Source organism: uncultured Pseudoflavonifractor sp. (assembly GCF_944387275.1).
Taxonomy (GTDB): domain Bacteria; phylum Bacillota; class Clostridia; order Oscillospirales; family Oscillospiraceae; genus Pseudoflavonifractor; species Pseudoflavonifractor intestinihominis.
Map to the genome: position 1 here is coordinate 1 of NZ_CALXEG010000023.1, position 46,817 is coordinate 46,817.

The 46,817-nt window shown below is 62.2% G+C and carries 48 protein-coding genes and 1 pseudogene; 11 read left to right on the plus strand and 38 right to left on the minus strand.

The genetic code is table 11. From position 1 onward, the window contains the following. The 5 genes and pseudogenes from Q0K23_RS07175 to Q0K23_RS07195 all read right to left on the minus strand — a co-directional run. A pseudogene (locus Q0K23_RS07175) lies at window positions 1-732 on the minus strand (hypothetical protein); the annotation flags it as partial. After that, window positions 725-1,108, minus strand: coding sequence for a hypothetical protein (locus Q0K23_RS07180; protein ID WP_294519875.1), 384 nt, complete (start codon window positions 1,106-1,108; stop codon window positions 725-727). The pseudogene Q0K23_RS07175 and the gene Q0K23_RS07180, both read right to left, overlap by 8 nt. 477 nt (window positions 1,109-1,585) lie before the next feature. After that, the gene (tsf, locus tag Q0K23_RS07185; RefSeq protein WP_294519878.1) at window positions 1,586-2,509 is read right to left on the minus strand and encodes a translation elongation factor Ts; all 924 of its coding nucleotides are present in this window, start codon (window positions 2,507-2,509) and stop codon (window positions 1,586-1,588) included. Window positions 2,510-2,600: 91 nt separating this feature from the next. Then, a complete protein-coding gene (rpsB, locus tag Q0K23_RS07190; protein WP_294519881.1) occupies window positions 2,601-3,332 on the minus strand; it encodes a 30S ribosomal protein S2 in 732 nt (243 codons plus the stop codon). Window positions 3,333-3,520: 188 nt separating this feature from the next. Next, window positions 3,521-3,820 (minus strand): YlmC/YmxH family sporulation protein, encoded by a 300-nt coding sequence (locus tag Q0K23_RS07195; protein WP_294519884.1) that lies wholly within the window; start codon window positions 3,818-3,820, stop codon window positions 3,521-3,523. Between the two features lie 126 nt (window positions 3,821-3,946). Between Q0K23_RS07195 and Q0K23_RS07200 the strand changes: the two genes are divergently transcribed. Continuing rightward, the gene (locus Q0K23_RS07200; RefSeq protein ID WP_294519886.1) at window positions 3,947-4,789 is read left to right on the plus strand and encodes a hypothetical protein; all 843 of its coding nucleotides are present in this window, start codon (window positions 3,947-3,949) and stop codon (window positions 4,787-4,789) included. Between the two features lie 188 nt (window positions 4,790-4,977). On the opposite strand, the gene Q0K23_RS07205 is transcribed toward Q0K23_RS07200, so the two are convergent. The 6 genes from Q0K23_RS07205 to Q0K23_RS07230 all read right to left on the minus strand — a co-directional run bounded on the left by Q0K23_RS07205 (window position 4,978) and on the right by Q0K23_RS07230 (window position 11,258). Continuing rightward, complete coding sequence (locus tag Q0K23_RS07205) at window positions 4,978-6,336, minus strand: uroporphyrinogen decarboxylase family protein (protein WP_294519889.1); 1,359 nt, start codon at window positions 6,334-6,336, stop codon at window positions 4,978-4,980. An 84-nt stretch (window positions 6,337-6,420) separates the two neighbouring features. Further along, complete coding sequence (locus Q0K23_RS07210) at window positions 6,421-7,983, minus strand: sodium:solute symporter (RefSeq protein WP_294519892.1); 1,563 nt, start codon at window positions 7,981-7,983, stop codon at window positions 6,421-6,423. 3 nt (window positions 7,984-7,986) lie between these two features. Continuing rightward, on the minus strand, window positions 7,987-8,223 hold the full coding sequence (locus tag Q0K23_RS07215) for a hypothetical protein (RefSeq protein WP_294519895.1): 237 nt from the start codon (window positions 8,221-8,223) through the stop codon (window positions 7,987-7,989). Window positions 8,224-8,352: 129 nt separating this feature from the next. Beyond that, complete coding sequence (locus tag Q0K23_RS07220; RefSeq protein ID WP_294519897.1) at window positions 8,353-9,810, minus strand: trimethylamine methyltransferase family protein; 1,458 nt, start codon at window positions 9,808-9,810, stop codon at window positions 8,353-8,355. Window positions 9,811-9,873: 63 nt separating this feature from the next. Further along, window positions 9,874-10,515 carry a corrinoid protein gene (locus Q0K23_RS07225; protein WP_294519900.1) on the minus strand — a complete coding sequence of 214 codons (642 nt, stop codon included), beginning with the start codon at window positions 10,513-10,515 and terminating at the stop codon, window positions 9,874-9,876. Between the two features lie 83 nt (window positions 10,516-10,598). Further along, entirely contained in the window at window positions 10,599-11,258 is a 660-nt protein-coding gene (locus Q0K23_RS07230; RefSeq protein WP_294519904.1) for a cobalamin-dependent protein, read from the minus strand. 275 nt (window positions 11,259-11,533) lie between these two features. On the opposite strand from Q0K23_RS07230, the gene Q0K23_RS07235 reads away from it, so the two are divergent. The 5 genes from Q0K23_RS07235 (at window position 11,534) to sigG (ending at window position 17,230) form a co-directional block, all read left to right on the plus strand. Continuing rightward, window positions 11,534-12,811 carry a helix-turn-helix domain-containing protein gene (locus Q0K23_RS07235; RefSeq protein ID WP_294519907.1) on the plus strand — a complete coding sequence of 426 codons (1,278 nt, stop codon included), beginning with the start codon at window positions 11,534-11,536 and terminating at the stop codon, window positions 12,809-12,811. Window positions 12,812-12,868: 57 nt separating this feature from the next. Continuing rightward, on the plus strand, window positions 12,869-13,525 hold the full coding sequence (locus tag Q0K23_RS07240; protein WP_294519910.1) for a hypothetical protein: 657 nt from the start codon (window positions 12,869-12,871) through the stop codon (window positions 13,523-13,525). Window positions 13,526-13,568: 43 nt separating this feature from the next. Further along, window positions 13,569-15,305 (plus strand): ASKHA domain-containing protein, encoded by a 1,737-nt coding sequence (locus tag Q0K23_RS07245; RefSeq protein WP_294519913.1) that lies wholly within the window; start codon window positions 13,569-13,571, stop codon window positions 15,303-15,305. A gap of 21 nt (window positions 15,306-15,326) precedes the next feature. Continuing rightward, window positions 15,327-16,253, plus strand: a complete 927-nt coding sequence (locus Q0K23_RS07250) for a GTP-binding protein (RefSeq protein ID WP_294519916.1) — start codon at window positions 15,327-15,329, stop codon at window positions 16,251-16,253. Between the two features lie 206 nt (window positions 16,254-16,459). After that, entirely contained in the window at window positions 16,460-17,230 is a 771-nt protein-coding gene (gene sigG / locus Q0K23_RS07255; RefSeq protein WP_294519919.1) for an RNA polymerase sporulation sigma factor SigG, read from the plus strand. 44 nt (window positions 17,231-17,274) lie between these two features. Here the strand turns inward: sigG and Q0K23_RS07260 are convergent, their stop codons facing one another. Together Q0K23_RS07260 and Q0K23_RS07265 are read right to left on the minus strand one after the other, a co-directional pair. After that, window positions 17,275-18,060, minus strand: coding sequence for a type III pantothenate kinase (locus Q0K23_RS07260; protein WP_294519923.1), 786 nt, complete (start codon window positions 18,058-18,060; stop codon window positions 17,275-17,277). Window positions 18,061-18,064: 4 nt separating this feature from the next. Continuing rightward, on the minus strand, window positions 18,065-18,538 hold the full coding sequence (locus Q0K23_RS07265; protein WP_294519926.1) for a metallophosphoesterase: 474 nt from the start codon (window positions 18,536-18,538) through the stop codon (window positions 18,065-18,067). 86 nt (window positions 18,539-18,624) lie between these two features. Between Q0K23_RS07265 and Q0K23_RS07270 the strand changes: the two genes are divergently transcribed. From Q0K23_RS07270 to Q0K23_RS07280, 3 genes are read left to right on the plus strand one after another with little or no spacing between them, the layout of a single operon-like run. After that, on the plus strand, window positions 18,625-18,906 hold the full coding sequence (locus Q0K23_RS07270) for a hypothetical protein (RefSeq protein ID WP_294519928.1): 282 nt from the start codon (window positions 18,625-18,627) through the stop codon (window positions 18,904-18,906). 42 nt (window positions 18,907-18,948) lie between these two features. Continuing rightward, entirely contained in the window at window positions 18,949-19,446 is a 498-nt protein-coding gene (locus Q0K23_RS07275) for a hypothetical protein (protein WP_294519931.1), read from the plus strand. Next, window positions 19,439-19,741, plus strand: a complete 303-nt coding sequence (locus tag Q0K23_RS07280; RefSeq protein ID WP_294519934.1) for a hypothetical protein — start codon at window positions 19,439-19,441, stop codon at window positions 19,739-19,741. Before Q0K23_RS07275 ends, Q0K23_RS07280 begins: the two co-directional genes overlap by 8 nt. A 3-nt stretch (window positions 19,742-19,744) precedes the next feature. Here Q0K23_RS07280 and Q0K23_RS07285 read toward each other — a convergent pair whose 3' ends face one another. From Q0K23_RS07285 to trpS, 4 genes are read right to left on the minus strand one after another with little or no spacing between them, the layout of a single operon-like run. Further along, complete coding sequence (locus tag Q0K23_RS07285) at window positions 19,745-20,521, minus strand: hypothetical protein (protein ID WP_294519937.1); 777 nt, start codon at window positions 20,519-20,521, stop codon at window positions 19,745-19,747. Between the two features lie 36 nt (window positions 20,522-20,557). After that, a complete protein-coding gene (gene wecB, locus Q0K23_RS07290) occupies window positions 20,558-21,715 on the minus strand; it encodes a non-hydrolyzing UDP-N-acetylglucosamine 2-epimerase (RefSeq protein ID WP_294519940.1) in 1,158 nt (385 codons plus the stop codon). Further along, window positions 21,712-22,824 (minus strand): MraY family glycosyltransferase, encoded by a 1,113-nt coding sequence (locus tag Q0K23_RS07295; protein WP_294519943.1) that lies wholly within the window; start codon window positions 22,822-22,824, stop codon window positions 21,712-21,714. Before Q0K23_RS07295 ends, wecB begins: the two co-directional genes overlap by 4 nt. A 35-nt stretch (window positions 22,825-22,859) precedes the next feature. Continuing rightward, on the minus strand, window positions 22,860-23,861 hold the full coding sequence (gene trpS / locus Q0K23_RS07300) for a tryptophan--tRNA ligase (RefSeq protein WP_294519948.1): 1,002 nt from the start codon (window positions 23,859-23,861) through the stop codon (window positions 22,860-22,862). Window positions 23,862-24,053: 192 nt separating this feature from the next. Here trpS and gltX point away from each other — a divergent pair, with 192 nt between their 5' ends. Beyond that, window positions 24,054-25,538, plus strand: a complete 1,485-nt coding sequence (gene gltX / locus Q0K23_RS07305; protein WP_294519951.1) for a glutamate--tRNA ligase — start codon at window positions 24,054-24,056, stop codon at window positions 25,536-25,538. An 84-nt stretch (window positions 25,539-25,622) separates the two neighbouring features. Here the strand turns inward: gltX and Q0K23_RS07310 are convergent, their stop codons facing one another. The 3 genes from Q0K23_RS07310 to Q0K23_RS07320 form a co-directional block, all read right to left on the minus strand. After that, window positions 25,623-25,784, minus strand: a complete 162-nt coding sequence (locus Q0K23_RS07310) for a hypothetical protein (RefSeq protein WP_294519954.1) — start codon at window positions 25,782-25,784, stop codon at window positions 25,623-25,625. A 168-nt stretch (window positions 25,785-25,952) separates the two neighbouring features. Further along, window positions 25,953-27,107 carry a hypothetical protein gene (locus tag Q0K23_RS07315; RefSeq protein ID WP_294519957.1) on the minus strand — a complete coding sequence of 385 codons (1,155 nt, stop codon included), beginning with the start codon at window positions 27,105-27,107 and terminating at the stop codon, window positions 25,953-25,955. Window positions 27,108-27,110: 3 nt separating this feature from the next. Then, on the minus strand, window positions 27,111-27,758 hold the full coding sequence (locus tag Q0K23_RS07320; protein WP_294519960.1) for a redox-sensing transcriptional repressor Rex: 648 nt from the start codon (window positions 27,756-27,758) through the stop codon (window positions 27,111-27,113). 219 nt (window positions 27,759-27,977) lie between these two features. On the opposite strand from Q0K23_RS07320, the gene Q0K23_RS07325 reads away from it, so the two are divergent. Continuing rightward, entirely contained in the window at window positions 27,978-28,481 is a 504-nt protein-coding gene (locus Q0K23_RS07325; RefSeq protein ID WP_294519963.1) for a nitroreductase family protein, read from the plus strand. A gap of 43 nt (window positions 28,482-28,524) precedes the next feature. On the opposite strand, the gene Q0K23_RS07330 is transcribed toward Q0K23_RS07325, so the two are convergent. From Q0K23_RS07330 to Q0K23_RS07415, 18 genes are all read right to left on the minus strand, one after another. Beyond that, the gene (locus tag Q0K23_RS07330; protein WP_294519966.1) at window positions 28,525-29,706 is read right to left on the minus strand and encodes an iron-containing alcohol dehydrogenase; all 1,182 of its coding nucleotides are present in this window, start codon (window positions 29,704-29,706) and stop codon (window positions 28,525-28,527) included. Between the two features lie 103 nt (window positions 29,707-29,809). Next, entirely contained in the window at window positions 29,810-30,139 is a 330-nt protein-coding gene (hisE, locus tag Q0K23_RS07335) for a phosphoribosyl-ATP diphosphatase (protein WP_294519969.1), read from the minus strand. Between the two features lie 3 nt (window positions 30,140-30,142). After that, complete coding sequence (gene hisI / locus Q0K23_RS07340) at window positions 30,143-30,469, minus strand: phosphoribosyl-AMP cyclohydrolase (RefSeq protein WP_294519972.1); 327 nt, start codon at window positions 30,467-30,469, stop codon at window positions 30,143-30,145. Next, entirely contained in the window at window positions 30,462-31,259 is a 798-nt protein-coding gene (gene hisF / locus Q0K23_RS07345; RefSeq protein ID WP_294519974.1) for an imidazole glycerol phosphate synthase subunit HisF, read from the minus strand. Before hisF ends, hisI begins: the two co-directional genes overlap by 8 nt. Then, on the minus strand, window positions 31,253-31,975 hold the full coding sequence (gene hisA / locus Q0K23_RS07350; RefSeq protein ID WP_294519977.1) for a 1-(5-phosphoribosyl)-5-[(5-phosphoribosylamino)methylideneamino]imidazole-4-carboxamide isomerase: 723 nt from the start codon (window positions 31,973-31,975) through the stop codon (window positions 31,253-31,255). Before hisA ends, hisF begins: the two co-directional genes overlap by 7 nt. Beyond that, window positions 31,972-32,580 carry an imidazole glycerol phosphate synthase subunit HisH gene (gene hisH / locus Q0K23_RS07355; RefSeq protein WP_294519981.1) on the minus strand — a complete coding sequence of 203 codons (609 nt, stop codon included), beginning with the start codon at window positions 32,578-32,580 and terminating at the stop codon, window positions 31,972-31,974. The genes hisA and hisH overlap by 4 nt, the downstream gene beginning before the upstream one ends. Beyond that, entirely contained in the window at window positions 32,580-33,191 is a 612-nt protein-coding gene (gene hisB / locus Q0K23_RS07360) for an imidazoleglycerol-phosphate dehydratase HisB (protein WP_294519984.1), read from the minus strand. The genes hisH and hisB overlap by 1 nt, the downstream gene beginning before the upstream one ends. Further along, window positions 33,191-34,489: a histidinol dehydrogenase gene (gene hisD, locus Q0K23_RS07365; protein WP_294519987.1), complete on the minus strand. Its 1,299-nt coding sequence runs from the start codon at window positions 34,487-34,489 to the stop codon at window positions 33,191-33,193. The genes hisB and hisD overlap by 1 nt, the downstream gene beginning before the upstream one ends. After that, window positions 34,489-35,127, minus strand: a complete 639-nt coding sequence (hisG, locus tag Q0K23_RS07370; protein WP_294519990.1) for an ATP phosphoribosyltransferase — start codon at window positions 35,125-35,127, stop codon at window positions 34,489-34,491. Before hisG ends, hisD begins: the two co-directional genes overlap by 1 nt. After that, window positions 35,124-36,293 (minus strand): ATP phosphoribosyltransferase regulatory subunit, encoded by a 1,170-nt coding sequence (gene hisZ / locus Q0K23_RS07375; protein WP_294519993.1) that lies wholly within the window; start codon window positions 36,291-36,293, stop codon window positions 35,124-35,126. Before hisZ ends, hisG begins: the two co-directional genes overlap by 4 nt. A gap of 169 nt (window positions 36,294-36,462) precedes the next feature. Then, window positions 36,463-40,644, minus strand: coding sequence for a PolC-type DNA polymerase III (locus Q0K23_RS07380; RefSeq protein ID WP_294519996.1), 4,182 nt, complete (start codon window positions 40,642-40,644; stop codon window positions 36,463-36,465). A gap of 61 nt (window positions 40,645-40,705) precedes the next feature. Beyond that, window positions 40,706-41,743, minus strand: coding sequence for a flavodoxin-dependent (E)-4-hydroxy-3-methylbut-2-enyl-diphosphate synthase (gene ispG / locus Q0K23_RS07385; protein ID WP_294519999.1), 1,038 nt, complete (start codon window positions 41,741-41,743; stop codon window positions 40,706-40,708). A gap of 94 nt (window positions 41,744-41,837) precedes the next feature. Beyond that, a complete protein-coding gene (locus Q0K23_RS07390; RefSeq protein WP_294520003.1) occupies window positions 41,838-42,956 on the minus strand; it encodes an RIP metalloprotease in 1,119 nt (372 codons plus the stop codon). A gap of 12 nt (window positions 42,957-42,968) precedes the next feature. Then, window positions 42,969-44,123, minus strand: a complete 1,155-nt coding sequence (dxr, locus tag Q0K23_RS07395; RefSeq protein ID WP_294520007.1) for a 1-deoxy-D-xylulose-5-phosphate reductoisomerase — start codon at window positions 44,121-44,123, stop codon at window positions 42,969-42,971. A gap of 40 nt (window positions 44,124-44,163) precedes the next feature. Continuing rightward, window positions 44,164-44,979: a phosphatidate cytidylyltransferase gene (locus Q0K23_RS07400; protein ID WP_294520010.1), complete on the minus strand. Its 816-nt coding sequence runs from the start codon at window positions 44,977-44,979 to the stop codon at window positions 44,164-44,166. After that, a complete protein-coding gene (locus tag Q0K23_RS07405; RefSeq protein ID WP_294520012.1) occupies window positions 44,972-45,727 on the minus strand; it encodes an isoprenyl transferase in 756 nt (251 codons plus the stop codon). The genes Q0K23_RS07400 and Q0K23_RS07405 overlap by 8 nt, the downstream gene beginning before the upstream one ends. A gap of 195 nt (window positions 45,728-45,922) precedes the next feature. Continuing rightward, entirely contained in the window at window positions 45,923-46,477 is a 555-nt protein-coding gene (gene frr, locus Q0K23_RS07410; RefSeq protein ID WP_294520015.1) for a ribosome recycling factor, read from the minus strand. Window position 46,478: 1 nt separating this feature from the next. Then, window positions 46,479-46,817: uridine monophosphate kinase (locus Q0K23_RS07415; RefSeq protein ID WP_367179038.1), on the minus strand; the 339-nt coding region annotated here is incomplete at its 5' end.

Genomic DNA, 46,817 nt, shown 5'->3' on the forward strand with positions numbered 1-46,817 from the left:
CACGATGGATCGATCCTGCCTGGACACCAGATAGATATCCGCCTGTGTGGCGTCCATCTGATAGCTCCCAGGCTGTGTCCTCCACCCGGCAGAGGAGCCCCATGCCGGCCGGTGGTCCCGCTGGTATTTGGTAAGGCCCTCTCGTGCAATGATCTTTTGAGGGTCCTTGTGCAAGCTGTGTCCATAGTAGTAGTGGCGGAATTGGCTCCATGTCGGAGCATCGCTATCCATCTCTCCATCCTGACCAACATAGTCCTCCAGCAGCATCATCTCGTAAGCAGCCCGTAGGGATAATCGCTTGGATCCATAGTAGTACCGCCGGATCGCTTGCTCTATCATATGGTTGCTTTTACTGGCCTGCTGTGTCCGCTTTTGTGTGAGCTGTCCTGTTGCCAGGTAACGATAATACAGTCGTAGGATGCGGCGTGTCGTGGTCTGGTGCTGCTGTGCCGCCTTTGCTGCCATCTGATATCGCAGAGACTTGTCCGAGATGCAGTCATCGCAGTCAATCATTGGCTGGATCATCTGTAAGCGAACTTCCTGAGCCGGGGTCATGGCTTGCGCTGACATCCAGCTTTCCGGCGCAGGTACTCGTTCATATCTTTCAAGGGCTACCTCGAAGAATGGGGAAGAGGGAGAGTCACAGTTAATGAGCCAATATCCGTCTTGAGTCGCTTTCAAAATTCTGAAAACGGCTCCAAGCCGACACACAAAGCGCAGTGGTCTATCCATCCATGATCACCACCATCCACTCCGTGTCGGTCACCGCCCAGTACCGCCTGGAGAGTTCCAGACGCTCCACATAGGCCTTCTTTTTTAGCTGTTCCCGTAAGATTAGCTCCCGCACCCCTTTGTGACCATCAGCGTATTCGAGCATAAAGTCGGTAGCCCAGCCAGTTTGCAGATAGTCCGTACGGATGCCTGCCCGTGATATGCGGCCCATGATGTCGGCATCCAGAGGACAGCCGGCCTCATAGCTCTGCACCCACGGCTGCTCCTCCAACCATCGTGCGTAATTCCTGGCCCACTTGCTATGCAGGCATACGATGTCGTTGTTTTTGGGACTGTAAAATCGGATATCTCGTGTGCGCTCTCCTGTCCGTTCCATGAGGCACCCCTCCCCAAAAAGTTTGTTTCCCCAGTGGCTTATATCTCCATCAGTTTTCTGTATCAGCAAATTTTTATCTTAATTCTTTGAATTAACTCAAAAATTTGATGATGACACGGAATTAACTCAAAATTTTGCGACCAAAAATTGAATTAAATCAAAAATTTGATGATCCTACCCGCAAATTTTTCATTTAATTCAAATTTCGCTGTCAATTTTTTGACTTAAATGCCATTTCTCTTAGATACCATGTGATCGTCCCCTTCCAACCTGGTCGTTTGTCCGACCATTTTGACCGCCGGACGCTCGCCCCATCTTTTTCTCCAAAAGTTCAAAATTGAACTAAATTAAGCCAGAAACCGGGCAAAGAAGCAAAAAGAAATAAAAAAAGAGCCCGGGGAAACGAATTTCCTCGGACTCTTGTGGGAGTCATTATTGGGGGACAATGTGCTTAGTTGCGGAGGGATGAGCACACAATTACTTGCCCAGCTGCTTGGCAATCTCCTCGGCGAAGTTCTCCTGCTTCTTCTCGATGCCCTCGCCCTTCTCGAAACGGACGAAGCTCTTGATCACAGCGGTGCCGCCGGCGGCCTTGGCCACGGAGGTCACATACTGCTCCACGTTGACGGAGTTGTCCTTCACGAACTCCTGCTGCAGCAGGCAGTTCTCCTTGTAGAACTTACCCAGCTTGCCGTTCACGATGCCCTCCTTCACCTTCTCGGGCTTGGAAGCCATCTTGGGGTCGTTCTCCATCTGGACCAGCATGATCTTCTTCTCCTCATCCAGGGTGGCCTGGTCGACCTGGCTCTTGTCCAGGAAGCGGGGATTCAGAGCGGCGATCTGCATGGCGGCGTCCTTACCGGCGTTGAGCACCTCGGCGTTGTTCTCCAGACCGGCGGAGACCTCCATGTTCACCAGCACGCCGATCTTGCCGCCGGCGTGGACATAGGGCACATGCACGCCCTCGGTGCAGCGGGCAAAGCGGCGAACCTTGATGTTCTCGCCGATGACCAGCACCATCTCCTGCTGCTCCTCCAGAACGGTACGGCCGTTGCCGTAGGGCTTGGCGAGCAGGTCGTCCAGGTCGGAGGGGTTCTCCTTGGCGACCACATTGGCCACGCCCTTGACGAAGTCCACGAACTTCTCGTTCTTGCCCACGAAGTCGGTCTCAGCGTTGACCTCGACAGCCACGCCCACACCGTCGATCACAGCGGCGTAAGCCATGCCCTCGGCGGCGATGCGGCCGGCCTTCTTCTGGGAAGCGGCCAGGCCCTTCTCACGCAGGAACTCCACAGCCTTGTCCATATCGCCGTCGGAAGCGGTGAGGGCCTTCTTGCAGTCCATCATGCCGACGCCGGTCATCTCGCGCAGAGCCTGCACGTCTTTCGCAGTAAAAGCCATAATAAGTTACCTCCACATTTGTAAAAATCAATATGAAGAGCGCCCGCCCGCCTGGGCGGGCGCTCCAAAGTCCGCATCAATCGGAACCGGCTTACTCAGCCGCGGTCTCCTCGGCCTTCTGGGCCTCCTCGGGGGCGTCCTGGCCCTGCTTGCCCTCCATGATGGCGTTGGCCATGACGGAGGAGATGAGCTTGATGGCGCGGATGGCGTCGTCGTTGCCGGGGATGACATAGTCGATCTCGTCGGGATCGCAGTTGGTATCCACGATGGCCACGATGGGGATGTTCAGCTTGCGGGCCTCGTTGATGGCGTTGCGCTCCTTGCGGGGATCAACCACGAACAGCGCGCCGGGGAGCTTCTTCATCTCCACAACGCCGCCCAGGTACTTCTCCAGCTTGGCGATCTCGCCCATGTGCTTCATGACTTCCTTCTTGGGGAGCATGTCGAAGGTGCCGTCCTCCTGCATCTTCTTCAGCTGGTTGAGACGGTCCACACGGCCGCGCATGGTCTTGAAGTTGGTGAGCATGCCGCCCAGCCAGCGGGCGTTCACATAATAACCGCCGCAGCGGCCGGCCTCTTCCTTGATGGCCTCCTGAGCCTGCTTCTTGGTGCCCACGAAGAGCAGAGTCTGGCCGTTCTGAGCCAGATCACGGACGAAGTTGTAGGCCTCCTCCAGCTTCTTCACGGTCTTCTGCAGGTCAATGATGTAGATGCCGTTACGCTCAGTGTAGATGTAAGCGGCCATCTTGGGGTTCCAGCGGCGGGTCTGGTGGCCGAAGTGGACACCGGCCTCCAGGAGCTGCTTCATAGATACGACTGCCATAGTTTTGTTTCCTCCTTTATAGTTATTACCTCCACCAGTTCATCCGGAGCCCGCCAGCCCATGGGGCACAAGGCGCTCCGTCACAACGGTGTGCGTAATACTGTGCTTTTACACAGCTAGAGTATTTTATCATAGGGCTGTAGGGAATGCAAGTATGATTTCCATTTTTATTTCATAAAATGCGGATTTTACAGGATTTTTTCCTGTCCCTCCCGTCTGCCCCGGCGGCGTTCCTCTCGGCCGGACCGCAGCGCGCCCGACTCCACCAGGATGATGTCCTCCCCAAACCGCCGCACCGATTCCCAGGGGAAGATCCGGTCCGCCTCCCGGCCCAGCAGGCCGAACAGCCGCAGCCGTCCGGGCACCACCAGGGCGCAGACCCGGCCGCTGTCCAGGTCCACCTCCACGTCCCCCACGTACCCGTAGCGGCTGCCGTCGGTCACGTTGATGATCTCCTTGCACCGCAAATCGGCAATTCTGCTCTTCATGGCCGTTCCCCCATTTTCAAATCGCGGAATTTGATATATAATTCTATGAAGTGCGACCCTTGTCCTATGAAAGACTGGTGACTGTATATGCAGACAAAATCAACCGGGAAAAAGCGCCGCCGATGGTTGTGGGCAGCAGTCCCCATAGCCATCGTCATCCTATTTTTCGGCCTCAACGCCCTGCTTCAGACCTTCTGGGCCCACCGGGCCCCCTACTTCTCTCCGGACTATCAGCAGATCGACCTCTCCCCCATCCTGAACCAGGATTCCCTGGACGACGGGGATTATGAGACGCTCTTTCTCCAGACCGGTCTGGCCAGGCCGGCAGTGGACGCTCTGCTGGCCCGCGGCAGCCAGGGCGTGGAACAGATCCTGGAGACCCAGGCGGGCTTTTTTGCCCAGCAGACGCCGGTATGCCTGGACCTGCCTCCCATCACCAAGGAGGACCGGCTGCGGGACGCTGACGGGAATGTGGTATACTCGGTGCCTCTGGCGCCTCTGGAGGCGGGAGATATCATCCTCTCCTTCTCCACCCATACATACGGCTGGCGGCACGGCCACGCCTCCCTGGTGGTGGACCCCCAGCTGGGCGTCACTCTGGAGGCCGTGGTTCTTGGCAGCGACAGCGCCCAGGTCAACGCCCAGCACTGGCGGACCTACTCCAACTTCATGGTCCTGCGGGTGAAGGACGCCGACGACGAGACCAGGCAGCAGGTGGTCCAGTTCGCCCTGGAGCATCTGGACGGGATTCCGTACAGCCTGCTCTCCGGTATCTTCGGCCCCAAGGCCCCCGACCCGGACAGCTCCCTCAAGGCCCAGTGCGCCTATCTCCCCTGGTACGCCTGGCAGGCCTTCGGCGTGGACCTGGATTCGGACGGCGGAAAGATTGTCACTGTGCTGGACCTGGCGGAAAGCCCCCTTCTGGAGGTCGTCCAGATTTACGGCATGGACCCCCATTCCTACCTTTAATAAAAAGAAACACAGAGCGCCCGGCTCCCCAAGCCGGGTGCTCTGTGTTTCTTAGAGGGAGATATTTAATGCGGTCAAAGCGAACTGACTGGCATCGATTCAACTCTGGGAAGACTTGCGCAAGCCTTCTGCCCCCGGCGCAGCCGTACACCGGGCGAACTCCGCACTAAACCAAATTCAGGCGGTCCTCACAGCAGGGCCTCGATCTCCTCCCGCAGCGCCTTGCTGTCGGGGATCATGGAGACATGGCGGATCTGGCCGTTGATGACCATGGTGGGCAGGTTGGTGACGCCCATCTTCTTGCAGCGGACCACGTTCTCACGGATGGTGTACTTGTACTCCACGATGTCAATCTTGTCGCCGAAGTAGTCCTTGGCGGCCTGGGCGGCGGCCATCATATAGGTGCAGGCGGCGCACTGAGTGGAGTCCAGCGTGAAGACCTCGATGAGAGGACGCTCCAGGTGCTCGTAGTCGGGCAGCTCGATCTGGATGCCGCTGTCGTCGGGACCGGTGTAGTCCTTGAGCATCTCGCGGCACTGCTCGGTGTTCTTCACAGCCTGGGAGCAGGCCACGGTGTTCTCCACAGGCACATCGTAAGGCATATCGCAGCCAGGGCTGACGATCATATTGCGGTGATCCTCCACCTTGTCCAGCAGGTCCACCACGTACTTCATGTTGTCCTTGGGCGTGCCGTGGAGCATGACGGTGGTCAGAGGAATGTTGCCGCTGATAGCGATGTTGTACTTGTCGGACACGCTCTTGCCGTAGACAAAGTCCACGTTCTCGTCCACCGCGATGGAGTCGGGATTGGTCTTGCACATGACCTCCAGCTGAGGCGTGGCGTTGCCGCAGACAAAGAAGGAGGAGAACACGCCTCTGCTGCGGATGTAGTCGAACACGGCCTTGAAGGAGTCGGCCAGCATGGAGTCAAAGGACTCGGGGGCGATCTGGCTGACCAGGGGGTCCACCACGGCGATCACGTCCATGCCCGCGTTGATGTAGTAGTCGCACATGCGGATGGAGGCCTCGGCGCAGTAGCTCACCAGGTCGCGGACATACTGCTCGTCCATCAGCATATCCAGGAAGATCTCGCTGCCCCGCAGGTGGGAGGCCAGGGTGAAGGGGCCGCAAATCAGGCCGTAGAGGGCGATGTCATCGCCGACGGAGGCCTTCAGCTTGGTCATAGCCTCCAGCATGACGGGAATACGGCCGGACTCGGGGGTGGGCAGCTTGCAGCGGCAGGGGATGCCCTTGTTGTCCCCCTCGAAGGGGTGGCTGGCCACGGAAGGCGGGTTGTCCTTGGCCCACATCAGATCGCAGCCCAGAATCTCCGCCTCCAGCTGGAGGTCGAACATGATGGGCATGCCGTCGGGACCGTAGAGCCGGGCGACTTCCATCAGGCACTCATAGAGCTTCTGGCCGTCCTGGAGGATCTCATCAGCGCTGTAGCCCTTGAGCTTGCCGGAATGAATGCCGGCAAAGGGCACCCAAGGCACCCGCTCGGTGGGCTCGTGACGCATGGTCTTAAAAATCAGTTCCTTACCCATAATGATATAATTCCTTTCCAGACCGGGGGCCGGAGGGTTCCACCTCCGGCCCCTCAGAATGCAGTGATGTAAATGGCAGGACGCTTACTTTTCTACCGCTTTGGCAGCCTTTTTCGCCTTCTTAACCTCATAGAACCGGTTCATGCCGGACTCCAGCGTGGCATAGAAGGGGGCGGCGTCGCTCTCGGGCTGCTTGGTCACCAGACTGACCACAAACATGGTCACCGTGGAGCCCAGCAGGCCGAAGGCGCCGTACCAGGTGTCGCCCACGTTCCACACAAAGTAGGTCATGAGGACCAGCACCGTACCCACGATGGAGGCGACGATGGCGGCCTGCTTGGTGGCCTTCTTCCAGTACAGGCCGAAGACCAGCACGGAGAACAGGGGCGTTACAATGGCGATGGAGAACATAATCAGGGTAAAGATCAGATCGGGCGGATTGATGGCCAGGACAGTGGACACCAATCCGATGACCACGATAATGACCCGGTTGACCATGGTCTCCTTCTTCTCAGGCACCTTGATGTGGAAGGTATTCTTGATAAGGTCCGAGGATACAATGGCGGCGCTGACGCCCAGGAAGGCGTTGGCAGTGGACAGACCCACGGCGGCGGAACCCACAAAGAAGCCGATCATCAGCACGGTGGCCAGCACGGGGCTGAAGTCCAGCACGAAGTTCTTCACCAGATAGGGGATGATGAGCTCGGACTCGGAGGCGGTCATGTTGCTGACCAGAGCCAGGCCGATAAGGCCGATCATCATGGTGCCGGTCCATACCACAGCCTGGAGCACAGGAGTGAGGAAGGACAGCTTGCGCTGAGTCTTCATGTTGTCGCCAAAATAGCCGGAACGGACGAACACGTGGGGCAGCATGATGGTCCAGCCGATGGCGCAGGAGAAGGGATAGCCGAACCGGGCCGCGTAGGGCGTCCAGCCGGAGGGGCCGGGATAGGAGAAGAACGACTGCGTGTTCTCCCACAGGTTGCCCACCGCCGCAGGCAGGGATCCGCCAAAGCCCACGATAAGGCAGGCGATGACAATGACCCACAGCATGGCGATAAACAGCAGGCCCTGAACGGTGTCCGCCATGGCGGCGGACTTCATGCCGCCGATGCACACGAAGATCGTCATGGTCAGGCCGATGACAATAACAGCCATGCGGTAGTTGATGGCGCCGTCAGTGGCATACTGGGCCGCCTGGGCGATGGCCACCAGGGTGGAGGTGACGTAGGGCACGGCGGAGACCAGGAAGATGATGCCCAGGATGGTGCGCAGGGCATTGCTCTTGAAGCGCTCATAGTAGAAATCTGCGGGAGTAACCAGCGTGCCGCCCTTTTCCTGATTGACGATCCACACCTTGTTCATGGTAAAGTGGGCAATAATGGGGAACAGGGCGATGTAGCTCATCTCGGAGATCCAGTAGCCCAGACCGCCGCGGTAGTAGGCGCCGGGGCCGGCGAAGAACACCCAAGTGCTCATCAGAGATGCGATGTAGGTCATAACCAGCACCGGCCAGGGCACGGATGCGGTCAGCAGGCTTCCCTTGTTCTTCTGGCGGCGCTCCTTCAGCGTAACGTAGACTGCCACACCGATGAGGAAGCACATGTACAGGCCAAATGCGATCCAGATAGTATTGGCGCTCAGCATCCGTTATCCCTCCTTTGTACTGGACGCGGGGGGCGCGTCCGCATCATCTCTCAGCTTGTAAATCCGGTAGACCCTTACCAGGCCCACATAGACGATGATCCAGATGGGTACGACCGTAAGCAGCGCGTGAATCAGCGTGGGAATGGCCTCTCCATAAGGCGGGACACCGGGGAGATTGTAGAGGATATAGAAGATTACCGTGAGAATCAGCCAGATTTTTTCCGTCTTCGTTACTTTCATCTCTAAACCGCCTTTCTCTCAAATTCCAGACACACATGCGGAATTTCGTCGCCGAAACCGCTTATGGGGCGGATCCATGATATGGCCCGCACGGAGATGCGGGCCATATCGCAGATGGCCGGAGTGCGCTTACTCTTTTACCAGCGCGGCGTGGGCCTGCTTGAGCACCTTCTCCACCTCGGCGGCCTTGTCCGCGGGCAGCTCGTAGACATCGTCGGATGCCATGATGGCATTGAATTTCTCCAGAGCCTTGTCCAGCAGGGTCTTGCTGCCGTTCATCTCCCAGTTCACCGGGCTGTCACGGTTGAACATGTCGGGGCGGTGGGGCTCGGTGAAGTGACGGAAGGTGTGCTCGCTGGTCAGGAAGCTGAAGCCGGGCTCCCGATCGGCGCCGGCGATGAGCTCGTCCCAATCCAGGGTCTCGTCGTTCACATCCAGACCGCGGCGGATGCGGCGGGCAATGCCGAAGATCTCGTTGTCGATGATGAGCTGCAGGGGGCTGATGGTCTTGGCGGTCTCCAGCTGGCCGGCGCCGCCCAGGACGGAGGCCTCGCTCATGGCCATGGCGTCGATCAGGTTGGTGCGCTCGATGAAGTTCTGCTCATCCAGCACCACGCTGTCGGTACCGGTGCCGTAGGAGTGGGCGCGGATGTTGTAGCCCCGCTCAAACAGCTCCATGCAGATGAGACGGGAGATGGTGATCTCAGTGTTGGACTGGAGGGTGTAGGTGCTCTGCATGTCCATGGAGAACAGCAGCGGAGTGGCGATAACGGGCAGGCCGGGGCACATCAGCTCCAGCATGACGATCTGGGCAAACACCTCGGCGCAGGCCACGAAGGCAGTGCCCTGAGCGGTGACAGGGGTGTTGGCGCCGGCGGTGGGCAGAGAGCAGGGCTGCACGGGCACGCGGGACTTGGCGCAGCGGTAGAGGACCTCGGCGTCCATGTGCTTGAAGGTCAGGCTGGGCACGCCGCAGGAGATAAAGCTGACGATGGGCTTCTCCTGCAGGTTCTTCAGGCCGCCCACAGCGGCAGCAGCCATGTCGATGAGCCACTGGACGTTGTCGGACTCGTAGGGCTGGATCCAGATATGCTTGGCGGAGTGCTTCAGGGCCTTCTCCAGGGTGTAGACGTCGACGGCGTCGCCGGGCACGTACTCGCCGGAGGTGGAGGGCAGGGTGACGTAGTCCAGGTTCTCCATGACGTTGGTGATCTTATACCACTCGTCCACCTCTTCCAGGGTGGTGTAGTGGGTGTCGCCCTTCACGGTGCGGTAGTTGGGCGCGCCGGTGTTGGTGCGGGTGTAGAAGCTGCCGGTGGGGTTGGGGAACTCCAGGTCGTACTTGCCGCTGGGGGAATAAAGGGTGAACTTCGCGGGGACGGCGGCCACAGCCTTGTCGATGAGCTCCTTGGTGAAGCGGACGTCCTTCTTCTCCATGTCCACCACACAGCCCAGCTTGGCCAGCTCGGAGAGCATCTCCTCATGGTCCAGGTGAATGCCGCGCTCGATGAGCAGCTGCTCCATGCGGCCCTTCATGTACTCCAGTTCCTGATCGCTCATCACGTTATATTTGACTCTTCCTACCATGGGAATTCATCCTCCATTTCATTCATATCTGCCCGGCTCCCGGCCGGAGCGGCGGTTGATATCTCAGCGGATGCTGGTCACGTACTCCTTGGCCCAGCGGGCAGCGGCGGCAGCGTCGGCGGTGAAGGCGTCGGCGCCGATCTTGTCGGCCCAGGCCTGGGTGACAGGGGCGCCGCCGATCATGACCTTGACCTGGTCGCGGACGCCGGCCTGCTTCAGGACCTCAATGACGTGGCCCTGCTCATTCATGGTGGTGGTCAGAAGAGCGGAGAGACCCACGATGTCGGGGTTGTGCTCCTTGATGGCCTCGACGAACTTCTCGGCGGGGACGTTGGCGCCCAGGTCGATGACCTTCAGGTTGGCGCTCTTCATCATCAGGCCCACCAGGTTCTTGCCGATGTCGTGGAGGTCGCCCTTCACGGTGGCGATGACGGCGGTGCCAATGGTGGTGTCGCCGCCGGCGGCCAGCAGGGGCTGAATCACTTCCACGCCGGTGTTCATGGCCTTGGCGGACATCAGCACGTTGGGCACGAAGATCTGGCCCTTGGCGAACCGCTCACCGATCTCGTTGATGCCGGGCATCAGGCCGTTGTTCAGGATGTCGGTGGCCTCCAGCTTCTGCTCCACGGCCTCGGCTACCTTGGCCTTGGTACCCATGATGTCGCCCTTGATGACAAGCTCGGTGATCTCGTTGAGAATAGACATGAATTTCCCGCTCCTTTTCAAATTTGTCCGTATGGTTGCTTCCTTCGTATGTCCTCGTCCTAACTAACATGTACAGGTGCGCGTCAGTCCTGCGGCTTCTTCCGCCGCTCTGTGCTGATCTCGGTGGCCAGCCGTGCCGTGTCCATCATGGTGGCGGAGAACTCCACCCCCAACTCCCGGGCAAAACTAGGCGTAATCGGGCCGCCGCCCACAATGATGTGGACGGGATAGCCGAAGTCCTCCTGCCGGATCTGTTTCACCGTCTCCTTCATGCTGGCCATGGATGTGGTCAGCATGGCGGACATGGCCACGATCCGGGCGTTGTCCGCCCGCAGCTGAGCAATGAACCGCTCGGCGCTGACGTTGGAACCCAGATCCGTCACATCGAATCCGGCGCTCTGGAGCATGATGCCCACTAAGCTCTTTCCGATGGTGTGGATGTCCCCACGGACGGTTCCCACAACCACCTTTTCCCGGTGGACTGTGCCATCGGTCTGTTCCAGCAGCAGCGGCCGGATGATGGCCACCGCCTTCTGCATGGCTCTGGCAGAGAGCAGAATCTGCGGGATGAACCGCTCTTCCCTGCTCAGCATGACGCCCAGACGATCCATGGCCGGAATCATCCCTTTTTCCAGAATGTCCACCGGACGGCAGCCCTTTGCAAGCAGCTCTCTGCACTGTGCTACGGTCTTTTCTTCATCCCCGTCGATGATGCTCTGAAAAATTGTGTTAAACCGATTCATTCTGCTGTTCCTTTCCGCTCCACGCCTGTAGTATAATCGAAATCGGTCCTCAATTTCTAAGAAAAATACCATTTCTTTTTGTCTTATTCCGGCGTATTTGCTAAGTATTTTTCCTGTTGTACAAGTTGTTTATTGCTTTTCATCTAAAAAAGGGGTATAGTGTTTTAAAAATTACAAATTGGTAATCCCCATTTTACCAATTTGCCTCTCACCCCGCAATTTCACCACCCTTCCCCAGTGGAAAACCATATCCAAACAGAACAGGAGGAATCCAGTTGCCTGCCATCGATCATAAGCGCCTGCATGAGTATCTGGACGCCTTCAGCGTAAGTACCGGCGTACCAGTGACCCTTTTTGACCCTGACGGCGCCGTTCTGGAGGAATTTCAGGCGGACAAAAAATTCTGCCAGTTCTTCCCCGTCTACCGCCAGCCTGACAGCGTGTGCAGCAGCACGCTGCTCTTTTCTGCCAAATCCTCCTCCCATCTGGGCGAACCCTACATATTTTCCTGCCCATCCGGCCTGATCCATATCGCGGTGCCTGTCATCGTATCGGAAAAATTCTGCGGCTGCGCCGTGGCAGGCCCCCTCTCCATGGGGCCTGTCTCCGCTGAATTTCTCACCCAGGCCTTTGAGCTCAACCAGGTCTCTCCGGAGCTCCTGGCAAAAATTTCTCTTTTCATTTCCTCCATGCAGGTATATACTCCAGAACAAATACAGAAGTTCTCCCTGCTTCTGTACAGCGCCGTGGTGCACAGCCACAAGAACTGGGACGATTACGAACAGGTCAGGCTCCGCTACCAGCGCCAGCTCACCGTGGGAGACCACATCCAGAAGCGCAAGCAGAGCAAGCCTCAGAACACCTCCGCCGCTCTGTCCGCCCCCACCTGCTCGGATCTGGAGGACCGCCTTTCCAAGGAGATCCAGGCCCGCAACCGGGAGGCCGCCCTCACCTGCCTGGACGACCTCTTCGAAGAGCTGGTCCTGGTGGAGGGCGGAAACTTCGACAGCATCAAGCTGCACTTCTTTGAGCTCTATATCTCCCTGGCCCGGATGTCCACCGAGCGGGGCGCCTCCCTGCGGAAGATCTTCGGACTGGATTTCAAATTCATCAACTCCCTCAATGAGCTCAACACCCTGGACAGCCTGGCCCAGTGGAGCCGGGATCTGGTGGTCCACTTTGTGGACGACGTCTTTGCCGACCTGCCCCAGGTGTCCTCCGCCACCACCAGGGCTGTGACCTACATCAACGCCCACTATATGGAAAAGATGACCCTGCGGGACCTGGCCGCCGCGCTCTTCCTCAACGAGTCCTCCCTGTCCAAGCTGTTCCGGCAGGAATTGGGCTCCAGCTTTACTGACTATCTCAACCGCATCCGCATCGAACACAGCACCGAGCTGATGCGCAACACCGACAGAAGCCTGCTGGAGATCTCCGGCCTGGTGGGCTTTGATGACCAGAGCTATTTTACAAAAATCTTCAAAAAAGTAACTGGGACAACCCCGCGCCAGTACAAAAGTCAGTTGAACAGCGAAAAACACACCTCTGGCTGATCCTTCGGTACGCTCCACAAGCACACCAATTCGGACACGAGGAAAGGATGACCTTTCATGGTTTACTTCGCTGATATTACGCCCAAATATGACCGGGAGCGGATTTTCCGCAGGCTTCATGTCGAGCCGGATACCAACGCCTACCGGTATGCCCAGTCCGTCTTTCCCTACCTGGAGGAGATCGCTCAGCAGCAGCTGTGTATGACCCACTGCTACTCTGTCGAGGAGGATGCGCCGCCCCTGGGCGTGCCCGAAGTGGACCGGTGCAAATACCGCATCACCTGCCTGTCCACCTGCTCGGAGGGCATTACCAAGGCCATTGCCAAGCTGCTGGATCAGGGCGATTTTCTGGAGGGCTACATCCTCAACGATCTGGTCAATGAGATGCTCTTCAACGCCTCTGACCAGATGAACCGCCAAATCTCCGCTGCTATGGCGGAAAAAGACTGCCATCTCACCCGCCGCCTCTCCCCCGGCGAACAGGAGCTGGGACTGGAATATCAGTCCGTCCTTCTCTCCGCCTTCCGCGATATCCCCGCCGTGTCCCACGTACGACTGACGGAGAGCTACATGCTCTACCCTGAGAAGTCCATGCTCTATCTCTTCGGGGCCGACCCCAGCAACCCGGAGATCTCCGTGGAACACGACTGCGGTAAGTGTCCCAATACCTCCTGCTTCTTCCGCTCCACGGAAGGGCCCGCTGCCTGTCTCTGATTCCGCCCACAGATCAAGACAATCAAACTGGAGGTTTTGACTCATGTACTCTATCAAACTGCCCAACCAGAACACCGCCTTTGAGACGCCGGGCGGCGTGACCATCTCCCAGGCCTGTGCCGCCGCCGGTTTCCCCATGGATCTGGTCTGCGGCGGCCGGGGCACCTGCGGCAAGTGCGCCGTCCAGATCGAGCGGAACGGCGTCAGCGAGACTGTCCTCGCCTGCCGGACATTGGTGGACTGCGACATGACCGTCCACCTGGAAGAGCACCAGCTCACCCGGGACGCGTCCATCGTGACCGAGGGCCGCTCCGCCCACCGTGCCAGGCTCTCTCCCGCCCTCTCCAAGCGCTGCATGACCAAGGCCCAGCTGCTGCCTCCCCACTGCGGCGCCTACATGGAGCCCGCTTCTCCCAGCCTTCTGCGCACCTTTTCCAAGCTGATGGCCGATCCCGCGGTGGATCAGGTCACCTTTGTATCCTACCGCGGGAAGCCTCTGGCGGTGGAACCGGGCGACACCACTTCCCTGCTCTACGGCGGCGCCATCGACATCGGCACCACCTCTGTGGTGCTCTACGCCTACGACCTGAACACCGGCGCGCTGCTCCACACGGTGTCCGCACTGAACGGACAGATCGTCAGGGGCGCCGACGTCATCACCCGTATCCTCCACACCCGCCAGAATGAGGACGGCCTGGATGAGCTGAACGGCCACATCCGGGATACCATCCACGGGCTGCTGGACCAGACGGAGCAGAAGATCCCCGGTTTCCGCAGCCACCTCTACCATCTGGTCCTCTGCGGCAACAGCACCATGCAGCACCTTTTCCTGGGTCTTGACCCCTACGGCCTCTCCCAGGACCCCTTTGTCAACATCACCGCGGGCCCCGTCCGCTGTTCCGGCGCCGAGGCGGGGATCAACATGCCCGCAGGCGGCGTGGTGGAATTTCTCCCCCTGCTGGGCGGCTTCGTGGGCGCCGACACCGCTGCCGTGCTCCTCACCCTTCCCACCGACAGAGGCCCCTGCCTGATGGTGGACCTGGGCACCAACGGCGAGATCGCCGTGGGCAGCGGCGCGGGCTATAAAGTGGCCTCCACCGCCTGCGGTCCCGCCCTGGAGGGCGGCAACATCGCCTGCGGCATGCGGGGCATGGAGGGCGCCATCGAGCGGGTCTCCCTCCAGGACGGCAAGCTCACCTATCAGGTCATCGGCGGCGTGGAGCCCCTGGGTCTGTGCGGCTCCGCCATCATCGACGCGGTGGCCGAGCTGCGCCGGGCCGGCATCATCGACGAGACCGGCCGGCTTCTGCCCGCCGACGAGTTTCTGGCCTCCCACCCCGGCAGCCCCCTGGCCGAGTATCTGGGCGAGGCCGGGGAGTTCAACACCGCCTTCTACTTCGCCCGGGGCGACCGGCCCGTCTACCTCTCCCAGCACGACGTGCGGCAGATCCAGCTGGCCAAGAGCTCCATCTTCTCCGGCTGCATGACCCTCCTGGAGGAGTCCGGCCTCTCCCCCGACCAGCTGGACGCCCTCTACCTGGCGGGCGCCTTCGGCAACTACATCGACATCGACCGGGCCCTTCAGATCGGCCTGCTCCCCCCTGTCCCCCGGGACCGGATCTTCTCCATCGGAAACGGCGCGGGCCAGGGCGTGCAGCTTTGCCTGCTGGACCAGGGGGAGATGGACCGCTGCGAGGCCCTCCCCGCCTCCATCGAGCACGTGGAGCTGGCCACCAACCCCAAATTCATGGAGACCTACATCATGAACATGAACTTTTAACGGTTTCGGAGGTTGACAGATATGAGCAAGCTCGTCCTTCTCACCGGCTTTCTGGGGGCCGGCAAGACCACCTTTCTCAACCATGTGCTCCAGGAGTTCTCCCAGGACAAAGTGGGACTGATCGTCAACGAATTCAGCGGCAACGGCGTGGACGGCGCCCTCATCCGCCACGATATCCCCGGCGCCAAAATGATCGAGCTCAACAATGGCTCCATCTTCTGCGCCTGCATCAAGGACTCCTTTGTGGACTCCCTCATCGACCTGGCCGGCCGGAATCTGGACTACGTCTTTGTGGAGGCCTCCGGCCTGGCCGACCCCTCCAGCATCTCCTCCATCCTGGACCAGATCGCCACCCTCTCCGGCGCGGTCTACGACTACTGCGGCGCCATCTGTCTGGTGGACGCCCTCTACTTTCCAAAATATCTCAAGCTGCTCCTGGCCCTCCGCCGCCAGGTGGAGTACAGCCGGGCGGTGATTCTCAACAAGGCGGACCTGGTGACGGAGGAGCAGCTCTCCAAGGTGGAGCAGTCCATCCGGGAGATCAACCCCAAGGCCGCCCTCTACCGCACCACCTACGCCAACGTCTCCCTGCGGGAGATTCTCTCCGAAGGTCCCCAGGAGGAGGCTGCGCCCCAGGAGAGCTCCAACACCGAGAGCAGCCGCCCCGTCACCATCACCCTCTCCACCCAGGAGGCCATTCCCCCCCAGGTCCTCCGGCAGTTCCTGGACGAGATCGCCCCCTCCACCTACCGGGTCAAGGGCTTCTGCCGCACCACCGAGGGCACCAAGAACGTCAGCATGGTGGGCACTGTCTGCCAGATCGAGGACTGGGGCGACGCGCTGGGCGAAACCCAGCTGGTCATCATCTCCAGCGTGGGCGTGCGCATCTTCTCGGTCACCCTGGCCGCCGCAGGGCGCTATTTCAAGTCCCCCGTCAACCTGCTGTAATTTATCCCTTCACAAAGATACGCCTCCTGGTACAGGGCCCGCTCTGTACCAGGAGGCGTTTTGCTGCGTCATCATCCGGTCCCCTTCCGTTTGCCAAAAGCAAGGGAAAACCGTCCCACGATAAAAAATATACCCCCCTGAGCGCCCGTATGATTCCACCGGGCCGGGAGATACTGTAATCAGCGCATTCACAGGGGGGTATCGGCTTGCAGGGAAAGGTGGAAATCTGCGGAGTAAACACATCCAAACTCAAGGTGCTGAAAAACGAGGAGACCGTGGCGCTGCTCAAGCGCACCAAGGAGGGGGACATGGCCGCCCGGGAAGAGCTGATTGCCGGCAATCTCCGGCTGGTGCTGTCCGTCATCCAGAAGTTCAGCAACCGGGGCGAAAACGTGGACGACCTCTTCCAGGTGGGCTGCATCGGCCTCATCAAGGCCATCGACAACTTCAACACCGACCTGGACGTCCGCTTCTCCACCTACGGAGTCCCTATGATCGTGGGCGAGATCCGCCGCTACCTGCGGGACAACAGCTCCATGCGGGTCTCCCGCTCCATGCGGGACACCGCCTACAAGGTCCTCCAGGCCAAGGAGAAATTCATGGCCGAGCACCAGCGGGAGCCCACCATGGAGGAGATCGCCAAAATGCTGGACCTGAAGCGGGAGGATGTGGTCTTCGCCATGGACGCCATCATGGACCCGGTGTCCCTCTACGAGCCGGTCTACTCCGACGGCGGCGACGCCATCTGCGTCATGGACCAGGTGAAGGACAGCAAGAACACCGACGAGAGCTGGCTGGAGCAGATCGCCCTGAAGGAGGCCATCTCCCACCTCTCCGACCGGGAACGGCACATCCTCAGCCTCCGCTTTTTTGAGGGCAAGACCCAGATGGAGGTGTCGGCGGAGATCGGCATCTCCCAGGCCCAGGTGTCCAGGCTGGAGAAAAACGCCATCTGGAAAATCAGGAAAAGCCTCTGAACAGACACGGAGGGGAGCACGCGCTCCCCTCCGTGTTGCTTTCGTTATTTCTGCGCCTCCCGGTAACGCCGGTAGATGAGCCGCAGGCCGTCCAGGATCAGGTCCTTGTCCACCAGGTCGATCATATCTGTGTTGTCCGCCACCATCCGGGACAGGCCGCCGGTGGCCACCACCTTGATCTCCTCCTCCGGGTACCCCATCTCCTGCTTGGTGCGGCGGATCAGGTACTCCATGGCGCCGATGTAACCCATCACCGCCCCCGCCTGGATCTGGCTGACAGCTGTACAGCCTAAAACCTTGTCAGGCATTGCCAGCTCTACATTAGGAAGCCTGGCGGTCTTCTGGAACAGGGCCTCGGTGGAGATGCGCACACCGGCGGTAATGCAGCCCCCCAGGTAGGCCCCCTCCCGGCTGACCGCGTCCACCGTGGTGGCGGTGCCGAAGTCCAGCACCACCAGGGGCGCGCCGTACTTCTCCAGCGCGGCCACACAGGCCACGGAGCGGTCTGGGCCCAGCCGCTCATCTCCACCCACAGCATAGGGCAGGCCGGGGTCCACCCCGTCGTCGATGATCAGGGGCCTGCGGTTGAAATACTTGATAATGGCGCTGGTCAGGCTATACATCACGGGCGGTACCACCGAGGCGATCATCACGTCCTCCACCTTGCCGGTATCCAGCCCGAACTTCTCAAAATACTGGGTCGCCAACAGTCCAATCTCATCCGAGGTCCGGTTCACGTCGGTCTTCAGGCGGAAGCTGCCCGCCAGCCGGTCCCCCTCATAAATGCCGAACACCATGTTGGTATTCCCCACATCAATGACAAGCAGCATAGCTTTACCCCCTTGGAATTTCAAGGATTTCGCAAATCGTGCGCTCCCCTTCCAGACGGATGACGCCGCAGGTGGGCACCAGCCCGCCCCGGATGGTGCCCGGGTTCATGATCCACAGGCCGTCCTGCTGCTGGCAGAAGGCCTCATGGGTGTGGCCGAAGAGGAGGATGTCCACCTGGGCCTCCCGGGCCGCCTTGACCGCCAGCCCCATCCCCAGCTTCACATGGTAGGTGTGGCCGTGGGTCATGAGGATACGGCGGCCCTCAAAAAACAGGATCTTCTGCGCCGGCACGTCTGTGGCGTAGTCGCAGTTGCCGGGCACCAGCTCCAGCGGGATATTCCGGTAGGCCATGGACAGCTCCACCGCGTCCCGCATCACATCCCCCAGATGGAGGATCTGATCCGGCCGTTCCTGCTCCACCGCCTTGCGCATATGTTCCACGTTTCCGTGGGAATCAGAAAAAACCAGCAGCTTCATCAATGCACCATCTCCCCTGTCGGGCATAGAATGAGAGTGAAGTTCAATGGACTGCATACATACAATGTTTATTGGAGGGATACGCCATGGCAGCACCCAAATCCAACCTGGATGACCTGATGAAATCCCCGGAGACCGCCTCTCTGCTCAGGAACAAGGAGGCGCTGGCCCGCATCATGCGCTCTCCGGACACCAAGGCCCTCATGGAAATGCTCAACCGCCAGGCGGGCAGCGGCCTCAAAAGCGCCGCGGACGCCGCCATGAAGGGAGACGCCAAGGCCCTCACCGGCATTGTGGAGCGCCTGATGCAGAGCAAGGAGGGCGCTGACGTGGTGGGGCGCATCAGCGGGTCCCTTCCGAAAAAATAATCCGAACAGCCGCCGGATTTCCCGGGGAACGGAGGGTGGACCATGGCCGATCTGGAGGAAAAACTGAATGCGATTTTGGGCAATCAAGAGGCCATGGGTCAGATCATGTCCATTGCCCGGTCCCTGTCGGACGCCGGGGATACCGCCGGTTCCGAGGCGCAGAGCGGCGGCCGCGAAGACCGGGAGGCGGAACATGATTCCCCCGTCGGATCGGGTGAAAAAAGCGGCGGTCAGCCGGATTCGGACGCTGTGGCCGCCCTTCTCGCCGGCCTGACAGGCCAGGCCTCAGATAGCGGGGACAATCCCCTCTCGCTCCTGGGCAGTCTGGACCCGAAGGTGATCCAGATCGCCCTCCAGCTCTTCTCCGCATACAGCGCCGAAGACGACCGGCGCACCGCTCTGCTCAGCGCCCTGAAGCCCTTCCTGAAGGAGGAACGCCAGGCCAAAATGGAGAAGGCCATCCAGATCGCCAAGCTCTCCCGGGTCATCCGGGTCGCCTTCCAGGTCTTCAAGAAGGAGGGGGGCGAAGCGGATGTATAACCGGTACATCCCAGGCGCCGGCGGCTACACCCGGATCACGGAAGAGGACGCGCCCCCGGTCCGCCATGCTGAGCCGCCGGGCCCTCTGGCGTCCGCTCCTCCTGGAGATCCTCATCCGCCCGAGGCTGAAAAGGGCGCGGGGGCACTCGCCAGTCTGCTCAAGAGCCTCAAGCTGGACCAGCTGGACAGCGGAGACGTGCTCCTTCTGCTCATCCTCCTCTTCCTCTTCATGGAGGGGGACGATGTGGAGCTGATGATCACCCTGGGCCTGCTGCTGCTGTTGGGGCTGGACTGAGCCCTACCCCTCCACGGTGTGGAGCACGCTGCCGTCAGGGAGGGCAAAGGCCGTGCCCGACGGCGCGGGCATCTCCACCGGCTCCGAGGACATGCGCATCACCAGCTCGTCGCCGCACCAGGTCTCCGCGCCCACCAGCAGGCCGTTAGACACGGACACCCAGTAGCGCTCCCGGTTGCCCAGCTCGTTTTCCGCCGTCTCTACATAGACGCAGGACTCGCCGCTGCGCTTCTCATACCCTGTGGAGGTAATCGACTTTACACTCAACGCCAGCACGTCCTCATAGGTGGGAATCCGCTGGGCCATGTTGATGTCCCGCTCTCCCTGGTTCCACTGGGTCCAGGTGCCGTCGCCGCCGTACCAGCGGTAGACAGTCCCGTCTCCCGCAATGGTGTGCTCCACGGTCCCGCTGGGCCAGGCGGACTCCACCTGGGTCCAGCCGGCATCCTGCCAGACCCGGTTGACCGTGGCCCCCATGGTCCCGTTCCCCAGGGATGTCTCCACGGTAATGGTCCTGAAATAGCTCTCAGGCTGGAGGGGCACCATGGTGCGGATCACATTCTGCACTGTCTCCGGCGTCACTTCCACCCGGACGTACCGGTCTGTGTCCGCGGGCTGGCCGCCCTGGCTGTCCTCGTCCTCCGCTGGATCGGTGACCGCGGGAAGGGTGATCTCAGGGGCGTCCGGGGTGAACAGATTGAGGCCAAAGCTGGAAAACACCGCCGCCACGATCACAATGGCGATGAGCACCACAAAAATGGTCCGGTTTCTCCCTTCCACGCCCCCACCTCCTTACCGGGTCTGCTGTCTTCTCTCTTACCGGCCCAGGGTGTTGAACTCCTCCGGAGGCTGCGCCCGCAGGCCGAATTTCCACTCAATGGCGTCGGCGATCCGGCGGCAGGCCTGGCCGTCGCCGTAGGGGTTGACCGCATGGGCCATCTCGCCGTAGGCCGCGGCATCGGTCAGCAGGGTGTGGGCCATCTGGTACACATCCTCCTCCTCCGTACCCGCGATCTTTACAGTGCCCGCCTCCACGGCCTCGGGCCGCTCGGTCTCCCGGCGCAGGACAAGCACCGGGCGGCCCAGAGCGGGCGCCTCCTCCTGCAGTCCGCCGGAGTCGGTCATGACCAGATAGCACCGGGCCATCAGGTTGTGCATCTCCTCCACATCCAGGGGATCGATCAGGTGAATCCTGGGGTGGCCGGACAGGTACTTGGCCGCCGCCTCCCGCACCACGGGGGACAGGTGCACCGGGTACACCAGCTCCACGTCCTCGTGGGCGTCCGCCACACGGCGCAGAGCGGTCATGATGTTGGTCATGGGCTGGCCGTAGTTCTCCCGGCGGTGGCAGGTGACCAGGATGATCTTCTTGTGCTCATAGTCCAGGTGGTTGAGCAGATCAGTTGCAAAGTGATAATCCTTTACAACCGTTGTCTGGAGGGCGTCAATGACGGTATTGCCGGTGATGAACACCCCGTTTTTGATCCCCTCACCGGCCAGGTTGGCCCGGTTGGCGGGCGTGGGGCAGAAGTGGAGGTCGGCAATGTCCCCCACCAGGGTGCGGTTCATCTCCTCCGGGTAGGGGGAGTACTTGTCCCAGGTACGGAGACCGGCCTCCACGTGTCCCACCATGATCTGGTGGTAAAAGGCGGCCAGGGCGCCGGCAAAGGTGGTGGAGGTGTCTCCGTGGACCAGCACAAGGTCGGGCTTGGCGGTCTGGAACACCCCCTCCAGCCCCAGGAGGCACTTGGTGGTGATGGTGGACAGGGTCTGACGGGGCTCCATGATGTTCAGGTCATAGTCCGGCTTCAGACGGAAAATCTCCAGCACCGAGTCCAGCATCTGCCGGTGCTGGGCGGTGACACAGCACAGGGACTCGATCCCCTCCCGGCGGCTGAGCTCCTGCACCAGGGGGGCCATCTTGATGGCCTCGGGCCGGGTGCCGAAAATGGTCATGACACGGATGGGCTTCATTTCTTCTCCTCCTCCCCGGTACCGGCCTCAGACTCCGCCGGATTCTGGGGCGGGTTGGTCCGGTTCTTCTTGTTGTTGTGAAGGAAAATCTGTCCGGCTACCGCTCCGGCGGCGCACAGCGCCATCAGCAGCAGCATAGCCTTGACAGGGCCCTCGGTGGTCAGCACCACGGCGGACAGGCCCAGAATGGCGCTGATGATGTAGAGCACGGCCACCGCCTGCTTCTGGGAGAAGCCCATGTCGATGAGCCGGTGGTGCACATGGCTCCGGTCGGCGTGCATGGGGCTCTGGCCGTGGGCGATGCGGCGGATAAAGGCAAAGCAGGTGTCAAAGATGGGCAGGCCCAGCATGAGGAAGGGCACCACAAAGGAGATGATGGTGTACAGCTTGAAGAGGCCCTGCACCGAGATCACCGCCAGCACAAAGCCCAGGAACGTGGAGCCCGTGTCGCCCATGAAGATCTTGGCGGGGTTCAGGTTGTAGGGCAGGAAGCCCAGGCAGCCGCCGCACAGGGCCGCCACCATCAGGGCGATGGGGATCTCCCCCACCGACATGGCGATGACCAGCAGCGTCATGGAGCTGATGGTGGACACGCCGCAGGCCAGGCCGTCCAGGCCGTCGATCAGGTTGACGGCGTTGGTGATGGCCACGATCCAGATGACAGTGACAGGATAGGCCAGCCAGCCCAGATCCCAGTACAGGTTGGCGGAGAACACGTTGGGATTGGAGATCGTGTCGATTATATTGCCCGACATGACCGCCACCAGGGCGGCGATGATCTGGATCACAAATTTGAAGGACGCCTTCAGCGCGTAGATATCGTCAAAGATACCCAGCACCACGATGATCACGGCGCCTAGAAGCATGCCCCGGATCTGGGGCGTCATCTCCACGAAAAACAGCGTGCTGACGATAAAGCCGAAAAAGATGGCCAGGCCGCCCATGCGGGGAATGGGGTGATCGTGCATCCGGCGGCTGTCCTTGGGCACGTCCATGGCGCCCACCTTCTGGGCCAGGGACTTGACCACTGGGGTCAGAATGAGCGCCACGATCAGCGCCACGCCCAGGGCCGCCGCCACCATGCCGATCTCACGAAGTTCTACATTCATGGTTCTTCTCCTTTAGACGGAATCCCCTGCTGCGCTCAGCGCTGCAGGAAGCCCACCTTTTTATAGACCTTGCGCAGGGTCTTCTCCGCCACATAGGAGGCCTTCTCCGCACCGGCGCGGTACACGCTCTCCAGGTACGCCTTATCGGAGAGCAGCCGGTGGGTCTCCTCCTGGATGGGACGGAGCATCTCCACCACGGCCTCGCCCACCACGGGCTTGAAGGCGCCATACCCCTTGCCCTCGAACTCGGCCTCGATCTCTTCAAAGGTCTTGCCGGTGACGGCGGAGTAGATGTTCATCAGGTTGGACACGCCGGGCTTGTTCTCCCGGTCATACCGGATGCAGTGCTCGGTGTCGCTGTCGGTGATGGCCCGCTTGAACTTGCGCATGATGTCCTCAGGCTTCTCCATGAGGAACACGCAGCCCTCGGGGATGGACTTGCTCATCTTGGTGTCGGGCTGGTTCAGGCTCATGATCCGGGCGCCCATCTTGGGGATATAGGGCTCGGGCATCTTGAGCACGTCGCCGTAGATGTGGTTGAACCGCTGGGCAATGTTGCGGGTCAGCTCCACATGCTGCTTCTGGTCCTCGCCCACCGGCACATAGTCGGGCTGGTAGAGCAGGATGTCCGCCGCCATCAGGCAGGGGTAGGTGAACAGGCCGGCGTTGATGTTGTCGGCGTGCTTGGCGGACTTGTCCTTGAACTGGGTCATGCGGGAGAGCTCGCCGAACATGGTGTAGCAGGACAGCACCCAGGACAGCTCCGCGTGCTGGTGGATGTGGGACTGGACGAACAGGGTGTTCCGCTCCGGGTCCAGGCCGCAGGCGATGTACTGGGCCAGCTGCTCCAGGGTCCGGCGGCGCAGGTCGGCAGGGGTCTGGCGGACGGTGATAGTGTGCATGTCCGCCATAAAATAGTAGCAGTCAAACTCGTCCGCCCGGGCGCCCCAGTTCTTGATGGCGCCAAGGTAGTTGCCCAGATGCAGGTCGCCGCTGGGCTGGATGCCGGAGAGCATTACTTTCTTTGTCGTTTCCATTTCTGTTTTACACCTCGACTGTGCCTCCGAAGGCGATTTCCTTCTTTCGGGGCGCATATTTACATACCAGTTTATCATACCACACGGCGTACCGCTTGACAAGTTATACCCTTACCTTTAGAATGGTAAAGATCAGAAGAACTTCCGCCTGTCGGCGTGATTCTCACAATTATTACCACTGGAGGCATGACCATGGATATGAAATGGTTTGACGACATGGAGGCCCGCATCCCCAAGGGCAAGGTCCGTACCCGCTTCGCCCCCTCCCCCACCGGCTATATGCACATCGGCAATCTGCGCACCGCACTCTACACCTGGCTCATCGCCCGCCATCAGGGCGGCACCTTTATCCTCCGCATCGAGGACACCGACCAGGAGCGCCTGGTGGAGGGCGCCACCGAGGTGATCTACAAGACCCTCCGGGAGTGCGGCCTGACCTGGGACGAGGGCCCCGATATCGGCGGCCCCGTGGCTCCCTATGTCCAGACCGAGCGCCGGGACACCTACGGCAAGTACGCCGAGCTGCTGGTGGAGCGGGGCCACGCCTACTACTGCTTCTGCGAGAAGACTGAGAGCGAGGAGGACAGTGGCAACTTTGACCGCGCCGCCGACCCCTGCCGCTCCCTGAGCCTGGAGGAGGCCAGGGCCCGGATCGCCGCCGGCGCGTCCTACGTGATCCGCCAGAAGATCCCCGCCGGCGGCACCACCACCTTCTCCGACGCCGTGTTCGGCGACATCACCGTGGACAACGACACCCTGGACGACCAGGTGCTCATCAAGTCCGACGGCCTGCCCACCTACAACTTCGCCAACGTCATCGACGACCACCTGATGGGCATCACCCACGTGGTCCGGGGCAGCGAGTACCTCTCCTCCGCCCCCAAGTACAACCTGCTCTATCAGGCCTTCGGCTGGGAAGTGCCCACCTATATCCACTGCTCCCCCGTCATGCGGGACGCCCACAACAAGATGAGCAAGCGCCACGGCGACCCCTCCTACCAGGACCTGATCGCCCAGGGCTTCCTGTCCCAGGCCGTGGTCAACTACGTCACCCTGCTGGGCTGGTCCCCCCGGGGCGAGTACAGCGAGCAGGAGTTCTTCTCCCTGGAGGAGCTCTCTCAGGTGTTCGACATCGGCGGCATCTCCAAGTCCCCCGCCATCTTCGACATCGAGAAGCTGCGCTACTTTAACGCCAAGTACCTGCGCGAGCTCTCCCCCGAGGACTTCTATGCTCTGGCCGAGCCCTATCTCCGGGAGGCCGTCAAGACCCCCGGCATCGACCTGAAGCTCATTGCCCCCCTGGTCCAGCCCCGGTGCGACACCCTGCTGGACATCGCCCCCCAGGTGGACTTCTTCGACGCCCTGCCCGAGTACTCCAACGAGCTCTACTGCCACAAGAAGATGAAGACCAACGAGGAAAACTCCCTGGAGGCCCTCAAGCAGGTGCTCCCCGTGCTGGAGGGCCTGAGCGACTGGACCTACGACGCCATCCATGACGCCCTCATCGGCCTGGCGGAAAAGCTGGAGCTGAAGAACGGCCGGATCATGTGGCCGGTGCGCACCGCCCTGTCCGGCAAGGCCGTCACCCCCGGCGGCGCGGTAGAGCTGTGCCACATCCTGGGCCGGGACGAGGCCCTCGCCCGCATCCGCAAGGGCATCGCCCAGCTGGGCGGCTGAGTCCCCTCTTCTCCCCCCGCTCTCATGACAGAGGGCCGGGCGCTACCGCGCCCGGCCCTCTGTTCTTATGTTCAGCCTGCTCTCTCAGCAGCCGCAGTTATTGCCGCAGCCGTTGTTGTTGCAGCCGCAACCGCAGCCGCCCCAGTTCCCGCCGCCGCAGCAGCAGCACAGGATGATGATGAGGATGATGATCCACAGGCAGCCGCAGCCGCCACCCCAGCCGGAACCGTTATTGCAGCACCCCATAATGAAGTACCTCCTGAAATGAAATGGAGACCGGCTGCCGGAGCCTGCCCTGGCGGCTTCTCCTGCGCGGCCTCACTTCATACTATGCCCCGCCCTCCGATTGGTGCGGCATCCCGCCCGCCCCACACAGGCAAAGAGAAAGCCCCCGGCTGCCGCCGGGGGCTGTGCTTATGCAATTCGCTCCGTGACCACGCCGGCCTGTACCTTCTTGACCTTGGCGGAGTCCAGGGTCCCCGCAGAAGCGAGATGGCTGAGCAGGGTCCCGCCGGACTTCATTTTGGCGTCCAGCGCGTAATAGGACACATAGGCCACCTGGGCCCGGAGGAAGGGCTCCTCCACCAGCAGCTTGTACTCCCCGTCGGTGATGCACCCCAGCTCCAGGCTGCGCAGCAGCGCCGAATCCCACTGGAAATCCGGGTTGCTGCCGCTGTCCTGATAGCCCAGCGCCCGGAGCACAAAGGTCATGTACTCACCGGAGGTGATGGTGACATAGGGGGCAAAGTACAGCTCCTCGCTGTCCGCGCCCACGCCCTTGGTGTACCCCTTGGCGTAGGCATAGGTCACGTAGCTCTGGCACCACGCGGGCACGTCCACAAAGGGACAGGGCTCCGTTGTGGCCAGGGCCGCCTGTTCCTCACCCAGCAGGCGGAGAAACATGATCAGGCCCTCGATGCGGGTGGGGGCGTTCTCCAGCATCAGCCCGTCGCCGTAGGCCGTGTCGCCGCCCTTGAACAGCCCCATCTCCTTCAGGGCATTGGCCAGTTCGTTGTAATCCGTGGCGTCGCTCTTTACCACGGAGTAGAACCCCTGGGGCGCCAGCACGGCAGTGTCGGATGTGACAGTCAGCTGGCAGAGGGTGTTCTCCGCGGCCAGATAGCGGTGCTGCGCCGTCATAGCCGCACCGGAGGCCACATCAGCGGCGGTGGTCATGTCCACCACGCCGCCGCCGGAGGCGTAGGAGATGGTGGCCGACCCGGCCAGCAGCATGCCGCTGGAGCCGGTGTCCAGGGTGATGACGTCCCCGTGCTTGAAGCGCTGCTCGGTAAAGGAGGCGGCGTACCCGCCCCCCTCTCCCGCCAGCGCATTGGCCCGGGCCTGGTACAGCTCCGCCTGAGCCTTGAGCTCGTCCAGCGCGTCATCATAGACTTTCCCCAGCCCGGACTGGATCTCCTTGTCCGCCTGCGCCACCGTTTCGGGGATATAGGTATTGGTAATATAGGACTGGGTCAGCAGCGGGTCGGACGAGCTGCCGCCCGCCGCCACCGCCGCCACACAGCCGGCCAGCAGAAGCATGGCCAGCAGGGCTGCCGCAATTCGTCTCATTCCTTACTCCCGGGCGTCGTCCGCGTCGGAGATCATATAGCTCAGGGCCAACAGGCTGTCGGCAAAGTGCACATCCTCAATGATCACATTGTCCCCCTCGGCCAGGTTCAGCTCGATGTTGGTGAAGTTCCAGATGCCCTTTACGCCGGCGGCCACCAGCCGCTCCGCCAGATCGTTGGCCACACGGCCGGGGACGGTGAGCACGCCCACGCTGGTGGGGTGCTCCGCCAGATACTCCTCCAGGGTATCCGCGTGGCGGATGGTCACAGCGCCGATGGTACTGCCCACAATGGCGGGATTGACATCAAAGGCCGCCGTCAGCTGGAAGCCGTTCTTCTCAAAGTGGAAGTTCTCGATCAGCGCCCGGCCCAGGTTGCCGGCGCCCAGGATCACCGCCGTATGGGAGCGGTTCATGCCCAGAATATCGGAGATCTCTCCCCGCAGCTTCTCTACGTTATATCCATACCCCTGCTGGCCGAACTCGCCGAAGCAGGACAGGTCCTGCCGGATCTGGGAGGCGGTCAGGCCCATGGAGCTCCCCAGGGCGTTGGAGGAGATTCGAACGGTACCGGCTTGAAAGAGATCGTTCAGATGGCGGTAATACCGAGGGAGCCGCCGGATCACTGCGCTGGATACCTTCTGCTTTCTCATTGTCTTATCACACTCACTCTGTTTTGGTTGGCTGTTTCCCGTCAAACGGGGTTTCACGCTTATTTTTATAGTTTACCGCAGCGCCGTGCACTTGTCAATTTTTTTCACGGAATCCGCCTGCCGTGCCCGGTCCGGCTTTCTATTTTCCCTTACTTATGCTAGAATAGATACCTGCCTACTGCGGTTTTATTATCCGCACACTCAAAGGAGGAACACCCTATGCTGAAAGAACTGTTCGACCGCCGCAGCATCCGCCGTTACACCGACCGCCCCATCCCGAAGGAGGTCATCACCGAGCTGCTGCACGCCGCCATGAACGCTCCCTCCGCCCGCAATACGCAGAGCTGGCGGTTCCTGGTCATCACCGACCGGAAGACCCTGGACGACATGCCCTCCCTCCAGCCCTACACGGGCATGATGCGTCAGGCCCAGGCCGCCGTGCTGGTGCTGGGCGACCGCACCGCCGAATCGGACGAGGGGTATCTCTACGTCAACTGTGCCGCCGCCATCGAGAACCTGCTGGTGGAGGCGGTCCACCAGGGGCTGGGCGCCTGCTGGTGCGCGGTGGCCCCCAAGCCGGAGCGGATCGAGGGCTTCACCCGCTACTTCCGGCTGGACGGCACGGTGCTCCCCGTGGGCATCGTGGCTCTGGGCTGGCCCGCCGAGGAGCGGCCCAGAGTGGACCAGTACGACCCCAGCAAGGTCAGCTTCTGGAAGGGCTGACCGTCAAACCGCAGCGGCGCCCGGTGGGCGCCGCTGCATTTTTTTAGTGGTTGGCCAGCTGATAGACCAGATAGAGCTCGTCCTTCTCCATGGGGTGGAGCTGTCCCACCCTGCGGCCGCCGTAGTAGGTGGCCCGCAGCGCCAGGTCCCGGAGGACTGACTCACCCTGTATCCCCACGGCCTCTTTGAAGGAGATGGGCAGCTTCAGCACATCGCAGAAGTACCGCTCTGTGGCCCGGATGGCCGCCAGAGCAGCCCGCTCCTCGTCCTCCTCCTGGATGCCCCAGACGTTCCGGCCAAAGCGGGCGAAGCGGCCGGGGGCATCCCGGTACACATACCGAGCCCAGGCGGGCCACATGACGGTCAGGCTGGCCCCGTGGGGCAGGTCGAACATGCCGGAGAGCTCATGGCCCAGGGCGTGGGTGGAGAAGTCCTTGGGCTGGCCCAGACCGGTGAGGCCGTTGTGGGACAGGCTGCCGCACCACATGATCTCAGACCGGGCCTTCAGGTCATTGGGGTCGTCCATGGCCGCCCGGCCGTACTCGATCACCGTGCGGAGCAGCGCCTCGGCAATGCCGTCGGTGAGGGCGTTGTCGGTCTGGACGCTGAAATACCGGTCCATGGTGTGCATCATGATGTCGGCCACGCCGCAGGCCGTCTGCTCGGGCGGCAGCGTACAGGTGAGGGCGGGGTTCATGATGGCAAAATCCGGCTGGTTGAAGGGGGTGTTGATGCCCTTCTTCTGGCCGTTTTCCTCATTGGTGAGCACAGCGGAGTCCGACGTCTCGCTGCCAGCCGCCGCAATGGTGAGGACGGAGCCCTTTTTCAGAGAGGCCGTCACCTTGGCCTTGCCGCTGTAATAGTCCCAGATGGGCACCTCGGGCCGGGCCAGGCCGTGGGCCACCGCCTTGGCCGTGTCGATCACGCTGCCGCCGCCCACCGCCAGTACAAAGTCGATGCCCTTGCCCTGGAACTTGTCCACCGTCTCCTGGGCCAGCCCCAGGTGGGGATTGGGCTGCACGCCGCCTACCGCCTGCCAGGGCAGTCCGGCCGCCTCCAGCGAGGCGGTGACCCGGTCCAGCAGGCCGCTGCGCACCGCGCTGCCACCGCCGTAGATAACCAGCACATTGCTGCCCCCGGCATCCCGGACCGCCTGCCCGGCCTGAGCCTCCGTATTCTCACCGAAAATGACCTTCGTGGGCACATGATAGGTAAATGCATTCATTTTCCAATTCCTCCTTGCGGCAGAACTTATGTCTGGCAACAGTATACTACAGATCCAAACAAAAGGCCATATCCGCTGTCTATCGGATATGGCCTTTTTGTATTCAGGTGTTGTGGTCGGTGACCCGCATCTGCTTCAGATTTCCGATCTTGGCGCTGCGGCGGTCCAGCTCGGAGAGCACCGCGTCCAGTGGGATGTTCTGGGCGGCCAGCAGGACCATCAGGTGGTAGAGCAGGTCGGAGCACTCGTTCACCGTGTCCTCCTGCACGCCGTTCTTGGCGGCAATGATGGTCTCGGCGCACTCCTCCCCCACCTTCTTGAGGATCTTGTCCACGCCCTTGTCAAAGAGATAGCAGGTGTAGGACCCCTCCTGGGGGTTGGCCCTCCGGTCCAGCACCACCTGATAGAGTCGCTTCAAAACTTCGTCGTTCATATGTCATTCCTCCATTGAAATTTCCCGGAAAAAGCAGCTCCGCGCCCCGGTGTGGCAGGTGGGACCCACGGGATGGCAGAAGTAGAGCAGGGTGTCGGTGTCGCAGTCGGTGACCATCCGCTCCACGTGGAGGAAATGGCCCGAAGTCTCCCCCTTGTTCCACAGCTTCTGCCTGCTGCGGCTCCAGAACCAGGCGGTCTTGGTCTTCAGGGTCAGCTCCACCGCCTCCTTGTTGGTGAAGCCCAGCATCAGCACCTCCAGGGTGTCCGCGTCCTGGATGATCACCGGAATCAGCTCCGACTTCTGAAACAGCTGGTCCAAATCAAACATGCAGACGGCCTCCCATCCACTCGCTCTTCTCCGACCGGCGGACCGGGATGCCCCGGTCCCGCAGGTACTCCTTGACCTCCTCCACGGTCAGCTCGCCGAAGTGGAAGAGGGACGCCGCCAGGGCCGCGTCGCAGCCGGTCTCCTCAAAGACCTGGGCAAAGTGCTCCAGACTGCCGCAGCCCCCCGAGGCGATGACCGGAATGCCCACCGCCTGGGTGATGGCCTTGGTCATGGGCAGGTCAAAGCCCGCCTTGGTGCCGTCGGCGTCCATGGAGGTGAGGAGGATCTCCCCCGCCCCCAGCCGCTGGCCCTCTCTGGCCCATTCCACTGCGTCCAGCCCAGTGGGGTTGCGGCCTCCGGCGGTCACCACCTCCCAGGTGCCGTCTCCCCTGCCGCGGGCGTCGATGGCCAGCACCACACACTGGGAGCCGAACCGCTCCGCCGCTCGGGAGATGAGGGTGGGGTCCTTCACTGCCGCCGAGTTCACCGAGATCTTGTCCGCCCCGGCCCGGAGCAGCAGCTGGAAGTCCTCCAGGGTGCGGATGCCGCCCCCCACGGTCAGGGGCACAAAGACCTGCTCCGCTGTCCGCTCCACCACGTCGGCCACGGTGTCCCGGTTGTCGCTGGTGGCGGTGATGTCCAGAAAGACGATCTCGTCCGCCCCCGCGTCCGAGTAGTACTTGGCCAGCTCCACCGGGTCGCCCGCGTCTCGGATGTTGACAAAATTGACTCCCTTGACCACCCGGCCGTCCCGCACGTCCAGGCAGGGAATGATCCGTTTGGCTAGCACTGGTCCCCAGCCTCCTTTACCGCCTCCGCCAGGTCGATGGTCCCGGCATAGTAGGCCTTGCCGATGATGGCGCCGTAGAGGCCCATATCCCGCAGGCGCTTGATGTCGTCCAGGCAGGATACGCCCCCTGATGCGGTGATGTTGCAGGACACCGTCTTCTGGAGCTGTGCCAGCTGGTCATAGGATGGGCCGGACAGCATCCCATCTGTCGCAATATCTGTAAAGATAATATTCTTTACACCGATTGACTCCATTTTGGCGGCGAATTCCAGGTAGTCCAGGCCGGAGTTCTCCTCCCATCCGGCGGTGCGTACCTTGCCGCTGAGGCTGTCGATGCCCACGGCCACCCGGTCCCCGTAGAGCCCCAGGGCATAGGACACCAGGCCGGGGTTGGTGACCGCCGCAGAGCCGATGACCAGCCGGTCCACCCCGGCCTCACCTACGGTGATCACGTCCAGCTCGGTCTTGATGCCGCCCCCCAGCTCCACCTTGAGGCCGGAGTTCTGGATGACCTGATAGATCATGGGGAAGTTGACCCGCACACCGCTGCGGGCCCCGTCCAGGTCCACCATGTGGATGTGGCGCGCTCCCGCTTCGTAAAAAGCACGGGCTACAGTGAGGGGATCGTCGGCAACCTGGTGGACCGTTGCAAAATCTCCTTTGTAAAGCCTTACGACCTTACTATCTTTCATGTCAATGGCAGGAAAAAGTTTCATCGGTTCAGCTCCCCAAAGTTTTTCAGGATTTGCAGGCCGGTCTCCCCGCTCTTCTCCGGGTGGAACTGGCAGCCGTACACATTGCCGCTGCGCACCGCTGCCACCACCGACACGCCGTACTCCGTGCGGGCGATCACGTCCTCCTCCGACGCGGCCACACCGCAATAGGAGTGGACAAAGTACACCCACGCGCCGTCCTCCAGTCCCCGGAAGATGGGGCCGTCATTCTGGAAGGTCAGGCTGTTCCAGCCGATGTGGGGCAGCTTCCGGTCGGTCTCAATCCGCTTGACGCGGCCATGGACAAGTCCAAGGCCTTTACACTCCCGCACCTCTTCTCCCATGTCGAAGAGCAGCTGCATCCCCAGGCAGATGCCCAGGATGGGCTTCCGCTCCGCCTGGGACACCACCACCCTGTCCAGCCCGGACCGGCGCAGGCGCTCCGCCGCGTCGGGGAAGGCCCCCACGCCGGGCAGGATGATGGCGTCGGCCCGCTCCAGTGTCCCGGCGTCGTCGGTGACCCGGGTGGGCAGGCCCAGATAATCCATGGCGTTGGCAATGCTCTTCAGGTTGCCCACGCCGTAGTCCACGATTGCGGTATAGCCCATCACAGCACCCCCTTGGTGGAGGTGACGCCGCACCCCTCTACCTTCACCGCGTCCTTCAGGGCCAGGCCCAGGGACTTGAACAGGGCCTCGGTGATGTGGTGGGCGTTGCGGCCGTAGAGGGCCTTCATGTGCAGGGTCAGTCCCCCGTTGACGGCGAAGGCCCGCATGAACTCCTCGGTGAGGCAGGCGTCATACTCCCCCATGCGCTCCTGGGGCATCTCCGCCTCATAGACCAGGAAGGGGCGGTTGGAGATGTCCAGAGCGGTAAAGCCCAGGGCCTCGTCCATGGGCACGTAGGCGCTGGCAAAGCGGCGGATGCCCTTCCGGTCGCCGATGGCCTGCCGGAAGGCCTGCCCCAGGACGATGCCGGTGTCCTCCACGGTGTGGTGGCCGTCCACCTCCAGATCCCCCCTGGCCTCCAGCTCCAGGCCGAAGCCTGCGTAGAAGGCCAGGGCGTGGAGCATGTGGTCAAAAAAGCCGATGCCGGTGGACACCTTCACCTCTCCCCCGTCCAGACAGAGGTTTGCGCTGATCTGAGTCTCCTTTGTCTTTCGCTCAATGGTACAGGCCCGGACAGGGGCGTCCCCCGCCTTGTACACACGGCTCTCCATCAAAATTCCTCCTTGGCCGGCGCATCTTCAAAGCGCATCCGGATGGCGTTGGCGTGGGCGGTGAGCCGCTCCGCCTCGGCCAGGGCAATGATCTGGTCCTTCACCGGCGCCAGCTGCTCCCGCTCATAAGAGATGACGCTCATGGTCTTGAGGAAGCTGTCCACGCTCAGGGGCGAGAAGAAGCGGGCGGTGCCGCTGGTGGGCAGTACGTGGTCCGGTCCGGCCATGTAATCCCCCAGAGGCTCCGGGGACCAGGCCCCCAGGAACACCGCGCCGGCGTTGCGGATGGCGGGCAGCAGGGCCCGGGGGTCCTCGGTCACGATCTCCAGGTGCTCGGGAGCGATCTCGTTGGCCAGGGCGGCACAGCCGTCCAGGGTGTCACAGACAATAGCGCAGCCGAAGTCCCGGAGGGAGGCCTCCATGATCTCGCTGCGGCTGAGATACCCGGTCTGTCGGATGATCTCCTTGTCCACCGCCTGGGCCAGCTCCATACTGGTGGTCAGCAGCACGGCGGAGGCCAGTTTGTCGTGCTCGGCCTGGCTCAGCAGGTCGGCGGCCACGTACACCGGGTTGGCGCTGCCGTCGGCAATGACCAGCACCTCGGAGGGCCCGGCCACCATGTCGATATCCAGCTTGCCGTAGGCCATCCGCTTGGCCGCCGCCACAAAGGCGTTGCCCGGCCCCACCAGCTTGTCCACCCGCGGAATGAACCCGGCCCCGTAGGTCAGGGCGGCCACCGCCTGGGCGCCGCCCACCGCAATGACCCGGTCCACCCCGGCGATCCTGGCCGCGGCCAGCACGGCGCTGTTCAGATTCTCGGTGGGGGGCGTGACCATCACGATCTCCTCCACCCCCGCCACCTTGGCGGGCACCGCGTTCATCAGCACCGAGGAGGGGTAGGCCGCCGTGCCGCCGGGCACGTAGATGCCCACCCGGGTCAGGCCGCGGACCACCCGGCCCACCACGCCGCCGTCAGGCGAGCGCCACTCCATGGTGCGGGTGAGCAAATGCTCATTGTAATCCCGGATGTTGGCGGCGGACCGCTCCATGGCCCCGATCAGCTCCGGGGAGCAGGAGGCGTAGGCCGCATCCAGCTCTTCCCGGGAGATCTCCCTGGGCTCCGCCTTGTCAAAGCGGAGGGAATACTCCCTGACAGCTGCAAAGCCATTTTCCCTTACATTACTCAGTATATCAGCCACCGCGCGGTCCACGTCCGCACTCACTTCGGCCGCTCTGGCCCGCATGGCGGCAATTTTATTCTTTTCCGACGTTCCGTCGGCACGGATAATCTCCAGCATCACTTTTTCTCCAATTCCCGCTCACATCTGGCGATAAAATCCTGAATCTCCGCCTTGCGGAGCTTCATGCTGGCTGTGTTGACGATCAGCCGAGCGCTCACCGGCGCCACGGTCTCGATGGGCACCAGTCCGTTCTCCTTCAGGGTAGCGCCGGTCTCCACAATGTCCACGATGGCGTCGGCCAGGCCCAGGATGGGGGCCAGCTCCACGCTGCCCTCGATCTTGATGATGTCCACGTCCATGCCCTTCTTGGCGAAGAAGGTCCGGGCCACATTGGGGTACTTGCTGGCGATGCGCCGGGTCTTGTAGGTGCCGTAGAAGTCGCTGCCCTCCTTCACCGCCAGGGCGAAGCGGCACTTGCCAAAGCCCAGGTCCAACACCTCGTAGAAGGCGCCCCCCTGCTCCAGGATGGTGTCCTTCCCGGCGATACCCAGGTCGCAGACGCCGTGCTCCACGTAGGTGATGACGTCGGGCGCCTTGGCCAGCACCCCGTCCAGAGGGTAGTTGGGGATGGTGTGGATCAGACGGCGGCCCGGGTTCTTAATGGGGGTGCAGTCCAGCCCCATGGCCTCAAAGAGGGCCACTGCCTTGTCCTGCAGGCGGCCCTTGGTCAGGGCGATCCTCAGATTCTGACTCATACCTCCACCATCCTCTCTCCGCCGTTTTCCAGCACCAGTACCACGGGCGCCCCCTTCTCACGGGCCAGGCTGAGGGTGGACTCCAGCGCCCGGCAGGGGGACAGCTCGCAGGAGCCGGGCTTCCGGGCATCCAGCACTGCCAGCGCCCTGGCAAACTCCCCGTCTCCGTAGTGGATCAGCATCTCCAGCCCGGCGGAAGACACGGCGGGCAGGCAGGCCGCCACCGCGTCCACGTCCACAGCAAAGCCGGTGGCCTGGGCGGGCCGTCCGAAGGCGCCCACCAGCTTGTCATACCGTCCGCCGGAGAGAACGGCGTCCCCCGCCCCCTCCACGTAGCCCCGGAAGACCACGCCGGTGTAGTAGTCGATCTGATGGACCAGGCCCAGATCGAAGCGGATGTGCTCCCCATAGCCCGCGTGCTTCAGCTCGCCGTACAGGTCCCGCAGGTAGTCCAGGGCGTCGCTGCCGCCGGAGAGGGTATCCGCCTCATCCAGCACCTCGGCCCCGCCAAAGAGGTAGGGCAGGCGGCGGAGGGGCCGGACGGCGCTCTGTCCGTCATAGGGCTCCAGCAGGTCGTTGAGGGCGGCGAAGTTCTTGCCCTCGATGAGGGAGCGCATCTGCTCCGCCGCCGCCGCGGGCATATCCACCCGGGCGGTCAGCTCCCGGAAGAAGCCCACGTGGCCCAGCTCCACATGGAACTGCTCCAGTCCGGCGGCCTTCAGCGCGTCCACGGCCAGGGCCACCATCTCCAGGTCGGCCTTCTTCCCCCCCGCGCCGATGAGCTCCACGCCGCACTGGGCGATCTCACTGCTGCCGCCCCGGTGCTCCTGCCCGGAACGGAACACGGTCTGGTCATAGTAGAGCCGCTGGGGCAGAGGTACGGTGCGCAGCTTGGTGGCCGCCACCCGGGCGATGGGGGTGGTGCAGTCAGGCCGCATGACCATGATCTTGCCGGAACGGTCGATGATCTTCAGCATGGCCTCCTGGGGCAGCGGATTGCCCGACTGGAGGAAGAGGTCGTAAAACTCCACCTCGGGGGTGATGATCTCCGCATAGCTGCGGCGGCGGAAAAGCGCCGTCAGGGCCTGCTGGACCTGGCGCCGCTCCCGGCACTCGGCAAACAGCCGGTCCCGGGTGCCCTCGGGGGTATGTACCGTGTAATTCACGTAAAATCCTCCTATGCCCGATTTTTGCTTTTCCATGGTAGCACACTACCATACTAAAGTCAAGGTTTTTTCAGCCGCTGTCCACTCTTGGCTGTCCGCCACGGAAAAGCAGCGGCTGCACAGGCGGCCGGAACATGCCGACTGCCTGCGCAGCCGCAGGAAAAATGTCTCAGAACAGGGTCATCTGGCTGGTATCCGGCATTCCGTCCATGGCGCCGGCGGCTTTGAGCAGTTCAATATGGGTCTTGGATACCTTGGGGCAGGCGGCGGAAAACTCCTCTACCGAGATGAACTCCTTGCCCTCCCGCTGCTCCATAATGGACCAGGCCGCCGTCTCGCCCAGGCCGGGGATGGCCGAGAAGGGCGGGATCAGCGCCTTGTCGTTGGTCTGGCTGAAGATGAAGTTGATGGCGTGGGACTTGTACAGGTCCACATGCTCAAAGGTGAAGCCACGGAGATAGAACTCGTAGCATACCTCCAGCGTAGTGAGCATGTCCTGCTCCACGGCGGTGGCCTCCTTGTCCTTTGCCTTGATCTCCTTCATCTTGGCCTTCACCACGTCCATGCCACGGCACATATAGGTCTCGTCAAAGGCCTTGGCCCGGATGGAGAAATAGGCCGCGTAGAAGGCTAGAGGCCGGTGGACCTTGAACCAGGCGATGCGGAAGGCCATCATCACGTAGGCCACGGCGTGGGCCTTGGGGAACAGGTACTTGATCTTTTTGCAGGAGCCGATGTACCAGTCGGGCACGCCGGCGGCCTTCATCTCCTCTTCCGCACCCTCGGGCAGGCCCCTTCCCTTTCGGACCGACTCCATGATCTTGAAGGACCGCTTCTCCGGCATGCCGCAGGAGATGAGGAAGAGCATGATGTCGTCGCGGCAGCCGATGGCCTGGCCGACCGGGATGCCCTGGTTGACGATGAGCTCCTTGGCGTTGCCCAGCCACACGTCGGTGCCGTGGGAGAAGCCGGACAGGCGGATGAGGATGTCGAACTCGCTGGGGCTGGTGTCCTCCAGCATGCCCCGGACAAAGGAGGTGCCGAACTCGGGGATGGCCACCGCGCCGGTAGGGCCCAGCACCGGGTCGTCCACAAACCCCAGCTCCTCCGAGGAGGTGAACAGGGACATGGTCTTCTTGTCGTCCAGAGGGATGTCCGTCCGGGCGTTGACGCCGGTCAGGTCCTCCAGCATGCGGATCATGGTGGGGTCATCGTGTCCCAGCATGTCAAGCTTCAGCAGGTTGGACTCCATGGAGTGATATTCGAAGTGGGTGGTGACAATGTCGGTGTTGGGGTCGTCGGCGGGGTGCTGGACAGGACAGAAATCGTAGATCTCCCGGTTCTGGGGGATGACCACCATGCCGCCGGGGTGCTGGCCGGTGGTGCGCTTGACGCCGGTGCAGCCCTGGGCCAGCCGGTTCTCCTCCGCCCGGGGCACGTGGATGCCCCGCTTCTCCAGGTACTTCTTCACGTAGCCGAAGGCCGTCTTTTCCGCCACCGTGCCGATGGTGCCGGCCCGGAACACATGGGTCTCGCCGAAGAGCTCAAAGGTGTACCGGTGGGCCTTGGCCTGGTACTCGCCGGAGAAGTTCAGGTCGATATCGGGCACCTTGTCGCCGCCGAAGCCCAGGAAGGTCTCGAAGGGGATGTTGAAGCCGTCCTTGGCGTACTGGGCGCCGCAGACCGGGCACACCGCGTCGGGCATGTCGGCGCCGCAGCCCGCTCCCAGCTCCTTGGCGATCTCAAAGTCGGAGTGCTTGCAGTTGGGGCAGCGGTAGTGGGGCGGCAGGGAGTTGACCTCCGTGATGCCCGACATGAAGGCCACCAGCGAGGAGCCCACGCTGCCCCGGGAGCCCACCAGATAGCCGTGCTCCAGAGAGTTCTGCACCAGCTTCTGGGCGGACATGTAGATCACGTCGTAGTGCCGCTTCAGAATGTCTCCCAGCTCGGCGTTGATACGGTCGGAGACGATCTGGGGCACCTCTTCGCCGTAGAGGGACTTGGCCTTCCCCCACACCAGCCGGGACAGCTCCCCGGCGGAGTCCTCCAGCTTGGGGGCGAACAGGCCCTTGGGCAGGGGGTTGATGCGGTCGCACCAGTCGGCCACCAGGTTGGTGTTGCGGACCACCACGTTGTAGCAGTCCTCCTTGCCCAGGTAGGAGAACTCCTCCAGCATCTCCTCCGTGGTCTTGAAATACAGGGGCAGAGGCGCGTCGCAGTCCTCAAAGCCCTTGGTGTCCAGCAGGATGTGGCGGTAGATCTCGTCCTCCGGGTCCAGGAAATGGACGTCGCCGGTGGCGCACACCGGCTTGTCCAGGGCCTTGCCCAGGGCCACGATAGTGCGGTTGAAGTCCCGCAGCTCCTCCTCGCTCTGGACCATGCCCTTGCGGAGCATGAAGCCGTTGTTGCACAGGGGCTGGATCTCCAAAAAGTCGTACCAGGAGGCGATACGCTTAAGCTCATTGAAGTCCTTGTGCTTGACCACCGCCTCAAAGAGCTCGCCCGCCTCACAGGCGGAGCCCAGGATCAGGCCCTCCCGGTACTGGTTGATCAGGCTCTTGGGCATGATGGGGTACCGCTTGAAGTGCTCCAGATGGGACTTGGAGATGAGGGTATACAGGTTGCGCAGGCCCATGTTGTTCTTGGCCAGCACGATCAGGTGCTTGGGCTGGCGGCGGGCCTTGCCCTTCACCCGCAGGCGGGTCATCTCCGGGTTGATGGACTGGAGGGTGTGGATGCCCAGGTCCTGGAGCATCTTGAAGAAGGGCACCAGCATGTAGGCCACCATGCCGGCGTCCGCGTCGGCCCGGTGGTGCTTGAAGGGGGGCAGCCGCAGGTGCTCCGCCACAATGTCCAGCTTGTACTTGCCCAGGTCGGGCAGCAGGTTCTGAGCCAGGATCAGGGTGTCGATAGAGGTCTTTTCAAAGGGAATGCCGTACCGGCGGCAGCCCTCGGCGATAAAGCCCATGTCGAACTCGGCGTTGTGGGCGGCCAGAGGCCGGTCCCCGGCGAAGTCCAGGAAGGTCCGGATGGCCTCCTCCTGGGAGGGGGCCCCCTCCAGCATCTTGTCGGTGATACTGGTCAGCTCCACGATCTCCCGGCTCAGGGGGCGGCCGGGAGAGACAAAGGTATCGAAGGTCTCAGCGATCTCCCCGTTGCGCAGGATGACCGCGCCGATCTCGATGATCACGTCCCGCCGGTTGTCCAGGCCGGTGGTCTCAATGTCGAAGCAGACCACCTCGCCGGTGAAGTCCTGCTCCTGCTCCCCGTGGACCACCACCCGATCGTCCACGTCGTTGATGTAATAGGCCTCCACGCCGTAGAGCACCTTGATGTCCTTGGCGGCGTGCCAGGCGTCCGGGAAGGACTGGGCCACGCCGTGGTCGGTGATGGCGATGGCCCGGTGGCCCCAGCTTTCCGCCCGCTTGACCACAGACTTGGTGGGGGTCAGGGCGTCCATGGTGGACATGGTGGTGTGGAGGTGGAGCTCCACACGCTTCTCCGGGGCGTTGTCCTGCTTGGTCTCCTTCTTCCCCTCCATGATGGCGTAGGGCTCCAGCACCATCTCGCCGGAGAACCGGTCCACGTTCAGCTTGCCCTGGACCAGCAGGTGCATGCCCTCCTTCACGTTGTCCACGATGGGCTTGCCCTCTTCACCGGGGAAAAACTTGTTGATGTGGATGGAGCCGGTGTAGTCGGTCATGTCAAAGCCGATGACCCAGGCGCCCCGCTTCTTCAGCTCCTTGTGCTCCACCGCAAACACGTCGCCCTTGACGATGACGGTGCCCATGTCCAGGTTCAGGCTCTTCATGGCCGTCACTTCGCCCTTGATCTCCCGGCGGCCGAAGATGAGCTTTCCGCCTCCCTTTTTGCTGTCCGGCTTTTTAGCGGCAGGGCGGCAGATCTTCAGCTTCTGGAGGGCCTCACGGCGGATCTCCTCGGTGCGGCGGAAGGCCGCCTCGGCCTCCGTCTCCCGGTGGGGATGCTCCTCAGGGGCGGGCACCTCCTCCGGAACGGAAGGCCCTTGCTCCACGGGCGGCTCCGGGATGGGCTGAGGTTCCGGCCGGGCCTCCGGTGCAGGCGGCACCTCAGGCGCCGCCGCTTCGCTGCGGGGACACAGCAGTTCCAGCATCACCTGCCCCACCTGGTAGGCGTCGGCCAGAGAGCGCTCCCAGCGGCGGCGCAGATCGTCGCCGGGCAGGGACGGGCACTCCACCCGGGCGGAGATGGACCGGGTCGTCCGGTCGATCACCGCTCCAGTGACCGTACATCCGGCGGCCAGGGCCGCCAGCTCCTCCCCTGGCTGCCAGGCGGAAAACAATGTCAGAAAGGGTATCTTTTGCTCAGGCATAGCACCAACGCTCCCACACACGGTTTCACACCGGAACAGGGGGTTCCCCGCTCCGGGCTTATCACAGTTCGTCGATCATCTTAAACAGCTCGTCCACCAGCTGCTCCTGGGGCACCTTTTTCACGATCTCCCCACGGCGGAACAGCAGGCCCACGCCGTCTCCCCCGGCGATGCCCACGTCGGCGGCGGAGGCCTCGCCGGGTCCGTTGACCACGCACCCCATCACCGCCACGGTGATGGGCTTGGTCACACTCTGGAGCCGCTCCTCCACCTGCTGGGCCAGGCCGATCAGGTCGATGCGGGTGCGGCCGCAGGTGGGACAGGAGATGAGCTCCGGGCCCTCCCTCCGCACGCCGGACACCTTCAGGATGTCTCGGGCGGCATACACCTCTTCGATGGGGTCGGCGGACAGGGACACCCGGATGGTGTCGCCGATGCCCATGGCCAGCAGGCCGCCGATGCCCACCGCAGATTTCAGCACGCCCATTCTCGGCGTGCCCGTCTCGGTGACGCCAAGGTGTAAAGGATAATTACTTCTCTCACTCATCAGCCGGTAGGCCGCCATGGTGATGGGCACACTGGAGGACTTGAGGGACACGCAGATGTCGTCAAAGTCGTACCGGTTGAGCAGTTCAATGTGGCCGAAGGCGGATTCCACCAGGGCTTCGGCGGTGACGCCGCCGTATTTGGCCAGCAGCGGCTTCTCCAGGGACCCGCCGTTGACGCCGATTCTGATGGGAAGTCCTTTTGCTTTACAGGCATTGGCCACCGTCTTCACCCGGTCCTCCCCTCCGATGTTGCCTGGGTTGATGCGCACCGCGTCGCACCCGGCGGCCACGCACTCCAGGGCCAGCTTGTAGTCAAAGTGGATGTCCACCACCAGCGGGATATGGATCTGCTCCCGGATGGCGCCCACCGCTCTGGCCGCCGCCATGTCGGGCACCGCCACCCGGATGATCTCACAGCCCGCGGCCTCCAGCCGGAGGATCTGCTCCACCGTGGCTTTCACGTCGTCGGTGCGGGTATTGCACATGGACTGGATGGTCACCGGCGCGCCGCCGCCCACGGGCACCTTGCCCACCATGATCTGCTTTGTCATAGGTATCTCCCCCGTTCACCTTATGTCTAGGGACAGGCACCTCCCCTCCCATGCAGGAGGAGAGGTGCCCGTCGGGAGACTGCCGTCTCCCCTTTTATTTGCCGAACAGCTTGAGCACATCGGAGCAGGCCACCAGGATCATCAGCCCGATGAGGAAGATGAAACCGGCCGCGTTGATATACCCCAGATATTTCTGGGCGATGTGCCGTTTGGAAAAGAGATTGTAGATCTTATCCACAATGAGGAACAGGATCTGTCCGCCGTCCAGGGCGGGAATGGGCAGCAGGTTCATCACCGCCAGGTTGATGGCGATGAAGGCCACAAAATAGGCGATGCTGCTGGCCACAGCGGCCACCCAGTTCTGCCCGGTGGCCTGGGCGCTCTCCTGGGCCTGATTGCCCACGTCGCTCATCATGGTCACGATGCCCACCGCGCCGGACATATCCCGGATGCCCACCGCGCCGGTGAACAGGTCGCCCAGGCTGACCCACACCAGGCGGATGGTGTCAATGGAATTATACCAGGCCAGCCGCAGCCGGTCAAATGCATTGGCCTGGGCGATGGTGAAATTGATGCCCCGCTTGAGGACCTGGTTGCCGTTCTCATCCAGCACCGGGTTGCCGTTCTCGTCCGCCATGGCCAGCCAGGGCATGGACAGGTCCTCCAGCTTCACCCGCTCCCCGTCCCGCACCACGGTGATATCCATCACCTCGCCGGCCCGGTTGAAGAACAGGCTGATGTCCTCCTGGAGGTAGATGGCGTGGCCGTCCACCTCCACAATCCGGTCTCCGGCCATCAGGCCGTCCTGGCCCTGGGCGGAAAAGCCGTCCATAAAACTGGCGATGACCGGGGTGACATAGCTGGTGGTCCCCGCAAAGAGGATGACGAAAATCAGCACGCCGGTCAGGAAGTTCATGAACGCACCGGCGGCCAGCACGATCAGCCGCTGCCAGGCCGGCCTGTTGCCGAAGGCCCGGGGGTCCCCCGAGTCCTCCTCCTCCCCCTCCATGGCGCAGAAGCCGCCGATGGGAAAGAGTCGGATGGTGTACTCGGTCTCCCCCCTCTGCCGGTGGAAGATGCGGGGGCCCATGCCGACGGCAAACTCGTTGACCTTGACGCCCACGGCCTTGGCCGCGACGAAATGGCCCAACTCATGGACCGCGATGAGCAGTCCGAACATCAAGATTGCGATGAGGATATAGACGATGATCATAGAATGCTTCTCCTAGCGTTGGGTTCCCTGGGCGGACAGCACCGCGTCCCGGGCCGCCCGGTCGGCGGACAGAATCTCCGCCAGGCCGCCGCCGTACACCGGGGCCACCTGGCTGAGGGCTCGCTCCACCAGCCGCGGAATGTCCATAAAGCCGATCTTCCGCTCCAGAAACAGCCCCACAGCCGCCTCGTTGGCCCCGTTGAGCACCGCCGTGGCGGTGCCCCCCGTCCGTGCCGCGCCGATGGCCAGCCCCAGGCAGGGGAAGGCCTCCATATCCGGCGGCGCGAAGTGGAGAGGCGGACAGGTCAGCAGGTCCAGAGGCTTTGCCACCGCCTCCGTCCGGGCGGGCCAGGTGAGGGCGTACTGGATGGGCAGGCGCATATCCGCGCTGCCCAGCTGGGCGATCATGGCATTATCACAGTATTCCACCAGGGAGTGGACTATACTTTCCCGGTGCGCCACCACGGAAATTTTCTCCGGCGGCATGTGGTAGAGCCGCATGGCCTCGATAAACTCCAGGCCCTTGTTCATCAGGGTGGCGGAGTCCACGGTGATTTTTGCGCCCATGGACCAGTTGGGGTGCTTGAGGGCCTGGTCCAGGGTGACATGCTCCAGCTGCTCCCTGGTGTACCCGAAGAAGGGGCCGCCGGAGGCCGTGAGGATCAGCCTGCGGACCTCTCCCCTGTCCCGGCAGCCCTGGAGGGACTGGAACAGGGCGGAGTGCTCCGAGTCCACGGGCACGATCTCCGCGCCATAGCGCTCCGCCTCCGACATCACCAGCTCGCCGCCGCACACCAGGGTCTCCTTGTTGGCCAGGGCGATGCGCTTGCCCTGGGCGATGGCCGCCAGGGTGGGCTTCAGCCCCACCATACCCACCACGGCGGTGATCACCGTGTCGGCGGAGGGCAGGGCGGCGGCCTCCTCCAGGCCCTCGGGGCCGGAGGCCACCCGGATGCCCGTATCCGCCAGCCGGACCCGCAGGTCCGCGGCCGCGGCCGGGTCCATCATCACAGCAAGCTCGGGCTTGAACTGCCGGGCCTGCGCCTCCATCCGCTCCACATCCCGGTTGGCAGTCAGGGCCGCCACGGTCATGCCGCAGGCGGAGATCACGTCCAGAGACTGCCTGCCGATGGAGCCGGTGGAGCCCAGAAGGGAAATTCTTCTCATATCCGCAATCCACTCCTTACGTGAGGTGGACGCTCCCCTGTTACGCGCTGATGGCGGGCAGCCAGTAGATCAGGATCTCGATCAGGGGGGCGCAGAAGATGACGCTGTCAAACCGGTCCAGCACGCCGCCGTGGCCGGGGAAGATGTTGCCGAAGTCCTTCAGGCCGTACTGCCGCTTGATATAGGAGAAGGACAGGTCGCCCAGCTGGGACACCAGGCTGCCCAGCAGGCCGTACACCGCCAGCAGCACATAGTTGACCTTCAGCTGGAAGCCCAGCTGCATCACCACGCCGTAGATCAGGCAGCAGACGATGGCGCCCACCAGGCCGCCCACAGCGCCCTCCACCGTCTTCTTGGGGGAGAGCTCAGGGGCCAGCTTGTGCTTGCCGAAGGCCATGCCTGCAAAGAGGGCGAAGGCGTCGCTGGTGAAGGCCGCCACCAGGGGCAGGAGGATCAGGTAGTCCGCCAGAGGCAGCTGATCGATCCGCACAAAGGTGGACAGGAAGTAGGGGATCAGCATGGCGAAGAAGAAGGAGCCGCCCATCTTCTCCAGGGTCACGGTGTAGTGGCTGGAGATGGCCACCACGAAGATACAGACAAAGTAGATGAAAATGCCGCACAGGGCCGAGCGCATGCCCTGGCCGATATACACCCAGAAGGGCACCACGCCGGACAGGGCGATGGACAGCCCGGAGATCCAGGCGTTCTTTACAAAGCCCGTGGACCACAGCACCTCATGGAGGGCCAGCATGGACAGCACGGAGATCATGATGGGAATGGCGATCTCCGGGAGCACAAAGAACACCACAAACAGAAGCGGGATGCACACCACCGCCACCGCAATTCGTTTAACCATTGATGACACCTCCAAATCTCCGCTGACGGTGCTGGTAGGCGGCCAGCGCCCGGTGGAGCTCGTCTCGATTGAAGTCAGGCCAGAGAACATCTGTAAAATAGTATTCCGCATAGGCCGACTGCCAAAGCAGGAAATTGGAGATTCGCTCCTCCCCGCTGGGCCGGATGACCAGATCGGGGTCGGGAACCCCGGCGGAGAAGAGATAATTGCCGAACTGGGCCTCGGTCAGGTGGTTGGGGTCGGCCTTCCCGGCGGCGCAGTCCAGGGCAAAGGCCCTGGCCGCCCGCACCAGCTCATCCCGGCCGCCGTAGTTCAGGCAGATGTTGACCTGCACGCCCTCGTAGTGCTTGGAGATCTCCTTGGTCTGCTCGCACAGGTCCCGGAGCTCCTGGGGCAGCGGGGACAGGTCGCCGAAAAAGCACATCTTGACCCGGTCCCGCTCCATCTTGCCGATGGCCTCGATCAGGTATTTCTTCAGCAGGCCCATGATGGCGGAGACCTCCTCCGCGGGCCGCTTCCAGTTCTCGGTGGAGAAGGCGTAGACCGTCAGGTACTCCAGGCCGATCTCCTTGCAGTAGGTTGCGATGGTGCGGAAATTCTCCGCGCCAGCGGCATGGCCCGCCGTGCGGGGCAGGCCCCGCTTCTTGGCCCAGCGGCCGTTGCCGTCCATGATGATGGCCACGTGCCGGGGCAGGTGATCGAAGTCCACCAGAGCGGCGGTGTCTTCCTTTGGCTTAAAAAATGGCATGATATCCTCTATCCTTTTATCCTGATAACTGGCGCCGGAGACGGGAGACGCGGATTGCCACGCCGGCACAGGGCGCGGACTCTTCTCCGGCGGTGCCGGAACGCGCCCACGACATGCTGGCGTGGCAATCTTCGGCACAGGCCCCGGGCAGATGCCCGGGACCGTGCGTATGCGTTCGCTGTGCCGGCCAGGCCGTTACACGGCCATCAGCTCGGCTTCCTTCTTTTCGGTCAGTTCATCAATCTGCTTGCAGCGCTTGTCGGTCATGTCCTGGAGTTCCTTCTCCAGCTCCTTCCGGTCGTCCTCGGTGATCTCGGACTTCTTCTCCAGAGCCTTGAACTTGTCCATGGCGTCCCGGCGGATGTTGCGGATGGCCACCTTGCCCGCCTCGGCGTACTTGCGGACCTGCTTGGTCAGGTCCTTGCGGCGCTCCTCGGTGAGCTGGGGGAAGTTCAGGCGGATGACACGGCCGTCGTTCTGAGGATTGATGCCCAGATCGGAGGTCTGGATGGCCTTCTCGATGGGCTTGAGCAGCTTGGCGTCCCAGGGCTGGATGACCAGGCTGCGGGGGTCGGGGGAGGAGATGCCGCCCACCTGGTTCAGGGGGGTGGGCACGCCGTAATAGTCCACAGTGATCTTGTCCAGTACGGCGGCATTGGCGCGGCCGGCGCGGACGCTGGCGAAGTCGCTCTTCACCACGTCCACCGTCTTCTGCATCTTTGCGTCAAATTCCTTGTTGGCTTCGTTCATCTCACTGTGCCTCCTTGACAATTGTTCCGATTTTTTCTCCCATGATCACCCGGTAGATGTTCTCCGGGTCCTTGAGGGCGAAGAGAATGACAGGGATCTTGTTATCCATGGACAGAGAGGTGGCGGTGGAATCCATCACCTGGAGGTGGCGGGCCAGGATCTCATCATAGGTGATGGAGTCGTACTTCACCGCGGTGGGGTCCTTGTTGGGGTCGGCAGAGTAGACGCCGTCGATGTTCTTGGCCAGCAGAATGGCGTCGGCATCGATCTCGGCGGCCCGGAGCACAGCGGCGGTGTCGGTGGAGAAGAAGGGATTGCCGGTGCCGCAGCCGAAGATGAC

Bases quoted from the DNA above. Each gene is read 5' to 3' on its own strand.
- Q0K23_RS07180 (WP_294519875.1), bottom strand. From the start codon at position 1,108: ATGGAACGGACAGGAGAGCGCACACGAGATATCCGATTTTACAGTCCC.
- tsf (WP_294519878.1), bottom strand. From the start codon at position 2,509: ATGGCTTTTACTGCGAAAGACGTGCAGGCTCTGCGCGAGATGACCGGC.
- rpsB (WP_294519881.1), bottom strand. From the start codon at position 3,332: ATGGCAGTCGTATCTATGAAGCAGCTCCTGGAGGCCGGTGTCCACTTC.
- Q0K23_RS07195 (WP_294519884.1), bottom strand. From the start codon at position 3,820: ATGAAGAGCAGAATTGCCGATTTGCGGTGCAAGGAGATCATCAACGTG.
- Q0K23_RS07205 (WP_294519889.1), bottom strand. From the start codon at position 6,336: ATGGGTAAGGAACTGATTTTTAAGACCATGCGTCACGAGCCCACCGAG.
- Q0K23_RS07210 (WP_294519892.1), bottom strand. From the start codon at position 7,983: ATGCTGAGCGCCAATACTATCTGGATCGCATTTGGCCTGTACATGTGC.
- Q0K23_RS07215 (WP_294519895.1), bottom strand. From the start codon at position 8,223: ATGAAAGTAACGAAGACGGAAAAAATCTGGCTGATTCTCACGGTAATC.
- Q0K23_RS07220 (WP_294519897.1), bottom strand. From the start codon at position 9,810: ATGGTAGGAAGAGTCAAATATAACGTGATGAGCGATCAGGAACTGGAG.
- Q0K23_RS07225 (WP_294519900.1), bottom strand. From the start codon at position 10,515: ATGTCTATTCTCAACGAGATCACCGAGCTTGTCATCAAGGGCGACATC.
- Q0K23_RS07230 (WP_294519904.1), bottom strand. From the start codon at position 11,258: ATGAATCGGTTTAACACAATTTTTCAGAGCATCATCGACGGGGATGAA.
- Q0K23_RS07240 (WP_294519910.1), top strand. From the start codon at position 12,869: ATGGTTTACTTCGCTGATATTACGCCCAAATATGACCGGGAGCGGATT.
- Q0K23_RS07245 (WP_294519913.1), top strand. From the start codon at position 13,569: ATGTACTCTATCAAACTGCCCAACCAGAACACCGCCTTTGAGACGCCG.
- Q0K23_RS07250 (WP_294519916.1), top strand. From the start codon at position 15,327: ATGAGCAAGCTCGTCCTTCTCACCGGCTTTCTGGGGGCCGGCAAGACC.
- Q0K23_RS07260 (WP_294519923.1), bottom strand. From the start codon at position 18,060: ATGCTGCTTGTCATTGATGTGGGGAATACCAACATGGTGTTCGGCATT.
- Q0K23_RS07265 (WP_294519926.1), bottom strand. From the start codon at position 18,538: ATGAAGCTGCTGGTTTTTTCTGATTCCCACGGAAACGTGGAACATATG.
- Q0K23_RS07270 (WP_294519928.1), top strand. From the start codon at position 18,625: ATGGCAGCACCCAAATCCAACCTGGATGACCTGATGAAATCCCCGGAG.
- Q0K23_RS07275 (WP_294519931.1), top strand. From the start codon at position 18,949: ATGGCCGATCTGGAGGAAAAACTGAATGCGATTTTGGGCAATCAAGAG.
- Q0K23_RS07280 (WP_294519934.1), top strand. From the start codon at position 19,439: ATGTATAACCGGTACATCCCAGGCGCCGGCGGCTACACCCGGATCACG.
- wecB (WP_294519940.1), bottom strand. From the start codon at position 21,715: ATGAAGCCCATCCGTGTCATGACCATTTTCGGCACCCGGCCCGAGGCC.
- Q0K23_RS07295 (WP_294519943.1), bottom strand. From the start codon at position 22,824: ATGAATGTAGAACTTCGTGAGATCGGCATGGTGGCGGCGGCCCTGGGC.
- trpS (WP_294519948.1), bottom strand. From the start codon at position 23,861: ATGGAAACGACAAAGAAAGTAATGCTCTCCGGCATCCAGCCCAGCGGC.
- gltX (WP_294519951.1), top strand. From the start codon at position 24,054: ATGGATATGAAATGGTTTGACGACATGGAGGCCCGCATCCCCAAGGGC.
- Q0K23_RS07310 (WP_294519954.1), bottom strand. From the start codon at position 25,784: ATGGGGTGCTGCAATAACGGTTCCGGCTGGGGTGGCGGCTGCGGCTGC.
- Q0K23_RS07315 (WP_294519957.1), bottom strand. From the start codon at position 27,107: ATGAGACGAATTGCGGCAGCCCTGCTGGCCATGCTTCTGCTGGCCGGC.
- Q0K23_RS07320 (WP_294519960.1), bottom strand. From the start codon at position 27,758: ATGAGAAAGCAGAAGGTATCCAGCGCAGTGATCCGGCGGCTCCCTCGG.
- Q0K23_RS07325 (WP_294519963.1), top strand. From the start codon at position 27,978: ATGCTGAAAGAACTGTTCGACCGCCGCAGCATCCGCCGTTACACCGAC.
- Q0K23_RS07330 (WP_294519966.1), bottom strand. From the start codon at position 29,706: ATGAATGCATTTACCTATCATGTGCCCACGAAGGTCATTTTCGGTGAG.
- hisE (WP_294519969.1), bottom strand. From the start codon at position 30,139: ATGAACGACGAAGTTTTGAAGCGACTCTATCAGGTGGTGCTGGACCGG.
- hisI (WP_294519972.1), bottom strand. From the start codon at position 30,469: ATGTTTGATTTGGACCAGCTGTTTCAGAAGTCGGAGCTGATTCCGGTG.
- hisA (WP_294519977.1), bottom strand. From the start codon at position 31,975: ATGAAACTTTTTCCTGCCATTGACATGAAAGATAGTAAGGTCGTAAGG.
- hisH (WP_294519981.1), bottom strand. From the start codon at position 32,580: ATGGGCTATACCGCAATCGTGGACTACGGCGTGGGCAACCTGAAGAGC.
- hisB (WP_294519984.1), bottom strand. From the start codon at position 33,191: ATGGAGAGCCGTGTGTACAAGGCGGGGGACGCCCCTGTCCGGGCCTGT.
- hisD (WP_294519987.1), bottom strand. From the start codon at position 34,489: ATGCTGGAGATTATCCGTGCCGACGGAACGTCGGAAAAGAATAAAATT.
- hisG (WP_294519990.1), bottom strand. From the start codon at position 35,127: ATGAGTCAGAATCTGAGGATCGCCCTGACCAAGGGCCGCCTGCAGGAC.
- Q0K23_RS07380 (WP_294519996.1), bottom strand. From the start codon at position 40,644: ATGCCTGAGCAAAAGATACCCTTTCTGACATTGTTTTCCGCCTGGCAG.
- ispG (WP_294519999.1), bottom strand. From the start codon at position 41,743: ATGACAAAGCAGATCATGGTGGGCAAGGTGCCCGTGGGCGGCGGCGCG.
- Q0K23_RS07390 (WP_294520003.1), bottom strand. From the start codon at position 42,956: ATGATCATCGTCTATATCCTCATCGCAATCTTGATGTTCGGACTGCTC.
- dxr (WP_294520007.1), bottom strand. From the start codon at position 44,123: ATGAGAAGAATTTCCCTTCTGGGCTCCACCGGCTCCATCGGCAGGCAG.
- Q0K23_RS07400 (WP_294520010.1), bottom strand. From the start codon at position 44,979: ATGGTTAAACGAATTGCGGTGGCGGTGGTGTGCATCCCGCTTCTGTTT.
- Q0K23_RS07405 (WP_294520012.1), bottom strand. From the start codon at position 45,727: ATGCCATTTTTTAAGCCAAAGGAAGACACCGCCGCTCTGGTGGACTTC.
- frr (WP_294520015.1), bottom strand. From the start codon at position 46,477: ATGAACGAAGCCAACAAGGAATTTGACGCAAAGATGCAGAAGACGGTG.